50 protein-coding genes (1 of these 50 only partly in view) are annotated in these 57,671 nt (G+C 33.8%); 28 read left to right on the top strand and 22 right to left on the bottom strand.

What is annotated here, in order from left to right:
• Both H3T80_RS09550 and H3T80_RS09545 read left to right on the top strand, forming a co-directional pair.
• Positions 1 to 536, top strand: the 3' portion of a protein-coding gene (locus H3T80_RS09550; protein ID WP_198201537.1) for an N-6 DNA methylase. 1,315 nt of this gene lie to the left of the window's left edge; the window shows 536 of its 1,851 coding nt (coding positions 1,316-1,851); its start codon lies beyond the left edge, outside the window; the stop codon is at positions 534 to 536.
• A 2-nt stretch (positions 537 to 538) separates the two neighbouring features.
• Positions 539 to 1,606, top strand: coding sequence for a DNA adenine methylase (locus H3T80_RS09545; RefSeq protein ID WP_198201536.1), 1,068 nt, complete (start codon positions 539 to 541; stop codon positions 1,604 to 1,606).
• Between the two features lie 49 nt (positions 1,607 to 1,655).
• Here H3T80_RS09545 and H3T80_RS09540 read toward each other — a convergent pair whose 3' ends face one another.
• A complete protein-coding gene (locus H3T80_RS09540; protein ID WP_198201535.1) occupies positions 1,656 to 2,747 on the bottom strand; it encodes an HNH endonuclease signature motif containing protein in 1,092 nt (363 codons plus the stop codon).
• A gap of 1,136 nt (positions 2,748 to 3,883) precedes the next feature.
• On the opposite strand from H3T80_RS09540, the gene H3T80_RS09535 reads away from it, so the two are divergent.
• Positions 3,884 to 5,698 (top strand): hypothetical protein, encoded by a 1,815-nt coding sequence (locus H3T80_RS09535; RefSeq protein WP_198201534.1) that lies wholly within the window; start codon positions 3,884 to 3,886, stop codon positions 5,696 to 5,698.
• A 402-nt stretch (positions 5,699 to 6,100) separates the two neighbouring features.
• Here H3T80_RS09535 and H3T80_RS09530 read toward each other — a convergent pair whose 3' ends face one another.
• From H3T80_RS09530 to H3T80_RS09505, 6 genes are all read right to left on the bottom strand, one after another.
• A complete protein-coding gene (locus H3T80_RS09530; RefSeq protein WP_198201533.1) occupies positions 6,101 to 7,036 on the bottom strand; it encodes a hypothetical protein in 936 nt (311 codons plus the stop codon).
• 15 nt (positions 7,037 to 7,051) lie between these two features.
• Positions 7,052 to 8,083 carry an Eco57I restriction-modification methylase domain-containing protein gene (locus tag H3T80_RS09525; RefSeq protein ID WP_198201532.1) on the bottom strand — a complete coding sequence of 344 codons (1,032 nt, stop codon included), beginning with the start codon at positions 8,081 to 8,083 and terminating at the stop codon, positions 7,052 to 7,054.
• Positions 8,083 to 9,030: a hypothetical protein gene (locus tag H3T80_RS09520; protein WP_198201531.1), complete on the bottom strand. Its 948-nt coding sequence runs from the start codon at positions 9,028 to 9,030 to the stop codon at positions 8,083 to 8,085. The genes H3T80_RS09525 and H3T80_RS09520 overlap by 1 nt, the downstream gene beginning before the upstream one ends.
• A 327-nt stretch (positions 9,031 to 9,357) precedes the next feature.
• A complete protein-coding gene (scrK, locus tag H3T80_RS09515) occupies positions 9,358 to 10,227 on the bottom strand; it encodes a fructokinase ScrK (RefSeq protein ID WP_110448789.1) in 870 nt (289 codons plus the stop codon).
• Positions 10,228 to 10,341: 114 nt separating this feature from the next.
• Positions 10,342 to 11,331 (bottom strand): DUF4432 family protein, encoded by a 990-nt coding sequence (locus H3T80_RS09510; RefSeq protein ID WP_198201529.1) that lies wholly within the window; start codon positions 11,329 to 11,331, stop codon positions 10,342 to 10,344.
• A 17-nt stretch (positions 11,332 to 11,348) separates the two neighbouring features.
• Positions 11,349 to 12,113 carry a DeoR/GlpR family DNA-binding transcription regulator gene (locus H3T80_RS09505; RefSeq protein WP_181414714.1) on the bottom strand — a complete coding sequence of 255 codons (765 nt, stop codon included), beginning with the start codon at positions 12,111 to 12,113 and terminating at the stop codon, positions 11,349 to 11,351.
• A gap of 183 nt (positions 12,114 to 12,296) precedes the next feature.
• Here H3T80_RS09505 and H3T80_RS09500 point away from each other — a divergent pair, with 183 nt between their 5' ends.
• From H3T80_RS09500 to H3T80_RS09480, 5 genes are all read left to right on the top strand, one after another.
• Entirely contained in the window at positions 12,297 to 13,169 is an 873-nt protein-coding gene (locus H3T80_RS09500; RefSeq protein ID WP_198201528.1) for a ketose-bisphosphate aldolase, read from the top strand.
• A gap of 126 nt (positions 13,170 to 13,295) precedes the next feature.
• On the top strand, positions 13,296 to 13,751 hold the full coding sequence (locus H3T80_RS09495) for a PTS sugar transporter subunit IIA (RefSeq protein WP_110448793.1): 456 nt from the start codon (positions 13,296 to 13,298) through the stop codon (positions 13,749 to 13,751).
• 47 nt (positions 13,752 to 13,798) lie between these two features.
• Entirely contained in the window at positions 13,799 to 14,110 is a 312-nt protein-coding gene (locus H3T80_RS09490) for a PTS fructose transporter subunit IIB (RefSeq protein WP_086364192.1), read from the top strand.
• Positions 14,111 to 14,130: 20 nt separating this feature from the next.
• Positions 14,131 to 15,225: a PTS fructose transporter subunit IIC gene (locus tag H3T80_RS09485; RefSeq protein ID WP_086364193.1), complete on the top strand. Its 1,095-nt coding sequence runs from the start codon at positions 14,131 to 14,133 to the stop codon at positions 15,223 to 15,225.
• Positions 15,226 to 15,323: 98 nt separating this feature from the next.
• Positions 15,324 to 15,866 (top strand): D-lyxose/D-mannose family sugar isomerase, encoded by a 543-nt coding sequence (locus tag H3T80_RS09480; protein WP_110448794.1) that lies wholly within the window; start codon positions 15,324 to 15,326, stop codon positions 15,864 to 15,866.
• 703 nt (positions 15,867 to 16,569) lie between these two features.
• Here the strand turns inward: H3T80_RS09480 and H3T80_RS09475 are convergent.
• The 3 genes from H3T80_RS09475 to H3T80_RS09465 are packed head-to-tail and all read right to left on the bottom strand — an operon-like array spanning position 16,570 to position 20,730.
• The gene (locus H3T80_RS09475; RefSeq protein WP_198201527.1) at positions 16,570 to 17,409 is read right to left on the bottom strand and encodes a PRD domain-containing protein; all 840 of its coding nucleotides are present in this window, start codon (positions 17,407 to 17,409) and stop codon (positions 16,570 to 16,572) included.
• 5 nt (positions 17,410 to 17,414) lie between these two features.
• Positions 17,415 to 18,836: a glycoside hydrolase family 1 protein gene (locus tag H3T80_RS09470; protein WP_198201526.1), complete on the bottom strand. Its 1,422-nt coding sequence runs from the start codon at positions 18,834 to 18,836 to the stop codon at positions 17,415 to 17,417.
• Positions 18,826 to 20,730, bottom strand: a complete 1,905-nt coding sequence (locus H3T80_RS09465; RefSeq protein WP_198201525.1) for a beta-glucoside-specific PTS transporter subunit IIABC — start codon at positions 20,728 to 20,730, stop codon at positions 18,826 to 18,828. Before H3T80_RS09465 ends, H3T80_RS09470 begins: the two co-directional genes overlap by 11 nt.
• Before the next feature lie 498 nt (positions 20,731 to 21,228).
• On the opposite strand from H3T80_RS09465, the gene H3T80_RS09460 reads away from it, so the two are divergent.
• The 5 genes from H3T80_RS09460 to H3T80_RS09440 all read left to right on the top strand — a co-directional run bounded on the left by H3T80_RS09460 (position 21,229) and on the right by H3T80_RS09440 (position 27,292).
• Positions 21,229 to 22,509 carry an MFS transporter gene (locus H3T80_RS09460; RefSeq protein WP_198201524.1) on the top strand — a complete coding sequence of 427 codons (1,281 nt, stop codon included), beginning with the start codon at positions 21,229 to 21,231 and terminating at the stop codon, positions 22,507 to 22,509.
• 14 nt (positions 22,510 to 22,523) lie between these two features.
• Complete coding sequence (pdxY, locus tag H3T80_RS09455; RefSeq protein WP_198201523.1) at positions 22,524 to 23,387, top strand: pyridoxal kinase PdxY; 864 nt, start codon at positions 22,524 to 22,526, stop codon at positions 23,385 to 23,387.
• A 98-nt stretch (positions 23,388 to 23,485) separates the two neighbouring features.
• Entirely contained in the window at positions 23,486 to 23,947 is a 462-nt protein-coding gene (locus H3T80_RS09450; RefSeq protein WP_198201522.1) for an STY0301 family protein, read from the top strand.
• Positions 23,948 to 24,225: 278 nt separating this feature from the next.
• The gene (locus tag H3T80_RS09445; RefSeq protein WP_198201521.1) at positions 24,226 to 24,948 is read left to right on the top strand and encodes an IS1 family transposase; all 723 of its coding nucleotides are present in this window, start codon (positions 24,226 to 24,228) and stop codon (positions 24,946 to 24,948) included.
• Between the two features lie 490 nt (positions 24,949 to 25,438).
• Positions 25,439 to 27,292, top strand: coding sequence for an ATP-binding protein (locus H3T80_RS09440; protein WP_198201520.1), 1,854 nt, complete (start codon positions 25,439 to 25,441; stop codon positions 27,290 to 27,292).
• A gap of 113 nt (positions 27,293 to 27,405) precedes the next feature.
• On the opposite strand, the gene H3T80_RS09435 is transcribed toward H3T80_RS09440, so the two are convergent.
• The 3 genes from H3T80_RS09435 to rtcR all read right to left on the bottom strand — a co-directional run bounded on the left by H3T80_RS09435 (position 27,406) and on the right by rtcR (position 32,103).
• Complete coding sequence (locus H3T80_RS09435) at positions 27,406 to 28,293, bottom strand: hypothetical protein (protein WP_198201519.1); 888 nt, start codon at positions 28,291 to 28,293, stop codon at positions 27,406 to 27,408.
• A gap of 643 nt (positions 28,294 to 28,936) precedes the next feature.
• Positions 28,937 to 30,334 carry an RtcB family protein gene (locus H3T80_RS09430; RefSeq protein WP_198201518.1) on the bottom strand — a complete coding sequence of 466 codons (1,398 nt, stop codon included), beginning with the start codon at positions 30,332 to 30,334 and terminating at the stop codon, positions 28,937 to 28,939.
• Between the two features lie 149 nt (positions 30,335 to 30,483).
• The gene (rtcR, locus tag H3T80_RS09425; RefSeq protein ID WP_198201517.1) at positions 30,484 to 32,103 is read right to left on the bottom strand and encodes an RNA repair transcriptional activator RtcR; all 1,620 of its coding nucleotides are present in this window, start codon (positions 32,101 to 32,103) and stop codon (positions 30,484 to 30,486) included.
• Positions 32,104 to 32,366: 263 nt separating this feature from the next.
• Here rtcR and H3T80_RS09420 point away from each other — a divergent pair, with 263 nt between their 5' ends.
• From H3T80_RS09420 to H3T80_RS09405, 4 genes are all read left to right on the top strand, one after another.
• Positions 32,367 to 33,587, top strand: a complete 1,221-nt coding sequence (locus H3T80_RS09420) for an RtcB family protein (protein WP_110448804.1) — start codon at positions 32,367 to 32,369, stop codon at positions 33,585 to 33,587.
• A 127-nt stretch (positions 33,588 to 33,714) separates the two neighbouring features.
• Positions 33,715 to 35,295, top strand: a complete 1,581-nt coding sequence (locus tag H3T80_RS09415; RefSeq protein WP_198201516.1) for a hypothetical protein — start codon at positions 33,715 to 33,717, stop codon at positions 35,293 to 35,295.
• A 53-nt stretch (positions 35,296 to 35,348) separates the two neighbouring features.
• Positions 35,349 to 36,104, top strand: coding sequence for a nucleotidyltransferase domain-containing protein (locus H3T80_RS09410; RefSeq protein WP_198201515.1), 756 nt, complete (start codon positions 35,349 to 35,351; stop codon positions 36,102 to 36,104).
• A 15-nt stretch (positions 36,105 to 36,119) separates the two neighbouring features.
• On the top strand, positions 36,120 to 37,181 hold the full coding sequence (locus tag H3T80_RS09405; protein WP_198201514.1) for a DNA polymerase beta superfamily protein: 1,062 nt from the start codon (positions 36,120 to 36,122) through the stop codon (positions 37,179 to 37,181).
• Positions 37,182 to 37,246: 65 nt separating this feature from the next.
• Here H3T80_RS09405 and treC read toward each other — a convergent pair whose 3' ends face one another.
• From treC to H3T80_RS09385, 4 genes are all read right to left on the bottom strand, one after another.
• Entirely contained in the window at positions 37,247 to 38,923 is a 1,677-nt protein-coding gene (treC, locus tag H3T80_RS09400; RefSeq protein ID WP_198201513.1) for an alpha,alpha-phosphotrehalase, read from the bottom strand.
• A 78-nt stretch (positions 38,924 to 39,001) separates the two neighbouring features.
• A complete protein-coding gene (gene treB / locus H3T80_RS09395; RefSeq protein ID WP_198201512.1) occupies positions 39,002 to 40,429 on the bottom strand; it encodes a PTS trehalose transporter subunit IIBC in 1,428 nt (475 codons plus the stop codon).
• Between the two features lie 182 nt (positions 40,430 to 40,611).
• Positions 40,612 to 41,574, bottom strand: coding sequence for a trehalose operon repressor TreR (gene treR / locus H3T80_RS09390; protein ID WP_198201511.1), 963 nt, complete (start codon positions 41,572 to 41,574; stop codon positions 40,612 to 40,614).
• A 578-nt stretch (positions 41,575 to 42,152) separates the two neighbouring features.
• On the bottom strand, positions 42,153 to 42,497 hold the full coding sequence (locus tag H3T80_RS09385; protein ID WP_110448811.1) for a helix-turn-helix domain-containing protein: 345 nt from the start codon (positions 42,495 to 42,497) through the stop codon (positions 42,153 to 42,155).
• Positions 42,498 to 42,631: 134 nt separating this feature from the next.
• On the opposite strand from H3T80_RS09385, the gene H3T80_RS09380 reads away from it, so the two are divergent.
• From H3T80_RS09380 to H3T80_RS09370, 3 genes are all read left to right on the top strand, one after another.
• Complete coding sequence (locus H3T80_RS09380; RefSeq protein ID WP_086363605.1) at positions 42,632 to 43,267, top strand: NAD(P)-dependent oxidoreductase; 636 nt, start codon at positions 42,632 to 42,634, stop codon at positions 43,265 to 43,267.
• 345 nt (positions 43,268 to 43,612) lie between these two features.
• The gene (gene allB, locus H3T80_RS09375; protein ID WP_198201510.1) at positions 43,613 to 44,980 is read left to right on the top strand and encodes an allantoinase AllB; all 1,368 of its coding nucleotides are present in this window, start codon (positions 43,613 to 43,615) and stop codon (positions 44,978 to 44,980) included.
• A 49-nt stretch (positions 44,981 to 45,029) separates the two neighbouring features.
• On the top strand, positions 45,030 to 46,412 hold the full coding sequence (locus H3T80_RS09370) for an NCS1 family transporter (protein ID WP_110448814.1): 1,383 nt from the start codon (positions 45,030 to 45,032) through the stop codon (positions 46,410 to 46,412).
• Positions 46,413 to 46,459: 47 nt separating this feature from the next.
• Here the strand turns inward: H3T80_RS09370 and flhA are convergent, their stop codons facing one another.
• The 5 genes from flhA to flgA form a co-directional block, all read right to left on the bottom strand.
• A complete protein-coding gene (gene flhA / locus H3T80_RS09365; protein ID WP_198201613.1) occupies positions 46,460 to 48,547 on the bottom strand; it encodes a flagellar biosynthesis protein FlhA in 2,088 nt (695 codons plus the stop codon).
• Between the two features lie 20 nt (positions 48,548 to 48,567).
• Positions 48,568 to 49,698 carry a flagellar biosynthesis protein FlhB gene (gene flhB / locus H3T80_RS09360; RefSeq protein ID WP_198201509.1) on the bottom strand — a complete coding sequence of 377 codons (1,131 nt, stop codon included), beginning with the start codon at positions 49,696 to 49,698 and terminating at the stop codon, positions 48,568 to 48,570.
• 143 nt (positions 49,699 to 49,841) lie between these two features.
• A complete protein-coding gene (locus H3T80_RS09355; RefSeq protein ID WP_034901007.1) occupies positions 49,842 to 50,276 on the bottom strand; it encodes a flagella synthesis protein FlgN in 435 nt (144 codons plus the stop codon).
• 23 nt (positions 50,277 to 50,299) lie between these two features.
• Positions 50,300 to 50,599, bottom strand: a complete 300-nt coding sequence (gene flgM / locus H3T80_RS09350; protein WP_065579058.1) for a flagellar biosynthesis anti-sigma factor FlgM — start codon at positions 50,597 to 50,599, stop codon at positions 50,300 to 50,302.
• A 78-nt stretch (positions 50,600 to 50,677) separates the two neighbouring features.
• Entirely contained in the window at positions 50,678 to 51,340 is a 663-nt protein-coding gene (flgA, locus tag H3T80_RS09345; protein ID WP_198201508.1) for a flagellar basal body P-ring formation chaperone FlgA, read from the bottom strand.
• Between the two features lie 156 nt (positions 51,341 to 51,496).
• Here flgA and flgB point away from each other — a divergent pair, with 156 nt between their 5' ends.
• From flgB to H3T80_RS09305, 8 genes are read left to right on the top strand one after another with little or no spacing between them, the layout of a single operon-like run.
• Entirely contained in the window at positions 51,497 to 51,907 is a 411-nt protein-coding gene (gene flgB / locus H3T80_RS09340) for a flagellar basal body rod protein FlgB (protein WP_198201507.1), read from the top strand.
• A 2-nt stretch (positions 51,908 to 51,909) separates the two neighbouring features.
• Positions 51,910 to 52,317: a flagellar basal body rod protein FlgC gene (gene flgC / locus H3T80_RS09335; protein WP_086353945.1), complete on the top strand. Its 408-nt coding sequence runs from the start codon at positions 51,910 to 51,912 to the stop codon at positions 52,315 to 52,317.
• 13 nt (positions 52,318 to 52,330) lie between these two features.
• Positions 52,331 to 53,050, top strand: coding sequence for a flagellar hook assembly protein FlgD (gene flgD, locus H3T80_RS09330; protein WP_065579055.1), 720 nt, complete (start codon positions 52,331 to 52,333; stop codon positions 53,048 to 53,050).
• Between the two features lie 16 nt (positions 53,051 to 53,066).
• Entirely contained in the window at positions 53,067 to 54,278 is a 1,212-nt protein-coding gene (flgE, locus tag H3T80_RS09325) for a flagellar hook protein FlgE (RefSeq protein WP_065579054.1), read from the top strand.
• A 14-nt stretch (positions 54,279 to 54,292) separates the two neighbouring features.
• Positions 54,293 to 55,048 (top strand): flagellar basal body rod protein FlgF, encoded by a 756-nt coding sequence (locus H3T80_RS09320; RefSeq protein ID WP_198201506.1) that lies wholly within the window; start codon positions 54,293 to 54,295, stop codon positions 55,046 to 55,048.
• Between the two features lie 18 nt (positions 55,049 to 55,066).
• Positions 55,067 to 55,849: a flagellar basal-body rod protein FlgG gene (gene flgG, locus H3T80_RS09315; RefSeq protein ID WP_086363614.1), complete on the top strand. Its 783-nt coding sequence runs from the start codon at positions 55,067 to 55,069 to the stop codon at positions 55,847 to 55,849.
• Positions 55,850 to 55,871: 22 nt separating this feature from the next.
• Positions 55,872 to 56,549, top strand: a complete 678-nt coding sequence (locus tag H3T80_RS09310) for a flagellar basal body L-ring protein FlgH (RefSeq protein WP_110448819.1) — start codon at positions 55,872 to 55,874, stop codon at positions 56,547 to 56,549.
• Between the two features lie 11 nt (positions 56,550 to 56,560).
• On the top strand, positions 56,561 to 57,667 hold the full coding sequence (locus tag H3T80_RS09305; RefSeq protein ID WP_198201504.1) for a flagellar basal body P-ring protein FlgI: 1,107 nt from the start codon (positions 56,561 to 56,563) through the stop codon (positions 57,665 to 57,667).
• Positions 57,668 to 57,671 lie beyond the last annotated feature (4 nt).

Raw genomic sequence — 57,671 nt, 5'->3', positions numbered from 1 at the left:
ATAAAAAAACGACAATTTATAAGGGAGATAAGATTGTTGTGCGAAAGACTGGTATAGGCATTTCGGCTTCGATTGATTATACTTCAAGCTATACTAATCAAGTAGTATATATATTTAAGCTTAAAAGGGAATTTGAAAAAAAAATCCCTCTAGAGTTTCTATTAGCAATATTGAACTCCAGAGCAATTTTCTTTTTCATATCTATGTCAAATGGAGAAATTGAGTGGAAGAGTCATCCTTATTTAACTCAAAAGCAAATTATTAATGTTCCCATTCCTGATTTGAATAAATTACATAATGAAGACATATGTTCAATATACAAATTATCTAATTGTTTGAAGGATAAACTTAAAAATAATATGCCCATTTCTCCAAATTTAGATGCGCGTATTGAAAAATTAGTGGCTAAACTTTATGGATTAGATTTTGAAAATTATCAGGCTATTTTTAAAGCTTTAGATAAAGCGCAAGAACTGATAGCTGTCAAAGTATTAAAGAATATAAGTCCTAATGATGTTTTCGGGATTAAGGAATAATTATGGGATATCGATATATAGGTTCTAAAGTAAAAATAGTTGATAAAGTAATTAATAAAATATCTGAATTATGTATGGAAGGAGGAACTGTATGTGATTTAATGTCGGGAACCGGTGTTGTATCTAGTGAGCTTAGAAAAAGAAATTATAAAGTTATTGCAAATGATCTTATGACATATTCATACCATCACTCAATAGTTAACCTTAAATTCTCAAAGCAACCTGAATTTAATAAATTAATAAATTATATCTCAAATAAGTTTGAGTTAGATTCAAACAAATCACCTTATGAAAATGTGATTAATTTTTTGAATAATACAAAACCAATTCAAGGCTACTTTTGGAAAGAGTTTTCGGTTGAAGGTACTCCTTCTAATACGGGGAAATCCCGTAATTATTTTCATCCTGAAAATGCGAAAAAGATTGATGGGATAAGATATATAATTAATATACTTTGGAAAGAACAACTTTTAAGTAACCATGAGTATAGTTTATTACAACATGATCTGATTATGGCGTCTAATGATGTCGCAAACATAGCTGGAACGTATGGTCATTATATGGCTAAATTGAATGGAAGAGCATTATCTTCTATTCGGTTGGAATGTTCTAATTTATTTTTGAAAGAGGATATTGATAATCATATTGTCATGCAGGGGTATGCAGAAAAAAATGCTAGTAATATTCAGTGTGATTTGTGCTATATAGATCCACCTTATATGAAAAGACAATATGCAGCTAATTATCACATTTTAGAAACGCTAGCTCGAGGGGATGAGCCTGAAGCTATTGGGATTAGTGGTTTAAGGCCATGGAGAGAGCAATATTCAAATTTTTGTACTAAAACAAAAATAAGGCAATCAATTAAAGATATCGTTGAAAATATGAATTGTAACAATTTCTTAATTAGTTATAGTGAAGATGGATTATTATCTATTGAAGATTTCCAAACATTATTATCAAATTTTGGAGATATCTATATTGATAGTTTTATACATAAGCGTTTTAAAAGTAATAATAGTCGTTTGAAAAATGAGTTAACTGAATATCTCATATACCTTCAAAAATAAATCTCAGATGAAATAGAAAAAAGAGCCATATTAATATGGCTCATTATCTTCAGATTGAGGCCAAATGTTCAGGGGTCCAAGTGATTGTATATTGTTTTTTATTGATTTTTATAGTCAAATGTCCATATCCATTGCTATCTACTCTTATATTTTTCAAGTCTATCCCTTCAACTTCTGCATGATGAAGCATTCTATGTATAAGTGGGTTTACAACAATAAGATTACTTATTTCATCAGAACCCCCTTCACCTAAGGGGATAAGATGATGAGCTTCTGTGTAATCGATACCATCTTTTTTTTGAAAAGCAAATTCTTTTCCTGTAATTTGACACGTATTGTCATAAAGACGTTTTAAATTATTAACAAGGGACTTATTTCTAACCCTTATCATATTTAAATATTCTTTAGTGAAGACATTTCTAGAACTACTATCATTGTTAAATAGAGTATCTATAAAGTTTGATTCATCGTTAACTGGATTATATATTGCTGAAATATAAGTCTCTTCTCCATGAGACTGAAGAGGGTAGTTTTTGTCTGCTGAATTTATATATATGTTATCGTTATCTCTAAAATTTATTATTCCACTATTGCCTTCAATACTCGAAAACATGGAGTTAATCGATTGAGGAGGTATACCTTTTATTGGTAGGGGAGTTGTTCCGTCATTCAAAAACCAGCCCGCCCAAACTTTACGTGCATCTGTTGTAACGAGATAAACTATTAATCCATCAGGACACTGTGTTCTATCCGTGTTGTCAATCGGAACTGGAAAGCCAGCATCCGGATGCCAAGCTCTAACTCGGTTTGAGCGAGAAGACAAAAGTTTTTGACTAGTTATGCTGACCGACTGAGGTCTCCTTTGATATATTTTTAGTTCTTGACTAGCTAAATCGTTTGTTTTATCTAATTTTAGACTGTAAATTGGAAAAGTCCAACTTGGGCCTTGTGTTTCTTGCTGTATCTTTACTTCATCTACTCCTGAAAAGAAATTGCTCCATTGTTCTAGACTAACTGTACTTGTTGGAAAATCTATGTAAGCTTGCCCCCCACCTCCTGACTCCATGCCTGGTGGTTTATTTATATTGAAGAAATCCGCATTTGTTAAGCATCTGTAAACGATTGATTTTACTTTTTCCATAGTCGTGGTCTTCCTACTTGATTAAAATACATTTATAGATAAAAATATCTGATATTTATTTCTAGAGTAAGTTTTTGTTAAAAAAGATCATTACGATTATGTTAAATAAAAATAAATGCGTCAATCCTATTTTTATTCAAAATTCAAATGTACTGTTGCTAATTGCAGATGAGCGATTTATTTTATAAATAAATTACTTTTTCGTAATCAACAAAAGGGCTATAGATTTTCAGATATGAATCATATAACTCGAATTCGACTTATATGATATACGGATACAAACACGGATACATCCCCCTACCTCAAATCCCCCAACCCAATAACCCCAATACTTACAATGACCTCTTCGATTCCGCGTCCGGGCACCAATCACCAAATTTTAAGACCTGCTTATAGCAGGTTTTTTTATGTCTAAAGCCTTTTCAAATCAACCTTTCAAGGGATTTTGTTTGTCAACCGGCATCAACTGAGATTACCCCATATCAAGTGCAAAATCGGATACAAACCCGGATACATTTGGTTCGATAATGACGTGTATCCATAAAATAGCTTCAAAGCCTTTATTTGTAATGCTTAAGAGAAATTGCTTAGGTTTTATTATTTTGAATACTAAAAAATACCAAATAATTACAACAAAAATTTATCAATTGATTGAAAACAACAAGCTAGATGAATCTCTATGCATATTTTGAATCAAATCGTTCATATGGATTCAAAATATCAATATCAAAATAACCATTTACATCTAATATTATTTCAGCACGGATAAGAAACATCAGATGAATAATAACAAAAAGGTTTGATAGCTATAGCAACAATAGCGTTGAGACTGGAGCAACTAAAAAAGAAATATCTTCATATTATTCAATCTAGATATATCCAATTCCATAACTAAAAACAGCTCATCTTTTAATAGAACATAATTACATTGCATTTGAATTGACAAGTAAGAAGGAATGCACTTTCTTGTCTTGATCACAATTAACGATACCTATGCAAAAAAACAAATAAATTATTATGTATAGTTTAAATAATTATATTATTGAAAATAATTAACCAACTAATTATAATTTATATATTATTTTTGAAAATAAGATAAATAAGATTTATTTTTCTTGTTAAGAGGGGGGAAACCCATGCTTGATAAGTTAGAGTTAACTAAAAATGCACAATTTTATAAGTTAAAAAACGGACCATTGCAATCTTCAATTAACGATTCAATCATTCGTGAAATTTTAGATACATCAAGTGCAAACATTGACCCCGAACAATCATATATATTGGATGATTTTAGAAAAGAAAAAAACCTAATTAATAACAATATAAAATATCAGTATTCAATTAGAATATTTCCAACAATTAGACCCGTTTATTTTATTCAAAATGAGCTAACTAAAAACGCATTAAAAGATCGAATATATGCATTTATTATTATTTTTGAATTTGATAGGTATATTGGTATAATTAAAAAAAGTTGTTCTAATATATCAGAAATACTTGAAAAAAATTTTGAGCTGATTAGTAGTACAGCAATTGCTGAAACTTTCAATGATTCCGATGTTTCTTTTCAAAGAATATCCCTCAGAAATATGACAGTATCGGATAAAGCGATAAGGCAACGTTCTTATGAAGCTCCAGATTTGAAAGGTACCTTTTCTACTCATGCAGCAGGAAGATCAATACCACTATTTTTGAAATTTAGACAGGGGTCAACCGTAAAAACTATCTCAGGTACTGGACGTTTAGTCGAGTCATCTAATAGGATTAATTTTGATAATGCTGCTCTCTGGATTTACAATCAACTTACTCTTATAAAAAATGGTGGAGGTAAAAAAGATTTTTTAGATACTTTCGCAAAACAGAAGAAACTTCATGAAGTACTTAAACAAACGAAGCCAAATGCAATTTTAATTGAAAGTTCATCTTTATATGACCAACTTATTGAAGATGGCATTAAAATTAAATATACAAACAGAAAAGGCATTGATGCTGAACTCAAATCAAAAGAATTGGATAGGTTAATTTGTCATCTTGAAAGAATTTATTCAATTGACTCAGAAGGAGATATACTCACTAAATTTGGTCGAGCATATATCAGGATTAACAGTAAAACTTTAACCTTCGATTCATCATTTTTGAGAGAACTGAAAGTAAATATATCTGGACGCGATGTCACATTACAAAGTTATATCATTAAAAATGGTTTTTATAGTATCACCTTTGATGACCCTAGATATATGTATTTTATTGGTAACTGTTTTCAAGATGATTCAGGGATTTCAGAAATAAACAGCATATTAGATATGTTAATACCTGTGAAAAATATGAATTCTATAACTAGCGAGAAGGGTAATTTTAGGAAAAATAGTGTTAGATTCTCAAAAAAATCAATTTTTGAGCTAGTGGAAAATAGACATAAACGTGATGATTATATTTTTTGTGATGATTTAGGCAATGAATGGGCTGATCATATAACTTTTAATAAAAGAGATTCCTGTATTAATTTTATCCATTCAAAATATAGTTCAGGTTCTGCACGCAATTCTGCTAGTAATTCTGCTAGTAAATTACACGATGTTATTGGCCAAGCAATAAAAAACTTAGGATATATGTATTTTAGTAAAACTGATTTCATAAAAAAATTCAATAAAAAATTTCGAAAAAAATATACCCCCCCTAAAAGTACTACCCAAATTAATAGATTAAGGAAGGGATATTATCAACCTATTGATTTATATTTAACAGATCTCTTAGGAGATTTTAAATTACATAGAAAATGTATCATAAGTTGTAATTTTATTTCCAAAAATAAAATTACAAATGAATTTGCAAAAATACAAAATGGAGAATCAGTTAAAGGACAGATCTCTCAAGTTTTATGGATATTATCTTCATTTTCACATGCGGTAAAAGAAGCAGGGGCAATTCCAATCATTTATTGTTCTGATTAAATTATATTAACGATTCAAAAAAGACCTTGAACATATGGTTGAATAAACAAATTTATCCTATAACAAATTCATGGTAAGATAATTTTAATTAGATAATGGCGTGTATCTATAAATATTGTTAACCAATTTAATCAGTTAAAACTTTATCAAGACGCTTATAATCTTGACGATAAGCATTGAGGTTTCTAACTGACTAAATAATCAACAATAGTGATTATTTAACACTATTAACTAAAAAGTTAAATCCAATAAGATTGTAGTGATATAAATAATAGGCAATATTGATGTATATGTAGTTACTTCTATTACTCTGTTTTCATTGTCGAGACGTTAAGGATTCAAGCGGTATCATAAGTAACATGACATCAAAATTTCAGGGATTTTGACTACAATTTGTTGTATTTACCACAGCCTTTTATCATCAAATAAGCGGTTAAAACTTGTTGTATTTGAGATTGGATAAGTGACATAAATCGCTTTGCTAGATTTTTTAGAAGCAAAGTTCATAATTTTAAGATTTTCATAAAACTGATACCCTAAAACATATCCCAATAGATAACCGATAAAAACTTTTTTGCCATCATCTGTTGTTACTTTGTCATTGATAAAAATTCTGGTGTATATATCTAAAGACGAATTTATTTCGGCATCGATTATTTCACTGTCTGATTTTTGTGACATAGAAGTGATATTATTTTTAATCCAAGCTAAATAATCGCAAGTGTTATGAATAATATCACCATTTTTTCTATTGAACTTAGGATATTTAAATAGATCTAGTTGTCTAAGACGATTAATTAATGCTTGATGAGAAGTATATTTTCGTAAATTACAACTTTTTGATAAATAGATATTATTAGGGATCTTTGATGACTTTATCTCTACCAAATAAACGTTATTTGCTCGGCAAAACTCAATAGTATCATCAGTTAACATGCCATAATGGCTGGCAAGAATTGTTTCCGTTATTTTTTGCTTAACAAGTGCGATATTGGGATTACTTTTTTCATAGATAAGACCATCAAAAGGAGCATGTTTTTTAAATAAATCAGTCCTAAATTGGTCATAAGCCGTATATGATAATTGTCTCATATTATCATTTTGACAATTTTGGTACTCAATCAAATCAATAAATAACTCCTCAACAATTTTCCCTTGTAGGGTATTTTTATCTATCTCTTTTTGATTTCTGTTTGGTTGCCAAGTATTTTGCGTGTTTTTAGCAATTTTATCTAAATTTAAGTTTAATTTTTCTAAATCATCCTGATAAGTAAAAATAACAATATTTTCATCAACATTAAAAAATTTAAATCGATTGGTTTCTATTATATTTACCATTGCAAAATTACTTAGTTAGTTCATGGGTTTAACCTTACTTTCAATAAAGTTAATTTCGTTTTCAGCTAAACTATATTTAATATAAAGTTGCTGATCGACATCTGAAATAGATCTACTCCAATCTATATCTGAATTTTTAGTAAAATTTTGCAGCGGAACTTTTGACCATGTGATCTTTGATTGATTATTCTGGGTTGTTTTCATAATACCTAGCATTGAACGAGCAAATTTTGACTTAATGTATTTAAGTAATGCTTCAGCTTCAAACTCAGTATCAAATTCTCCTAGACTGACAAATGTTTGGTTATGTCCGATTGCGGGAGATCCAACAACTGGTGTACTCAATATCTCTCCAAACGCCCCTGTTCCATTAGCACCTGGCACAAAAACTTTCCATTTATCTAAATTAGCATGATTAGCAATATATTTTCTTTTCAACCAATAATATATACGGGCACCTTTTGTGCGACCGTAGATTTGAATATAATCCTCGCCATCATCTGGCTTGGTGGTAAAAAATATTTCTGGATAGCGACTAAATACACTAGAGGCGACAGCTTTTGCATGAGCCTTATCCGTTCGGCCAATCAAATAAGGATTTTCAATAAACAAACAATCTGTAAATCGATAACTATCGGGGCTATACACAAAATTACTCATATTTTCTTTAGTTATTGATTTAACTTTATGAAATATAGATCGCAATTCCTTGAAAGGAATAAAAGTATCAATTTCACCAAAAATTTTATTTTTATCTCTAAAAATAATTACGATACCGCCTTTAATATCAACATTTGGGAAAACTTCATCACTTTTAGCATTGAAATATTCAATATTGATATGTTTGTCAGTCAGCATTTTCTGATTCCACTTTTTCGGTGTTGCCCCTTGATTTGCCAAGAATCGAGCCGGCGAAATCAACGTGTATTTACTTGCGACCTTTTCAGCTAAATCATAAAAATAATGATATATAGGAACAGCTTGATTATTTTCGCCGACATTCATATCTTGATAGGGAGGATTACCGACAACCACATCGAATTTCATTATCTATCTCCTTCGCCAAAAAAAATCATTTCCCCTATATCCCAATTCATAATTTTTACACGCTTACCGTGGTTTTTAAGCAATTGTTGTGCATTGTTTTCTTGACTAAAAGAAGTTAACTGATTGTCACACAATGAGGCTTGTTGTTCTGACAAAGGAATAATCTGTTGTAAAGCATCCATCTGGAATAAATTATAGCTAATCACTTCAGCCACATTTTTCAAAAATTCATATAATGGTTCTTCTTGCCACTTAGCAAAATAATAATCACAACATGTGTAAAATAAATTCTCGCGAGCTAATAAAAGCGAGTCGCCATTCCATTCAAAGCCATAACTGGCTTGATAAGCTTTGATAGCGAATCTTTGCCATTCTTTTTTATCATTTATTTCAGCATTGATACGTTTTAGTTTCCTATCAACAAAACCTACTCTTTTTTGCAGTGGTATCATTTGCCCAGAATTCATATCATAGCGAGTAACCATATACGGCGCTTCACCACATGATATTTCTAACCATTTTCGCTTAATATAAGTATCCAAATCATCATTAGCGTATTCTTTCTCAAGAATATCATTTTGTTTTTGCACAACCCAAATTGGTGTAAATACTTCCGCTTTTGATTTAGTTCGTTCTTTTTGCTGCTCTCGCGGTTTTAACGCGCGAGGCATGATGATTTTTGCCATGTTACCTGTGATTAACTCAGGTCTTATCTGAGCAGATGGTGAATAGGCTGTATGGTTATATTGGCTATAATTATCATTGGCCCAAATAATATTATTTATCTCATCAGCTGTAGATGTCGTTCTATCAATTAATAATATGTTGAATATTTCAGGCATTTGTTCTCTTATGTTGTTTTCTGAAATATCCGTAACCGGATAGTCACGATTCAATTGCTCATCCTTATATAACTTATTATTGGGATTAATTATTCTGTTTGGCATACAACTCGTTTCATCCAAAGATATAAATTTTAGATATGTTGATAATAGTTACAGTAATAGATCCTATAAATAAATCAGATTGTTGCTGTAATTTCCTCAAATGCTCCATGTTTTAGCATACAATATTTCATTTAAACTAAGTTTATAAATACTCAATTTAAGGATGCGTATAATTCACCAGTATAATCATTTAAAGCTAATTTATCTAATAACATTGCTTGTCGTGGCCTAGTGAAGGTGGATAATTAAAGGAGAAGATAACAATATTACTTAGTTGGTTGTTATTTCCGAAGAAATAACAACCTAATTATATATAATGCGAATAAATTAATTTTTAATTAATAAGTTTTTGGCGAGTAAAAAATTACCAATTGTTGCACTACCATTATTTTCAACTGACGGTGTTTTTATATATTTATCAATATTTTCAATGGTGACATAATTATTTAATAATCTTTTAAAATGCGTTTTTATTCGTTCTAGCATATGATTTTGGCTCATCACACCACCACCAACAATGACTAACTCAGGTCTAATCACTAAGGTCGCATTTAAAATAGCTTGGGCAATATAGTATGCTTGAATATCCCAAACATCTGAACTAGCATCTAATTCTTGGCCTTTTTTACCCGTTCTTGCTTCAATACTTGGCCCTGATGCTAGCCCTTCTAAACAATCACCATGTAATGGACAAACACCTTTAAAATTGACATCTAACGAATGTTTTTTTATTAATTGATGCCCCATTTCTGGGTGACCGACGCCACCTATAAATACGCCATTTTGAATAGCGCTTCCTCCAATTCCAGTGCCAATTGTGTAATAAACCAAATTATTACATGAGTTTAAATACATTTCACCATAAGCGCTTGAGTTAACATCCGTTGTAAAAAAGATAGGTATATTGAGTTCTTTCTGTATTGGTAAAACAATATTTACATTAGTCCAACCTTGTTTTGGAGTATTCAGTATGCATCCATACTGGTCACTAGAAATATCAAGATCTACCGGCCCAAAACTGCCTATTGCTAAAGCATCAACACTATTTTGTTTAAAAAACAGAATGACCTTTTTTATCGTTTCTGCATAAGTTGTGGTTGGAATAGTTTCGCTAATAATTATTTCATTATTTTCATTGCCAACAGCACAAATAAACTTTGTTCCTCCCGCCTCAACACTACCATATCGTTTCATTATTTATCTCCATTAAATATTATTCATTACAGTCAATTAGGGTTATCTGCTAACCAAATTGAAATGTAAATTTTTCATCCTAGTAATTATTAAAATGCCTTACAGTATTTTTGTTTATTATATATTACTTAAATCAAAATGCAGCGACGTCGTAAAACTCTCTAATGGTGCTAAAATCAATCCCCCCTCTGACTTATTCATTGGCCATCCTAAACCAGGTTCAATACCGAGAACATATTCATTTTGACCAAATTGATTCCACTGTGTCAGATAAGGGAGCTCAGTTGAGTCATATTGACAGTCCAGCGCAATACCAATAGTTTTATTTTCAACCCTAAAACGGCATTTTTTTTCTGATTTTGGCCGATGAAAATAGACCTGCTCATCGAAAATAGCTTGAGGCGGTAATACATCAAGAAAATGTGCTAATCCCTTATCGGCAACTTCATCTCGGGGTAACGTGGTTACTGTGGGTAGCTTTATTGTCGTATCTGGTGATAATAGTGGATAACCAAAGTTAATATGATATAAAAGTTGAATATTTTCATGCCTAAATGCTTGGTTAGTGATGGTGTCAGTGATAGTAAAAGATGAAGATTTTAATGAAGTTGTTATTGTTCTTTGTAATTGAATATTTTCAGAAAAAAATACAGCTTGACGTATTTTACCCTTTAACTGAATAATATAATCATCATCATTCCAAAATTCATTAATAGAAAAATTTTCTGTACGTAAATTAGAAAATGGGCCATGTAAACCATTAATAGTCGATGGAGGACCAATATGCGTTAATCCACAAGTAGTTAATAAACCACAATGAAAATTTTTTAAAAACTCATATCCACTATTATTCACGCTCTCTGGATTTCTGATCCCTACTTTTGATATTGGCGCAATGGGTATGCCTTTATAACGACATGCTGAAATATCCATTCCTCGATCAGGTAATACAGTAAAACTTAACCCTGCTGCGGTATTAACCTCACAAATACGAGAATTAAAACCAGGGCCATCATTTAAAATAGAACTCGTTGCCCCAGCAATTTGTTTAATATCACCAACATACTGTAGCAACTCTTTAGCGGTCATATTTTTAAACCAACTCATAATAGGCCCCTTTATCATCAAGCAGTTAGAACTTTTATCGACCTTTTATATCGCTCAATATCCTTTTTATCAACAGTTTGAGTTGTTATTAAATAATCCACTTCTTTTAATTGTGCGAAACTGGATTTTGAATCAATATTGAATTTGGTTGAGTCAATTAGCGCAATAGATTGTTGGCATTTAGCTAAAAATCTTTTTTTGTCGACAACTTCATTGTAATTATAATCAGAGAACCCGTTTTTTAGTGAAACACCTGATGCTGAAAAGAAAAACTTATCAATATTAAAAGCATTAATAACGCTATCATCAAAAGAGTTTTGTATGGTATTTGATTTTGGTTTTAAAACTCCGCCAATGATAATAACCGTCAAATTCGGGTTTTCTTTTAGCTTAACAGCAATATTGATACCCGTAGTAATAATAGTAATTTTAATATCAATATTGACTAATTTATTCGCAATTTCATTACTAGTTGAACTAGAATCAATCAGTATTGTATCTTTGTGTTTAATTAAAGATATAGCCAAACTAGCAATGCTCTGTTTTTCTTTTAGATTAAGTGCTTTTCTTTCATCATAAGGGGTTTGGTGTATAAATTTATTCGATAACACAATCCCACCATGCGTTCGCTCTATATCTGGATAATTTGCACAAATTATATCAATATCACTACGCACTGTAGGCATTGATACATCTAATAACTCTGCTAACTCTTTAACAGTAATCGATTTATTTTCTATTACTTTCTTTAAAATAATCTGTTGTCTTTCTTCAGCAAACATAATTAGCCACCTTATATTTTGATTTATCTGCATAATACACAAAAAACAAATTAAAATAAAACAAAAAAACAAATAACAAAAAGAAAATAAAAAAAATAATTGACACAAATAAGAAAAGATAAAATAATAAAAGAAAAAAAAGTAAAGGAAAGTATTAATAACAGCAAATTTAAGGAGCAGCTCATGTTAATCACTGGTAAAGAAATGCTAGATATAGCAAGAAAAAATAAATTTTCCGTCCCTGCGTTCAATGCTGGTAGCGGACAATTACTGACTGCCGTAATGGAAACAGCAGAACGTTTAAACGCACCATTTATGATGGCAATTCACCCCGATGAGCTTGCTTTCTTAAAAGACAGTTTTATCAGTCAAGTTATTTATGAATGTAACCACAGTAAAATCCCCGTTTGTATTCACTTAGATCATGGTGCCAACATGCAACAAGTTGCACATGCCATTCAATTAGGTTTCACATCAGTAATGATTGACAGTTCACATCAACCATTTGATGAAAATATTAGAATTACTAAAGAAGTCGTAAAATTAGCACATAGCGTTGGTGTGTCAGTGGAAGCAGAGTTAGGTACCATTGGCGATACTGGATCCACCGTAGAAGGGGGAGCAAGTGAAATTATTTACACCGATCCACTAAAAGCCAAAGAATTTGTTGAAGAAACAAAAATTGATTCTCTTGCTGTAGCCATTGGTACATCGCATGGTATTTATCCAAAACACTTAGTTCCTAAATTACGTTTAGATATTCTAGAAGAAATTTATAAGCTGGTCTCAATCCCATTAGTACTTCATGGGGGGTCTAGTAATGCTGATGATGAACTTGCCGCTTCGCTAGATTTAGGAATTGCCAAAATAAACATCTCTAGTGATATAAAAATCTGTTTTGCTAATAAATTACGCGAGATGTTAAATGGAGGCAATAACGAGATTAGAGAGCCTAATGTTTTATTCCCACCTTGCATGCTAGAAACGCAAAAAGTAGCAGAGCAAAAAATTAAATTATTTAAAGCAGATAATAAAGCATCATTATATTATCGATAAGTTTTAAGACTACATAAGAACAAATAGCTAAATGCTTGTTCATATTAATAAATGTAAGCTAAAAGCCGGTTAATTATCGACCGGCAACAAGCAACGGATTATTACATTTAATAAGAGGAAGAGTTTATGTCATTAAATAAAATTTTAGATGAACAAGTCATTGCCACAAATATTGATGCAAAAAATAAAAATGAAGCATTACTGATTTTATCAGAGAAACTACTTAATGCTGGCTATATTAATGATATTAATTCATTTCTGGAAGATATCTATTATAGAGAATCATTGGGAGCAACAGGTATAGGTAATTATATTGCAATTCCTCATGGTCAAAGCGATAGCGTACTACGAAATGGTATTGCTATCGGGAAATTCAACCAAGAAATTGAATGGGAAACTCTTGATGATAAAGGAGTTAAATTAATATTTTTATTTTCGGTCAGCGCTAATAATGACGGTGCTAATGAACATCTCATGTTGTTAGCACAACTAGCCGGTAAGCTTGGTAATGATGATGTTATTGATAGATTGTTAGAAGCAAATGATAGTCAGGAAATTAAACAAATTTTCACTAGTTACTAATAACAAATTTATCAACAAGGAATTGTAATAAAAATAGGACAAAGGCTATGAATATTATTGGAATCGCTGCCTGTACCGCAGGAATTGCACATACTTATATTGCAAAGGAAAAATTAATCACTGCCGCCAAAAATGCTGGGCATAACATACATATTGAAACTCAAGGTACGATAGGCGTGCAAGATGAAATTCCCGATGAGTTAATTGAAAGTGCTGATATTGTTATATTAGCTATTGATGTAAAAGTATCTGGAAGAGAACGATTTGCCAACAAAAAAATTATTGAGGTCCCCACAGAAATTGCCATAAAGTCCCCCAATAAATTAATTAAGAAGATCGAAGAAGCTATTTCTCAATAATCTTACAGGTGAGGTTGCACATGAAGATGTTCAAATTAATAGAGTTAAAGCGCCATGCTCTAACTGCTATATCATATTTAATACCCATTGTTGTCAGTGCTGGTTTTTGTCTCGCTATAGGTAGTTTATTTGGTGGGCAAGTAATGAATAGTTTCCATGATGATTTCCGATTAGTTGATGCGCTTTCAACTATGGGGGTTCTGGTTCTTGGAATGTTACCGGTTGTTATATCTACGGGTATATCTTATTCAATCGCTGATAAACCAGGTATTGCTCCCGGTTTTTTGACCGGACTAATTGCGATTAATATCGGCGCAGGCTTTATCGGTGGTTTTATCGGTGGCTATATTGCTGGTTATATTGCTTTACTTCTCAGAGAAAAAATTAAAGTACCACATTGGGCGGAAGGGCTAAGACCAGTTTTAATTATTCCTTTATTATCAGCGTTTGCCATGGGGCTCATAATGTACTACGTTGTCGGCACCCCAATTGCTGCATTCACTGAATTACTTATGGACTACTTAAAAAATCTTAATACGAGTGAAAAAATTGTATATGGATTAATTATTGGTGTTCTTTCAGGAATTGATTATGGTGGCCCAATCAATAAAACCGTGGTCATGTTTTTACTTTCATTAGGTCCAAATGGTTATGAACCAATGGCAGTTATGATTTTAGCCTCAATGGTAACGCCTTTTGGAATGACAATCGCTTACTTTATGCAAAAAATATTTTCTAAAAATATTTATACCAACAATGAAGTTGAAACATTAAAAGCAGCATTTCCAATGGGAGTCTGCCAAATCACAGAAGGTTGTTATCCGATTATCTTTAATGACTTACTCAGATGTTTAGTAGCAACTGGTGTCGGTGGTGCTGTTGGTGGTGCAATTAGTATGGCATGTGGTAGTGCTACACCAGCACCTGCTGGTGGGCTATTTGCAATGGTGACAATGGTCAATCCTATCCAATGGTTTATTGCCTTAATGGCTGGCTCACTTGCTACCGCAATTATATTATTTGTACTGAAAAAACGAGTCAATCTAGATGATAACAATGAACTCACTATTGATGACGAGAAAGATATTGACTTAGATTCAATCAAAATCAGCTAAGTCTATAAAAATTGGATGGTTATGGAGGTCATTATCGATTAAACCATAACCATCTAAATACTAAATATAGACTTAGTTTTAGTTATATGAGGTGTACTATGTTAGTTAGTGAAGATTATAAGAATAATGTCAAAGAGTTATATAAAAAATCTCAACTTATTCTAACTGAACAAGAGTTAAATAATATTGAGTTTGCTGATTTCGGTTTAAATAATATTGAAAATGAAGGTTTAAATTTAATTATTTATATTAATACTGACCGATATTGTGCCAAAGAAATGGTATTACTACCTAACCAAACCTGCCCTGAACATCGACATCCTGACATCAACAACAGCAGAGGAAAACAAGAAACATTTCGTTGTCGATGGGGTAAAGTATATTTATATGTTGAAGGTGAAAATAAGGGCAGTATATCTTGTACTTTACCACAGGGTGGTAATCAACAATACTATACTGCTCGCCAAGAGATTGAATTACTCCCCGGTGAGCAATATACCATCGACCCCAATATTAAACATTGGTTTAAAGCTGGGCCTGAAGGTGCTGTAATAAGTGAATTCTCATCAACCAGTTATGATGAATTTGATATTTTTACCAACCCAAATATCAATAGAGTTTGCCAAGACCAAATCACATAAGTGAAATGAACTTGTCATGATAATGACTTAAATTTTACCGTGCTATAAAGCAACCTAAGAACAACCATAATAAAGGGTTTATTTATCCTAATTATCCGTGAAAATAAGATTAAATAAACCCTATACACACCAGGTAACCAACAAATTAATAACATTAGCTACTAACTAAATCTGACTATAAACAATGACACTAAGCAATCAATCTAAAAACAAAAGACCAGCAATTCGCATTAAAAGTACTGCTGTATTAAAAAAATAACCGCCGATAAATCATATTAACAACATTGTATCTGTAAAATCTAATCAAGTTAAAACGTTATCCTCTTGGTAGCCTGTTTAAACTGTTTAAAAAACTTCTTTAATTATTATTCGAAAGGCAAATAGCTATTTATCCTTTGATAGTATTGAAAAACATTTTTAAAGCTACCTTCCAACAAATTTTCTTTGTCAGCTAATTGATGATCCAATATGTTTAGAACATAATAAAATTTGTTGGCTAGATATTAGTAGACTAAATCATCTTGATTGGGCTGAAGCTGATTTACCGATTGTTTCATATTTGCAGAATATTGAAACAGATCCAAATGAATAATTAACCATCGAATATTAAAAGCAAATGATAAAGTTACACAATTTGCAATAATCTTCTATTTTGGTATTAATTATCGATATAAACATCAATGCTGACTTTTGTTTGCTTGATTTAATGTACAATACGAATGATATGTAGTATTAAATAGAGGATTTCTTCATTTGAAATCGTGATATTGAGCTGATTAATTAAATATTTTTTAATGATATTTGCACATTTAAACTCATCTGGATATTGCCTAATCACCTGTTGAAAAACAAAATCATTATCAGATTGTAGCTGCTTCTGCTCAAAAATACGCTGAATAAAAAACTGCATATGAGTTAAAAAGCGTGAATAATGTAACGATTGTTTATCTATTCGAATTGCAAAATTAAATTGAATAATATTGAATATATCCTTCAACATTTTAACGGACAATAACGTATGCTGCATAGTTTGTTGATGTGATTGGCCGTTAACTAAATGAAAGGCTATGTTACCTGCTTCCTCCTCAGGTAAACTAATATTAAGACGTTGGTTTATATAGGTTATGCCATACTTTGCAACTTCAAACTCTTTAGGATAAAAGCTTTTCACTTCGTATAACAAGCGATTTTGAATAACCACTCCTGAATAATATCTTTCAATAGCATAATTGAGGTGATCTAATAAGGTAAAAAAGAGTGTTTCTCTAAAAGTCGTTTGTAATGTTTTGCTCGCATAGTCTAACAAAAATCTCGTTAACTCGATGTAATCATCAGGTAATGATTCAATTAAGTTAAGATAACCTTGAATATCTGTTATTTGTTGTAAAACAAAACATTTCTCAATCTGCTCAGCATCAAGCAGATCACCAACTTTAGCATTAAAACCGATCCCTTTTCCCATCAGGATCACCTCGTTATTATCACTATTTTTGGATAATACTAGGCTGTTATTTAAAATTTTATCAACTTTAAATGTTATCATAACGGTTACGTCAATTTATCCAACTGCCCATTAGCCTTAATTAATTTCTGATACCAAAAATAACTCTTTTTCTTGATACGTTTCATATCTTTTAAATCAAATTCGCCTCGATTAACATAGATAAAACCATAACGCTTACCATAACCTTGATGAGTACTTACCACATCAATAACAGACCATGGGCAGTAACCAATAAGTTCAACACCATCGGTGATAGCCAATTGCATTTGGGTTATATGTTGGCTAATAAAGTTGATGCGATAATCATCGTTAACAGTATTATCTGCATTAAGTTTATCTGGAGCACCAATGCCATTTTCCGTAATTAGAATTGGTAAATTGTAACGTTCATAAACTTTTCTTAAGGTTAATCTTAAACCAATAGGATCAATTACCCATCCATAAGCTGTTTTATCGACAAAAGGATTTTCCGCCGCTCGATAAACGCCCTGTTCACCCAGCATGATTTGTTGATCACCTGCTCTGGCTGATATATCGGAAGCATTTCCTTTACTGGCGGCAATTGTTGCTGTTGAATAATAATTCATGGCAATAAAATCAGGTTGAGCATTTTTTAATACAACGAGATCCTCTGCCAAAATTGTTGGGCAAAGCCCTCTATCCTGTAAATAACTTAAAAATAACGCATTATAGCGCCCCAAAATAGCGGTATCGAGGAAACTCCAACATCGAATAGTTTCCCAATTATGAGCAGCAATAGCATCTTCAGGTCGGCAAGTTTCAGCATACATTGAAGTAATATTTAATGCTGGCCCAATTTTAGCATTGGGACAAAGAGTGTGGCATAGCTGCATAGCTTTAGCCTGAGCGATAAACATATGGTGATTTTGTTGATAAAGTGTTTTCTTATCTGGTAATTTACCATTTTCAGGAACACCAATTGCACCTGGATGAAGAATCATGGTGTTTTGTTCATTAATTGTTAACCAATATTTAACTTTTTTACCAAAATTTCGAAATAAAACTTCAGTATATCGGACAAAAGCATCAATGGTTGATCGTTCACTCCATCCACCTTGTTTGTCCAATTTATAGGGTAAATCAAAATGATATAGAGTTACTATTGGTTCAATACCATAACGTTTAAGTTCATCAATTAAGTTATGATAAAAATCTAATCCTTGTTGATTAACGTCACCAATACCATCTGGAATAACACGCGTCCAAGCAATAGAAAAACGATAGGCTTTTAAGCCTAATTCGGCAAAAAGTCGTACATCTTCTTTATAATGATGATAGTGATCACTTGCTACTTTAAAATCGGCTACATCTTCAGGATGGCAATACATATCGACAATTGATGGAGATTTTCCATCTTCATCCCATGCCCCTTCAAACTGATAAGCCGATGTTGATCCTCCCCATAAAAAATTTTGAGGAAACGGTTTTAATGTTTTATAGAGCATGATTATCACCTTGATTTGATTTTTTAACTAATATCAGATCCTCACCGATTGTGACCATATTTTTCTTAATATTTTCAACAAAATACTCATCTGAATATAAAATAATTATTGGGGTAGTTGTCATATAACCAGCTTGATTGATAGCCGCTAAATCAAATTCAATTAACTCATCACCAACATTAACCCGCTGACCTTGTTCAACTTTAGCTGTAAAAAATTGGCCACCTAATTTAACGGTATCCAGTCCTATATGGATCAAAATTTCAATACCCTGATCACTTTTTATACCGATCGCATGTTTTGATTCAAGTAAACTGACAACCTTACCGCTAATTGGTGCAACAACTTTACCTTGATTAGGCTCAATGGCTATACCATCACCTATCAATTTTTTTGAAAAAACATCATCTTTTACTTCTGATAGAGGTATTACTTTTCCTGTTAAAGGACTACTTAAGATAACATTACTCAAATCAGCAGCAACAGAGTTATTTGTTGATGATAATGTTGAATCTGTATCAATAGTTTTAATCAAATCATCCTCATCAATTGGATCATCAAATCCCATAAACCATGTCAATACAAATGTTACAACTATCGCAATACAACATGTCACCAGAGCATGAACAATATTCATCGGATTATCACCTATAAATGCCGGTAAACCAGCTAATCCTGGCGATACAAAAGCATAACGTAATAATCCAGATACCCCTGCATAAACGCCAGCAACTCCACCACCTATCATTGAAGCAATTAATGGGCGTTTTAGCTTTAAGGTCACGCCATACAATGATGGTTCGGTAATACCTAATAATGCGGTGAAACCAGCAGAATACCCAAGTTGTTTTAGATTTTTATTTTTAGTTTTGATTGCTACACATAATGTAGCTGCACCTTGTGCTATATTTGAGGCTAGCATACCAGGGCCATTAATCATTTCAGAACCATTACGACTTAACTGTCCTGTTGCAATTGGAGTCATTGCCCAAGCTGTACCAGTGATAATTAAAAATGGCTGTAACCCGCCCATTAACATTGGAATTAACCAACTAGCTTTACTATTTATATAACCCGCCCCTTGTGCAACTAAATCATTTAGTAAGATGCCAAATGGACCAATAATGACTAATGCTAATGGCCCTGCTATCAATAGAATAAGCATTGGTTTGATAAAAAATTTTATCATTGATGGAGTCACTTTTTCAGCAAATCGCTCAATATAAGACATTGCCCATACAGTAATAATGATAGGTAATACAGAACCTGAATAATCGGCTAATTTAACCGGGATACCAATAAAAGAAACATCTTGACCCAACACCATTAATTTTCCTAAATTGGGATGTAACATTGCACCTGCAATAGTCATAGCTAAAATAGGATTACACGAAAATTTACTTGCAGCACCATATGCTAACAAAATAGGCATAAAGAAAAATGCCGCATCAGCCAACATGTCCAACAAATAATAGGTATGGCTATCTGGCGATAACACCCCCATTAACTTACATATAGCTAATAACGCTTTAATCATCCCCGCACCAGTTAATGCAGGAATTACAGGCGTAAATGAAGTGGATATAATGCCAATAATATATGAAAGTATTCCTTCTTTCTTTTTGCTTCTTACCTTGCCATGTTCTTGGTTAAATAAATTTTGACTAATAGCTTGATACACTTGTTGGACTTCGTTACCAATCACTACTTGGAACTGCCCCCCACTATCTACAATACTAATAACACCAGTCAATTTCATGATTGCATCACAATCAACGATATTTTTATCAAAAAGATCAAACCGTAAACGAGTTGCACAATGAGTCAAGGAATTAACATTATCTTTTCCCCCAACTAACCGCAAAATTTGTATTCCTAACTGTTGATAATCCATATATACACTCACTCTAAAAGATCCAAAAAAAAAGACCAAAACAAAAACTCACCTTCTAGATAAGTTTTTGTTTTGGTCCTGCCTGAATTAAATCAGTAACATGCCTTAATGGATCCGATAGTATATATAACTAATATTGATTTCAAATTAAAATTCAAGAAATGTGATCTATATCTTATTTTATACAACTTAAATAATTACATTGCTATACGTTAATTAACCGTGAACTTTAATATTTTTGCCAATTTTTAAGAAGCCTTCAATTTCAGCTTTGTGTAATCAATTAAGCTCTTTATTTAATAAAATAACCCAAATAATCCACTGTGAATAATCACTAATTATCTCTAAATAACAATATTATGATTCAAATTAGAACAATCATCTTTTTACATAATTTTTCTTATCTTATCAGATAACAAATTGTGATATTAATGGTTTTGTGTTAGTTTCTCTGTCTTTACAAATTTACATTAGTCATTGACTTAGCAAGGTCTAACTATGTCCAATTCATCTGCTAAAAAAGTTGCTTTTGCTGCTTTTATTGGTACTACCATTGAATGGTATGATTTTTATATCTATGCGTTAGCATCAGTCTTAATTTTTGGTCAACTTTTCTTTCCTTCTGATAATCAATTTGTGCAAGTTTTAGGGGCGTTTGCCTCATTTGCAGTTGGTTTTTTATCTCGACCATTAGGCGCAATAATTTTTGGCCATATTGGCGATCGATTAGGACGGAAAAAATCACTAATTATTACTTTGCTATTAATGGGCATTGCGACAACGTGTGTTGGTTTGTTACCCTCTTATCAACAAGCAGGCATCATCGCACCGATACTGTTAGTTGGATTACGTATTTTACAAGGTATTGCTGTCGGTGGTGAATGGGGTGGCGCAGTATTAATGGCTAATGAACATGCACCCAAAGGCTTAAAAAACTTTTTCTCATCGTTTGCTCAGTGGGGGAGTCCGGCAGGTAATATTCTCGCATTATTAGTTTTTTCTTATATCATTAGCTTGCCTACGGATAAACTTATAGATAGCGGTTATTGGCGCATCCCATTTTTAGTCAGTTTTGTTTTATTAATTGTTGGAATTATTGCCAGAATTACCTTAACCGAGTCACCCGTATTTATCGAATCAGCTAAAAAGCAAGCGAGCTTGAAACAAAAAGAGTCAGTGCCAATTATTGAGGTGTTTAAACGGGCAACGCCAATACTGGTATTAGCCATATGCGCCAATGTACTATCATTTAGTGGTATTTTTTCTAATACACTAATGATTGGTTATACAACAATGGCTCTAGGTGTTGAGAAGAAGATCATCGTTGATGCACTATTTTGGATTGCAATGGTACACTTTATTGCGCAACCATTTATCTCTTATTTTTCAGAAAAATTTTCAGCAACACGCTTTTTAATTATTTCAGCAATATTAGCGATGGCATCCGTATTTTTGTTATTCCCAATTATTCAAGCAGGAACAAAAACTAGCTTTATTATTGGTATTTCATTAAATGTACTTTGTTACAGTGGTTTCTATGGGGTAATAGCGGGTTATTTAAGCCGAATTTTCCCTGCTAGAATTCGCTATACCGGCTTATCCATGAGCTATCAAGGTTGCGCAGCTATTTTTGGTAGCCTTATTCCATTGATCGGGGGTTATATTATCTTTACCTACCAAACTTATTGGTTACCATTAGCGCTATTTTATTGTGGATTAGCAATGCTATCTATTATCAGCATCTATCTTTTAAGCCATTATCACTATTATGATGAATAAAAAGGCAACGACTTATGAAAACCGTTTTATCAATTCAATCTAATGTTGTTTATGGCTATGCAGGCAACAAAGTTGCCACATTAGTCATGCAATTACAAGGCGTTGAAGTCATGCCGATCCACACAGTACAACTATCGAGTAATACGGTTTATCCCGATTATGATGGTATTGTGCTGGGGGCTCAGCAAATTACACGGATCGTAAATAGTCTCGAAAAAATTGGCGTTTTAAAATCAATTGATGCCGTTATATCAGGTTACATCGGCCTTGCCGAACAAGGTGAAGAAATTATTGAAGCAGTAAAAAAGATAAAATATTATAACCCTAACGCCATTTATGTATGCGATCCGGTTATGGGCGGAGATATTAATAAAGGGAGTTCGCTACCGCAAAATATTATTGATTTTTTCACTAACCAAGCGATTAAACATGCAGACTATATTACGCCGAATTTATTAGAATTACAGATATTATCGAATATCGAAATTAAAACCTTTAGCGATGTACAAACAGCAATCAAAAAACTGCAACATCAACCTATCCAAGCAATTTTAGTTAAGAATTTAGTCCATGCTGGCAAAACTACAGAATTGTTTGAAATGATATTAGCCACACCTTCGCAAAGTTATCACCTTGCCCGTCCATTATATGATTTTCCTTATCGTCCATTGGGCGTTGGCGATTTAATCTGTAGTTTGTTCACTGCTCACTTAATCAATGGCAAATCACAATTAAATGCATTTGAACTAGCCGCCAATGCAGCGAATCATGTATTAGCTGTTACCAAACAAAAAGAGGTTAGAGAACTAGCGATTATTGATTCACAGGACTGGCTGAAAAAACCTGATTTACAGTATCGAGCAACACCATTATTATAAAAACAGCATTTTAAAAAATAATTTGATTTAGATTATTGGCATAATTAATTAACAACACTAATAATAGATTAATATGTCATGTAAACAGGATGGATGAGATGAAAGGTTACCGAGTTAGTTTGATTGCAACAGCGTGGTTGGCAACTATTGGGGTTGCTACTGCTTACGAAATTGATTGCCCAACCCGAATCAATATTAAATCCGATCATCCCGAACTTGAAGCAACTCCTGAGGGTTGGCAAGTTTCAATCAACAAAAATCGTAGCCTACTACTCACTAGTCTTGGTGTTTATTCCGATGAACCAGTTAAATTATTTGAATTAAAACCTGAAATTGGCATTATTGATGGCAAAAAACATGACCTCACATGGCAGATCAATTCAGCCTATGATGAAAATGGAAACTACGTTAAATGTAGCTATAATGGTGAGGAAGTCCAATTGGCAAAAAAAATCGATCCATCGATGAAAAGTTGCTGGGCGATTTATGCAAATGATGAAAATCAACACACAACAGCCAAACTTATCTGTAGTACCAGCAAATTACAAGAAGTGGAATAAGTTTCACTGTTTAATATTAAGTGTTTGAATTTACATATCTTGAATATAGTGATTGTTATACTTAATCAATTTGATAATTGTCTTATCGCGTTATCAAATTTAGCATATTTTAATCTATGCTTAGATGTCATTAATTGAACTAATAAGAAACATATCAAGATTTGTAACAAGAAAATAAGATATTAGTAGTTTTAAACAATGAAAAAATTATGCATTTTCCTGTATTCATTATTTGTAAAAATAATTAAGGAGTCTATGCCATCAAAAGGTCAACGATCATGTATCATTCTCTATTACCAATTGAGCAACATCTTGCCGCTGAGCGTTTTTTGCTGGCGTTGCCGGATTTGGTGGCGACAACGCCTTTATGTCGACGTTTTAAACCAGCTTCATTGTTCATAAATATTGCGCCAATGACGTTAAGCAATCAACCACATAGCTTTATTGCAGATAAGTTTAACCTTTCAGCGCGAGCAGCAGGGCGGTGGGACAATGTTATCCGTCAATTGTTAGCACAATATGAACCCGATCTTTATCAAGCGATTCTTAACCTTGATCAAGCAAAACCAACAGAAGTTTTTCGTCAAGCTAAGGCTCTTAAGTCGTGGCTTACTGGACTACTTAAGACGTCTGTCATGCCTTGCGATTATTGCCACTCTTTGAATACTATTCGCATTGGCCATCGGCTTAATTTTCGTTGTAAAACCTGTCGGAGAACCTTTAACCCACTGAAAAAATATCAACTTAATAAGTTATCTCACCATGAACGATGGTTGCCGTTTATTGATTTATTGCTGCAAGGTGAAACATATAAAACCATTCAGCAACAATTAGGCATTAATGCCAATACCGCAGCTAAATGGCAGCGCTATTTTTTTACATTGATGGAAGAACAAGGATTTACACTTTTAGTTAACTATTGCCGAACAAAGCGACGCCAGCGTTATCGTCAAACTTGGTTAGATATTAATGCGAATAGTCCACATGTCAAAGCAAAATAATATTATTATATTTGTAAAAAATATTGAGAAGTCTATACCGTCTTATAATATCGTCGGTGGTTTATTAAGGCTCTTTAGAAGTATCGACATTATTGCAAGAATAACTATTTCCCATTCTACGAGAAACAAAAATACCTATTAGTATTTTTGCGTTTGCTATATTGGTATATCAGAGAATTTTTTGTTTTAATTAACATTATTAGAATAACAATAAAGTAATTTTAAAAATTAATAATTTTCTAAACTACATAGCTTAAATTGATTTATTAAAATGGTAAAAAAGTAAATTATCCATCAAGGATTTATTTCATATATTTAATTACCTTAGAAAGGGGAAATGTAATAAATTGTTGCCATAGTTTATTTGTTCAAATATCAAAAAAACATCTTTTACTTAATGCTAAAAAGAAAAATTCAAGTGATTTTATAATTGTTGTTTATTTATATTAAGGTTAATATAAATAAATTAAGTTATAAAGAATATACCTATATGAAAACAAATGTTGCAGGCTTAGTATCTTATTTTTATAAAAATGTTACGGTTAATGATGTTTTAAAAGAAGCCATAATGAATGCTATACAAGCTAATGCAACTAGAATTAATATTAATCTTCAATATGAATATGAAAGAACACTCGATGGTAAAACATCAAATCTTGGTAATTTAAGAGAAATAATTATAGAAGATAATGGAGATGGATTAACCCAAGAAAATATCGATGCTTTTCTTGAAATAGCAACAGTTCATAAACGAGATATAGGAGGAAGGGGAATTGGACGTATTTCTTTTTTGAATTTAGCTTCAGATATTAAAGTAAAAAGTATATCAAAAGAAAAAAAATTTGTTGAGTTTGATTTTACAAATCAATTCAATGAAAAAAAAATTAAAATAAGTGATAGTGATGAGCAAAATGTTTCATATACAAAAATTCATCTAAATAACTTAAAATTAAAGAATCCTAAAACACAAGTTACATCTTGCATTAACTTCACTAAAGAAAAATTCAACTTAATGCTTTTTTTAAAGCAACAAGAAACTGAAAAATGCATTTCAATTAATTTCATGGTTAATGGCCACCTCACTGATGAAATAAAAAGCAGTGATATTGATTGTTCAAAAAAAATAGAGTATGTCAATAATGATTGTAAATTTACTATTTACACATTTCAGAATAAAGAAAAACAAGGTATAAGAATATTTTATTGCGCCAATAATATTCAGATTAATCCTATAGTTATTTCTGAAACTTTTCGTACTCAATATATATTTGCCATTACTTCAGAATATTTTGATGAACATGCAAATCCAGAAAGAACACAATTTAATTTTCACTCTAATAATGATTTTAGCCAAACAGATATGTTATCTAATATCCCGGATAATAATTTTGAAAAAGATCTAAAGAACTTATGTTTAGAAATAGTATACGAAAACGAGCCTAATCTAGTACACGAAAATAAAAAAAAATTAGAAATAATAAAGAAAAAATATGGCTATTTTAATTTTGAAAATATTGATGTTAATAGTATAAATTTTGATGAAAAAGAAATAATTACTAAAATTAGAAATAAAATAAATGAAAAAGAAGATAGGCTGGCTACGTTACTTGAAAAGCCTAACGTTTCTATTGATGAACTACTTAATCATGTGATTGATCAAAATAAACATGAACTTGCAAAATACATTTTTCATAGAGATTTAATAGCAAAAAAAGGATTATCTTTAACTAATTCAGGCGACAATGAGGATATTTTGCATAACTTATTTTTTCCACAAAAAACTAGTGTGGTTGTTGAAAAAAATAAGGCTAAAAATCACTTATATGAAAATTGCGTTTGGCTCCTAGATGATAAATTTATGTCATATGTATACTCAGCATCTGATATAACAATAAATAGAATCAATTCCGAAATAGGAAGAGGTAATTCTGATTTTAAATCAGAAAAAAGACCTGATTTATTTATTTTGTATAATAGCCCAGAAGATAGTGATTTGCATAAAGATGTTGTCTTGGTTGAATTCAAAAAAGGAAATATTGATTATAAAGAAAAAACTTCTGCAATAGATCAGGTTGATGAATATAAAGAAAAACTCAAAAAAATTGTTAACAACATAAATAATTTCTATTGTTATATTATTTGTGATTTTAAAGCTGATGATAACGATATTGAAAGAGTTATGATTAATAGGTCATTTACTAAAGTCTTTAGCAATAATGGATGCATGTACTATGGTTATTTAAAAGGATCTGAAACACATGTAACATTCGTTTCATCAAATAGTATTTTTTCTGATGCAGTTGTACGAAATAAAACATTTCTAGATATCTTAACAACAGTTTAAATTAAACTAAATGATTCTAGCAGAAGACTAATTTAGACTAAAAAGATGCAAAAATTAGATAGATAAAATATAATTTCTAATCAAAAACATTATCAATGTGTTCAATGATGATATTATGCTTTATTAATAATCTTTTCAACAGTCTCTACTGTTGTACCAATAATTTCTGCTATTTTATTAATAGAAATATTTTCATGATAAAGTGCAATGACAAGCAATTTTTTTTGAGATTTTTCTACTTTTACTTTATTTCTCACAATAGCTAACTTTTTCTGTAGAGTCTTTACAGTTGATACTTGAATGTGAATTTTTTCTTTTTTACCTTTTACTTCGTGAGTATTTAATTCTGAAAATCGAGAGCTGATATTTTTAATAACCTCTGGATTTCTTTTTATTAACTTCATTACTGATATTGAATTTTGAATTACTAACATACTAACCATGACAAATACTATACCTAGAAAATAACTTAACAAAATTAATATAAACCATATATACATTTCAAAAACATCATTAAATTGTGGTGCTTGTTTTCTTGCATATGAAAATAAATACAGAGATAAGATAGCTAGTATCGTTGTAAAAAAAAATCTATATAAAGCAAAGGTTTTATTAAATACTAAAGATTTTTTAGATTCTTCAAATATTAGATATATAGCAAATTTCTTGGCTTCTTTAATTGTTCGACAAAGATTATAATATAACAAAAAAATTATAATTTTCTGTTTAAAGATATTTCTTTCCTTTAATAAAATACGTCCATATTCTTCTTCTAAAATTTTGTTTATAACATTTGTTTTTTCATCAAATTTATTAGTTTCAATATATTTATCTTTATATTCATCCAATTTTTCTAACTTTGATTTTCGAAAATAATAAGGAAATATATTTTTACTAATCCAATTAATAATTAGGCAGATAAAAAACAAAATAATAAGTGTTATGCCAGAAAAACCAAAATTATCAATTATATAATTGATATCATGAATTGAATTTATCATATTATTTACCGTTATTAAAAATTACTAAAACTACAAATATTCATCAACAATTTTTTGGCTAACGAAGCGAATATTAGTTTTAAGAGTAATAATGTTATTGATAAAATTGATGTTGTTTTAACTATTCATTATTTACCATAACACTTTGTAAAATCACTTAAAAAGTAATATATCATATTTTGTTTATACCTAGCAGTGATTAATCTAAACAGGTAATCGCTGTAGATAATTTTTAATTGTAAATACTTTGTTCATCATAAAGATGCTTACATGTTTAACCTTTTGTTAGATTAATTATAATCTTCAAATAAAATCTTTTAGACTTTTTTTACCTTTCCCCAAATTTTGTAAAAAACATTGAGAATGTCTATACCGTCTTAATTTTTCTTAGTAAAAAATAGATGCGATAAAACACAGTAAGGTTATATTGAGCAATTTTAATTACTGGTGATAATCATAGATTAATGGGTGCAATCGATCCTTGTGGTGATGGTTTAGCTGCGGGTTATTGATGATTGATTAAAATAACAAATCAAATCAGAAATGATAAAACTAATATAATAAAGATAATGACATCAATCATTATCTTTATTAACTCGCTATATAGATGCCAGTTTTTGGAGAAACTGACATCTTTTTTACATCATACTTTAAAGGTTATCCACGGTTTAAGTTTGACTGCGGTTTGGATTAAACCGGCATTCTCTTGTGCTTGAATGACTGGCGTAATCGGTTTATATGCAGCAGGCGCTTCCTCAAATAATCGCTCTTGTTTTAAAGTAACGCATTGCCATGGCAATAAAGCGTTATCAGAGGCCAATTTTTTACTGCGCATCGTTTGCCTTTTTTCAGCTCGTCCTGCGCCATGTGAGCAAGACCATAACCAATCAGGATGACCTTTTCCTATTGCAACATAAGAATAATCACCCATAGAGCCTGGTATCAATGCTATTTCACCTAAATGTGCGGGTGTTGCACCTTTGCGATGAATATTCATGCCATTCTCAGGAAAAATGACATTGTGTGAGATATCAACCAATAATTGACTCGCATCCTGCTTAAAGAGAGTATTAAAGGTTTTACGTACCAGCTCAGTGATCACAATGCGATTTATCCAAGCATAACGAGCAGCAACGCCCATCGCTTGCAAATACTCTTGAGCATGATTGTCTGTCAAAGCAAATAAACCTGATTTAGGGTATTTTTGATCGACCGGCCATAATGCTTTGGCTTTATCTTGCCAACGCTTGCCAATATAAAAACCGACATCACGTGATCCAGTATGAATCATCACCACAATATCATCTTTTTTTAAACCTAATTGATAAGCGACATGGCGATCAATAATTTCATCAACAATTTGTAATTCAACAAAATGGTTACCTGAACCGACTGTACCTAAACTTGCCGGACGAATAATCGCTCGTTTTTCAAAAAAGGCTTCGGGAGCATACTGACTATCCGCCGAAAGTAAATTATTGCCAGAAATTTTACTAATTTCATGTGAGAGCCGCTCAAAATCGACACTATTCCATAAACCTTGTTGCGGTAAAGCTCCTAACCAAGCTGCAAGACCTTCATCAAAAAGAGCCTGAAAAGAAGTGCGGGTAACTGGCACATCGCGCTCATCATGCAATAACACTTGTTTCAATTGTTCAATGAGACTTGATTTTTGTTCATCCACCTCATTAAGACTTAAGCCTGTAGTAAACAGGCGCATCCCACAATTAATATCCGTGCCTATCGCCGCAGGAATAATTAAATCAGGAGTCGTGGCAACTATACTTCCAACTGGTGCAATCGTACCAGGATGAAAGTCTGGCGTAGCCCTTGCAGCGCAAACTTTGCCATCACTATTGGGCATTGTTACCGATGCAAAATCGAGTAATTGCTCAACCGCTTTTTCTTCTAAAGGTAACGGATTAGGTAATAATACTTGTGCCGTAATATCTTGTTTATTAAATGTGTAAATATCATTATTAAAATGAGTTTCAATCCCACTTCGGGATAAACGTTTTTGTAAACGGGTAAATGTAGACATAATAGCCACCTAGAAAACAATAAAATACCGTCCTCTCAATTTGAGAAGATAATTACTGTTTCCTGCAGCAGCACTATTCAGGAAAGCGGCCGTATTCTAGACTAAAGTTTATTAAAATGTAAACTGATAAATTATTTTTTATTAGATCATCAATTATTTCTGTGTATTATTTCCCAACTCAGGCCAAATTTAGCTAAGTATTTTTTTAGGCGATCAGCATCGTTACTGCGCTGTTTTTTACATCTTGAAACAGCAAATAGTACTCGGCCTGCTTCAGACAAGGAGGCGCTGTTTTGGCATATTTCTAATACTTTTTCTAACTGGCAACGATCAAATTCATCAATTTCAGTTGGAATTAAATCGTTATAGCTTTTGGTTGTTTGCTGCCAATTTTGCTGTAAACGACCGATTTCTTGCTCAACCTGTTGTAATGTAATATTGGCTTGTGGTGCTAATGTCGCCATACGGGTAATCGAACTATTGAGCTCACGAAAATTGCCTTGCCATTTTACTTGAGGAGAAGTGGCAAATTTCAGATAGGCATTACGGGATTGTTGATTAAATCGTGGCATAATGCCGTATTCTTTGGCATAACGGGCTAGCTCAAAATCAATATTGGGTTCAATATCTTCCTTTCTTTCCGCCAATCCTAGTAATTGATAACTCCAAAGATTAATTCTTGCAAAAAGATCTTCACGAAACTCACCTTGTGCTATAGCCTGTTTGAGATCTTTATTGGTACCAGCAATTAATTGAAAATTGCTTTGAATCGGTTTGTCACTGCCATACGGATAAAATTGTTTTTCTTCTATCGCTTTCAATAGCATTGCTTGTTCATCAAGACCTAATTCACCAATTTCATCTAAAAACAATAAGCCACCATCGGCACTTTTAAGTAATCCGGTGCGCGCAATATTGGCACCAGTAAACGCACCTTTAACGTGACCAAACAAGGTTGACATGGCGCCATCACCGCGTAATGTTGCACAGTTGATCTCAACAAATTGCCCTTGAATTTGATGATTATTGTGTTTGAGTAAATAAATCTGTTTAGCTAAAAATGATTTACCCGCACCAGTTGGCCCAGACAATAAAATCGGCGCATGTGATCGACTAGCAACTTGTTCTATTTCGGCTATTAGCTGATTAAATCGCTGATTACGGGTTGCAATACCCGATTTTAAAAGATCGGTGGCCTGAGATGCATAGTGTTGGAAACGAGTCAGGATCTTATCATATCGATGTAGATTCAAATCAATCTGATTCATTGTGCCACGAGGAGTCATTGCCAATATGTCATCGTCATTTAACTCATTATTGCTAGCGCTAATATCTTTTGGTTGTGGCGGTGACATTTGGAGCAATTTGGCCGGAAAGTAACGTGATTCAGTCAATAAAAACCAGCAAATCTGTGCAACGTGTGTCCCAGTAGTAATGTGAACATAATATTCTTCTTTATCAGGCTCAAAGGTATATTTTTCGGCAATATCAAATAAGCAAGTATAAACTTGCTCAAAATCCCAAGGATCTGCTATGTCTATGACTATTGGTCTAACTTCAGTCTGTGGTGATAACAGTTTAATATCATTAATGATTTCACAAAGTAGATGATAATCATTTTGATAATAAAGTAATTCTAAACGAGTAATAGGTTTATCGGCATGATGACATAAAGCAATGGTTGGTCGCCAATGCTTCCATCGTCGTTTACCTTTGCCTCGTTGGTCAAGGACATTTCCGAGAAAACCAAACACCACATTCTTTTTCATAAACTTATCTATTTTTATAAATTAATATCTAAAATTATAAAAAATACCATTAAAAAAAACCATGTAAATTTTAATCAATAATGAAGAAAAAAATTTATTTCATTTAAAAACATGTAATTAAAAAATAATTTTAGCTTTTTTTATTAATTGGCACGCTTTTCGCAATAATTAATATGAAGATATAAAAAATATTTTTATAAAACTAAACTTATCAACAAGTGATAACTTGTTAAATGAAATGAAAAAGAGAAAAGGAATTAAAAATGACTCAATATCATTTATTGCAAACCGAAAATGCCAAACCGATTAAGATGTGGACAGAAGGAGTACCAGTTGATCAAGGAGCTAAAGACCAATTAAGCAAAACAGCACAACTTCCTTTTATTTTTAAGCATATTGCTGTAATGCCTGATGTTCATGTTGGTAAAGGTTCGACTATTGGTAGCGTAATCCCAACAATGGGCGCCATTATTCCTGCTGCCGTCGGTGTGGATATTGGTTGCGGGATGATAGCCGTACAAACATCATTAATGGCAACAGATTTACCAGATAATTTATTACCATTAAGAACCGAAATAGAAAAAGCGGTACCACATGGTATCTCGCCAAAAAATCATAAACAAGATAATGGTAGTTGGCATAATCCACCGACTTTGATCGACCAACATTGGCAACAATTATTACCAGGTTTTCAAAAGTTAATTGACAAGTATCCTCATTTGGAAAATACCAATAACTATCGACATCTAGGAACACTTGGTACAGGTAACCATTTTATCGAAATCTGTTTAGATGAAGCCGACCGAGTTTGGATCATGTTGCATAGTGGATCACGAGGTGTCGGTAATGCTATTGGTCGCTTTTTTATTGAGATGGCCAGAAAAGATATGGAAGTCCATATAAAAAATCTACCAGATAGAGATTTAGCTTACTTAGAAGAAGGTACTGAACATTTTCAGGATTATGTCGATGCCGTTCATTGGGCACAAGAGTTTGCTCGACTTAACCGTGAAGCAATGATAACCAATGTGATTTTAGCTATGCGTAAAATCATTACTAAACCATTTACAACACATATGTCGGCAATTAACTGTCACCATAATTATGTGCAAAAAGAGCATCATTTTGGTGAAGAGATCTTTGTTACACGTAAAGGAGCAGTTTCTGCCCGTAAAGGGGAATTAGGGATTATTCCAGGATCAATGGGAGCGAAAAGCTACATTGTTCGCGGACTGGGAAATGAAGAAAGCTTTTGCTCTTGTTCTCATGGTGCTGGACGGGTTATGAGTCGCACAGAAGCGAAAAAGAAATTTACCATCGCAGATCAAATTAAAGCAACTGCACATGTTGAATGTCGTAAAGATGCCAATGTTATTGATGAAATTCCAATGGCATATAAAGATATTGATGCTGTAATGACAGCACAAAATGAATTAGTTGAGATTGTTCATCAACTACGACAAGTGGTCTGTGTGAAAGGATAAATGATATCGAGGATAACTTCCTCGATGATCATGACAGTAATAATATGATAACTAATGATTACTTATAACATTTTGATATAAACAATTAATCATTCACGATAACGATAAGATATTTTAAGGATAAACAATGACAACGAATTTAAACACAACAACTGAGCAACCATTTCCAATAGTATGGGATAACAATAGAATCAGTATTTATCAGTTTTTACTCCCTTATCAAAATGCTGATAAATTACCAGATATAGCGCAAACACTCCCTGATGAATCTTTGGATAATAACGAATTCAAATGGGCAGATGGAGCAATGGATGGTGTTATCAATCATCACGGCGCATCAACAGAACAAAATTGTGCAGAAAATATGCTAATGTTGCTTCAACAAATAACAATACAACCTAATCAATCAAATATCGAGCAACTGTATAATTTAGTCACCACTGAACGTACATTAAGCTTTATTGATGATTTAGCTGAAGCAATACCGAACATTGATGTTGATTTTGATAAATTATATGAGTTTGTCTATTGGTTAGCCATTAATAGTCCTGATCGTGAAATCATTAAATTTAGTATTGCTATATTGGGCTGTTTTACCACCGAACAAACCGAATTATTTATGTTATTCGGTATGCATAATGAGTTTAGCTTATATTCTGCTATTGCATTAGAAAATACATTATCATCTGAAAATGATATTGAAAATACCTTAATGAAACTAGCCCAAAAAGTTGATGGTTGGGGACGTATTCAAATCGTCGAACGGTTAACCAACTATCCATTATCATCATCAAGCAAAGATTGGTTGTTAAGAGCTGGTTATCAAAATAGCATTATGAATGAATATCTTGCTTATACCTGCGCAGTAGCCGGTGAATTAGATAAGGTGTTAGAGCAAGAGAGTATTGATAATGAATTAATTAGCTCAATCGGTGAAATTCTAGAAGCATTAATTAACGGTGGGCCTGCTGAGGATATATATTGTTATGATGTTGGTGCTCAAGTTTGTGCCAGTTATTTAACTCATCTACTTAAACAACCAAACTTAGTCGATCTGAATATATTACGAACGGTAAAATTAATACATAATTTTGTTGCTGAAGAGGTAGATGAAAATACGCCTAACTGGCACGAACAAATAAAAGATGAAATAATCGAAAAAGCTAATCAGTTTATTCAACAAGATAAATGGCTAGAATTGATTGAAGAAAACCTAACGGCTAACAATGAGAATCAATTTTCGCTAGCAGCAGAACTTTATTCTCAATATGGTTTTGATGCATGGCCAGCACGATTTGAATATCAGAAAAAATATAATGGTGATCAGTGGAATGATTTGATGCAAAGTGATTCAATATCAAGAATCCAACAAGTTATTCAATTAGCTAATCAACAATATGATTTTGCTAAACTCGCAACCGGACCAACATTGGATGATGGCTTTGGCGAAGATGATGCACATTATATATTATTAATGATATTACAAGAACTTAATCGTTTTCCTGAGGTTGGTGAAAATTTATTATTAATCGCTTTAAAAAGCCCGCTAATACGACATCGAACTATGGCATTAAATGCTATAAAAGCTTGGGAGCGGTCATTATGGTCAGACAATATCAAAACAGCAATACAAGAATTGGTAATCATCGAACCTGATGACGAGATTAAAGAAGATTTAGCCGCATTAATAGCTGAAATGAATGATTAAAAATTTTATTCAATTGATGGTTATTATAAAAATTAATAAGGATGTTATTGAAAATGCAAAACCGTATACAAGAAAAACTTATTGAATTAGAACAACAATATAACATCAATATCATTTTTGCCTGTGAGTCTGGTAGCCGAGCATGGGGATTTCCCTCACCAAATAGTGATTATGATGTTCGTTTTATTTATATTCATCCACTTGATAAATATTTATCAATTGATAATCCTGCTTCTCATCTGACTTTTCCAATCGACGATGAGTTGGATTTACATGGGTGGGATTTGAAAAAAACGTTACAGTTAATTCGCAAATCCAATACTACGCCATTTGAGTGGTTGCAGTCACCAATCATTTATCAGCAAAATGCTGCAATCGCTGAGCCATTATGGCAATTATGCACAGAATTTTTTAATGCCCGCGGTAATATTTTTCACTATTTAGGTATAGCGAAAAGTGCTTGGCAAAGTAGTGAAGGGCAACAAATTGGTGTCAAAAAGTTATTTTATGTGTTAAGACCACTATTATGTGCTAAATGGTGTTTAGAAAAACAGCAAATCGCACCGATGGCAATAGCACCATTATTGACGCTATTGCCCGAAAATTTACGTAACAAAATCAATAAGGTTATTGAGCAAAAAGCAACCATGGCTGAATCACAACTTATCGCTATCGATCCTGAAATATTACTATTTATTGAACAATCGATGAATGATATCTTGCAACAGGTTGCACCAATAACAGAACGGCATTTTAAACCAGCTAAATTAGATCAATTTTTCATAAAAACATTGATGGATTTGCAATAGGGAAAAGAATATCAAATGACAATTGATGATTTAAAAAGGCAAAATTTAATCTTATTTGAGGTTATCAGTGGTAGCCGTGCTTTTGGATTAGCCACTGAAACATCCGATACTGATATCAAAGGGGTATTTTATCTACCAAAAGAAAAATTTTATGGACTTGAATACATTCCGCAAATTAGTAATGCCTCAAATGATATTGTTTATTATGAATTAGGCCGGTTTGTTGAATTACTGCTTAAAAATAACCCTAATATTTTAGAAGTGTTAGCTTCCAGCTCGGAATGTATTTTATATCAACATCCGATTATGCAGCAGTTGACCCTTGATCTTTTTTTATCTAAACAAACCGAACAAACATTTGCTCACTATGCAATATCGCAAATAAAAAAAGCTAAAGGGTTGAATAAAAAAATCAATAACCCAGTAGAAGTTAAACGAAAAACAGTACTGGATTTTTGTTATATTATTCAAGGGCAACATACTTATCCAATGACCAACTGGTTAACAAAAAATGGTTTACAGCAACAGTGTTGTGGTTTAGTTAATATACCTCATGGTAAGGATTTATATGCCCTTTTCTATGATGCGTCAGGCAGTTGTGGTTATCATGGCATTATTCAGCATGAAGATTCAACGGAACTCTGTTTATCTTCGGTGAAAATCGATACCCCTGTAATGGCTTATTTGAGTTTTAATCGTGATGGCTTCTCATCGCATTGCCGTGACTATAAAGCGTATTGGCAATGGGTCGCCAATCGTAATCAACAACGTTATAAAAATAATATTGAAAATGGCAATGATTTTGATGCTAAAAACATGATGCATACCATTCGGTTATTGCAAGTTGCCTACGAAATCATGACAAAAGGAACCATTACCAATAAACGATCTAATCGCGATGAACTGTTAGCCATTAAGCAAGGTAAATTAAGCTATGATGAGATTATGCAACTTGCTGAGTCGTTATTAGCAAAAATTGAAACCGCATCATTGTCATCGCGATTACCTGACCAACCTAATCGCCAAAAAGCATTAGCGGTTTTACTAACTATGCGTAATCACTTATATCAATCATAATGATTAATAAAAAAGCGCTTATTTTAATAACGGCGCTTTTTTACATTCAATTTTACTAAAGCTTATTATTTATCATCACCAGCCAATAAATATAATGCTTCGTATGGTCTTAATTGGATTTCAGCGTCGACTGCTGTTGCTTGCTGATAATTACTCAATAATCTTTGCCAATTACTACCTTGTAAGGTTTTTGGTAACTGCCAGTTAACAGGTTGCTCAGTTAGATTGGTTATCACTAGTAGTTGTTGATTATTGTAACGGCGCAAATAACACCAATAATCAGCAATATTGGCGGTTAAATCTTGATAATCACCAAAAATAAAGATTGGGTACTCTTTGCGTAATTTAATTAATGTTTGATAGCAGTAAAAGATCGAATTCTGATCAGCCAATGCGGCTTTGACATTAATTTGTCGATAATTATTTGCTACCTCAATCCATGGTTTTCCCGTTGTGAAACCAGCATTTAAGCTATCATCCCATTGCATAGGTGTGCGACTGTTATCACGTGATTTACTCGCTAAAATTGCTAAAATTTCCGCTTCATTCATCCCTTCAGCTATTTTTTCTTGGTAGATATTTAAACTTTCGACATCACGATATTGGTTAATACTATTAAAATGCGGATTGGTCATGCCGATCTCTTCACCTTGATAGAGATATGGCGTACCTTGTAATCCATATAGTAACATAGCAAGCATTTTCGCTGATTCACGGTGATATTGGTTTTCATTACCTAAGCGTGACACAATGCGCGGTTGGTCATGATTACACCAAAAAATGGCATTCCATGCTTTAGCATGCATCCCAGTTTGCCAATCACCAATAATATTCTTTAACTCAAGCAAATCTGGTTTAGCTAATGCCCATTTATAACCATTTGGATAATCAACTTTTAAATGATGAAAGTTAAAAGTCATAGTGAGCTCTTTTCCGTCTAACGAGGCATATTGCAAACAGTTGGCTAATGAGGTCGAAGACATTTCGCCAACGGTTTTGAGATCATTAGGTTGGAAAGCATCGCGACTCATCTCTTGTAAAAACTCGTGGATTTTGGGGCCATCGGTATAGAAACGTCGACCATCACCATTGTTGTCATCAACAAAATCCTGTTGTTTGGAGACTAAATTAATCACATCTAGTCTTAATGCATCAACGCCTTTATCTGCCCAAAATTGGCATACTTTCTTAATTTCGTTGCGAACTTGTGGATTTTCCCAATTAAGATCTGCTTGCTCTTTAGCAAATAGGTGTAAGTAATATTGCCCAGATTGTTCATGCCATTGCCATGCTTTACCACCAAACTTGGAGCGCCAATTATTGGGCTCGCTACCGTCAGCCTTAGCATCTTTCCAGATATAAAATGAGCGATAAGGGCTAGATTTATCTAAGGCTGATTTAAACCATGGATGCTCGGTTGAGGTATGGTTAAACACCATATCCATCATAATGCGGATGCCACGTTCATGCGCCTGTTTGACTAATAATTCAAAATCCGCTATTAAACCATAAGCCGGATCGATATCGTAATAATCGGCAACATCGTAGCCGTTATCTATTTGCGGTGATGGGTAAATCGGCGTTAACCAAATTGCGCTAATGCCGAGTTTTTTTAGATAATCTAATCGGCTAATGATGCCTAATAAATCGCCTGTGGCACTATCTTGGCTGGCTTGAAAACTTTTTGGGTAGATTTGGTAAATGGTGCCGTTTTGCCACCACGGAATATCAATTTTATTCATCACTTGCTCTTTATTTTTAATCAGTAAATTGTAATATTCACTCTTCTGTAAAGTTGGGTGAATCACCCGCGCTATTTTTTATTGGACATTGAGCGTGCCTTTTTTCTGTTTTATCTTATAAACCACTATCGTTAATAAGATCGGAACGACAATCGCCACTAACATCGCCAATGCATAAATCAACCAGTAAACTGGCTTTATCGATAAAATACCTGGTAATCCCCCCACGCCGATACCGTTGGATAATACGCCATTTAAACCACAGATTAATCCCGCACAAGCGGCACCAATCATGGCGCAGTACATTGGGAATTTATAGCGTAAATTAATACCGTACATCGCCGGCTCTGTCACACCGAGATAGCCAGATATTGCCGCAGGAATGGAGACTTCTCGTTCATTATGTTTTTTACTTATTAAGATGATACCAACCACCGCTGATGCTTGGGCGATATTGGATAAAGCGATAATTGGCCAAATAGGTGTACCCCCCATGCTTTCGGTCATCTGCATATCGATGGCTAATGTGGTGTGGTGAATACCTGTAATAACCAAAGGAGCATAGAAGAAGCCAAAAATAGCTGAACCAATAAAGGCATAATCACCGGTCATTAAATACTTAACCACATAAGCAATCCCATCACCAAGCATGCGTCCAATAGGCCCTAAAATAAAGTGTGCTAAGACGACTGATAGCATTAAGGCAACGATTGGCACAATCACTAGATTTAAGTAATCAGGAATAATTTTACGAAGGCGTGTTTCAATCCATCCTAATGCTAATCCAGCAAAAATTGATGGTATAACTTGTGCTTGATAACCCACTTTGGCAATGGTAAACCAACCAAAATCCCATACTTCAGGAATAACCTTACCCAAATTATAAGCATTCATCAATTGTGGTGAAACTAACGTTATACCTAAAACAATACCTAAAACAGGCGATCCCCCCATTTTTTTAACAGTTGACCAGCAAATAGCCACCGGTAGAAAATGGAAAATCGCTTCACAAGGTAACCATAAGAAACTATGAATCGGTACTAACCAATGATAGGTATCGGTAAGAGGTTTATCGTCAATAGTTGGCATTTCACCAATCACATTACGCAAGCCAAGTAATAAACCACCGGCAATTAAGGCTGGCAACAATGGCACAAAGATTTCAGCTAAGTTTGAAATTAACCGTTCAAACCACGACATATTTTGCTTAGCAGCTGCCTTGGTTTGTTCTTTGGTTGCTTCATCAATATTTAGTTGTTCAATCAATAATTTGTAATAACTATCGACATTGGTACCAATAATAATTTGAAATTGCCCAGCATTATTAAAACAGCCTTTGACAAAAGGTAATTCTTCAATAGCGTCAACATTGGCTATTTTCGGATCAGCAAGCGCAAATCTTAATCTAGTTAAACAATGGGTGACACTGGCAATATTTTCTTTTCCGCCAACCAGCTCAATTAGTTGCATAATTGATGCGGTTGAAACTTTAGGTGCTTTCGCCATTGTTAAGTCTCCTTATTTTCAATTTAAACCAATATTTTGGTTTTTAGTTAAATCATTTCGATCCTAATTTGATAGAGATTAAGCATAAATGGAATGACTATTTAAATAAATGGGAACGTTCCCTTTTTGTGATAAATCTCACAATTTTCAGATAATCACAGCTAAATGCGATACACAGTGAATTATTTCAGTAGTTGGGATGGAACAGTAATAATTTTAGCGTTTACTTGTTTTTCTAACATCAGTAATAGCTCGTTTGCCGCATAGATGCCAGCTTTATCAAAACCAAGATCAACCGTTATCGTTTGAGAAAATAAGAAATTTAGCAACTCACTACTACCGATACTAATAACAACAATATTATTAATATTTTTTTCCGATAAAAGTTTATTTAAGCCTAAAGCAATCGAATCAGTAGCACAAACTACCGCTGTTGGTGAATGAACTAACACCGATTCGGCAAGCTCATAACCAGAATAATAACTTAAATTACCAAGTACGGCATTGGCTTGAATTTTATAGGCAGTACAAAAATCAATATAGGCCTGATAACGTAAACCACCAGTAGTTTGATCTTGTTTATCAACGCCAATAAAACCTATTTTTTTATGTTTTTCTGATTGATATAAGTAAGTTAGTGCTTTATTTACTGCACCAATATCATCATAACAAATACAAGAATAAGCCGGAAATGGCCTAGCAATCACCACACATTTATGTTGCCAAACCGTTAACAATGAACTGTCCAATCCCGTAAAAGCAAACACAATAATACCATCAGCTTGTTTTTCTCTTAACATCGTCAGATGTTCGGCGACTTTTACGGCACTAAATTGACTCTCAATAATTATAGGATCATAGCCATTGGCATAAAAAATCGGCAACATACTTTGCACAGCATGATTTTCAGATATTGAATCAAGGCGTGTGACAATAATACCGATAACCTTACTACCATAACCGCGCATTGCTCTTGCTGATTTTGAAGGAGTGAATTGATATTGTTCAACAATTGCCATCACTTTATTGCGAGTTGATTCCTTCACCATAGGATCATGATTAATCACTCGTGAAACCGTCGATTTACTGACGCCACTTAATTTAGCTATATCTTTAATGGTTAAATTAGTTGATGATTTACTCATAATCAATTTGTTGAATGAATATCAATTAAATCATAGTAATATAGATTAAAGAAAATAGCGATATTGACGCTTATTATGCGGTGGCAAAACAACTTAATCTATTATTCAAAAATAACATTAGTGTATTGTTTTAATTTGTTTTTATTATAATCATCAGCATATATTGCTAGTAATCGATTTATTGTTATCGACTGCGAAATCTTGATAGCAAAGTCAATTATTCTCATGACTGCCATTATTTAAAAATTTAAATTGACTCAATAAGTAATTTTTAATCATTACATTGATTATATTGGATTTATCAACCACAGCATTAGCTATAGGAAAGACGATAGCATAGAATCTCAGCTTTATTGTATTTAACAAATACTACGCAGGGATGGTATTGACGATTACTATAATTACTATAAATATACCACATCGAAAACTGAACAAAACCCTTATCCAAAGACAATAATTATTGCTTGTAATATAAATCTAAACCGAGATGAATTTTATTTTGGTTGGGAAGAATTTGATGGCTAAGCGCCAAGCATACTTATTAAAAAAGGGCAGAATAGCCCCTTTTCTGAGTAAACTTAAACCCTACTCGTTTTAGTGCTATATTTTGATTTGTAGATACTTCCCCAATCTAACATAGCATCGTGTACTTGCTTTAAACTTTCTCCAACTTCAGTTAAGGTATATTCCACTTTAGGTGGCACTTGTGGGTATACTTTACGGGTGATTAGGCCATTTTTTTCCATAGTGCGTAGATGAGAAGTAAGCACTTTTTGTGATATACCATTTAGTGATTTTTTCAGTTCACCAAAACGTTTGGTACCTGTCAGCAAATCTCGCACAATTAGGACTTTCCATTTGTCACCCATTAATAATAGAGTAGTTTCAACAGGACATGGCGGTAAATTTTCAATCACCTGCATAACAAAATTCCTTTAATTTCAACAATAGTATCTAAACGGTAACTATATTACTACTTGGTACCTACTTTACAATAGAAACTTTGGATATTAAGCTAAAAAAATTAATTTATCTAAGTCGTATTAAGGAGAACAAGATGAAAATTGCAGTCATTGGTGCAAATGGTAAATCAGGACAACTATTGGTTAAAGAAGCATTATCACGAGGACATGATGTCACAGCTATCGTACGTAAACCAAGTTCAAATAGCGACGCAAAAGCGAAAGTATTAGTTAAAGATCTATTTCAATTAACTTATGACGATTTAAAACCATTTGATGTGATTATTGATGCATTTGGTACTTGGACACCTGAATCATTACCATTACATCAAACTAGCCTTAAACATTTAACCGATATTTTAAGCGGTAAACCTAACCGTTTATTAGTTGTTGGTGGTGCCGGCAGTTTATACGTCGACCCAGAGCATACCGTTCGTTTAGCCGATTCACCAGATTTCCCTGATGAATTTAAACCATTAGCCAACAATATGGCGAAAGCTTTAGATCAACTAAGAACCTGTGATGATGTGCAATGGACCTATTTAAGCCCAGCAATTGAGTTTATTGCTGATGGAGCAAGAACTGGTCATTATACTGTTGGTGGCGAGCAATTCTTAGTTAACAGCCAAGGTAAAAGTCAAATCAGCTACGCTGACTATGCGGTCGCTATGATTGATGAAGCAGAAAAAGCCCAACATATCAAACAACGTTTCACTGTTGTCGCTGAATAATAGATATCGATAAATAACCTTACATTAAGATAGCCTATATACAAACGGTTATTTTAATGTAAGGAAAATCATTTAAACTTTCCACTCGACTAACCATATTTGTTCACTCACGCCAACAAACCAAAATGGTGCAAAAACACCAACCTTTGGTATATAAATGGATCATTTTAGTGCGCTAACAATTGAAAAAATTAGATTAGACCGGTTATCGGTTAACTGTTCAATTATTGGCATGCTTATTGCATAAATAAAAGATTATTATGAATAATTTGATAATGCCAATAATACTGATAATATGAATTATTATGTGTTTAATTTGTTATCACTTTACTTGGGAAAACGCTTATGCAGTACGATCTAATCATTAAAAATGGTATTGTTATTCTCGAATCAGGCGAGACTAATACCGACATTGCAATAAAAAATGGCAAAATTGCTGCTATTGGCCCTAATTTGGAGCAAGCAGAGCAAATTATCGATGCTGAAGGTTTAATTGTCAGCCCGGGAATGGTTGATATTCATGTGCATATTAGCGAACCTGGCGGTGTCCGCCATGAATGGGAAGGTTATGTTACTGGAACCAAAGCATGTGCAAAAGGTGGGGTGACAACTTTTGTCGAAATGCCACTAAATCAACTTCCTGCTACCACCAGCGGTGAAACATTGCGAACCAAATATGCAGCTGGTGAAGGTAAATTATATGTTGACGTTGCTTCATATGGTGGATTAGTTCCCTATAACCTAACTAATAATGGTATAGAAGAACAAGTTCAAGAAGGTGTTGCTGCGTTTAAATGCTTTATGGCAACCTGTGGTGACCCAAATCTTGACGGTGATTTCGCTAATGTTAATGATTATGCATTATGGGAAGGGATGCGCCAAATAGCTAAAACCGGTAAAATTTTAGCTATTCATGCCGAAAATGCAGCAATCACAGATATTTTGGGACAACAAGCCAAAGCACGAGGGGAAAGCAAATTATCACAATACGTAGCAACTCGTCCGGCATTCACTGAAGTAGAAGCTATTCGCCGAGCTATCTTTTTTGCCAAACAAACCGGTTGCCCAATTCATATTTGCCATGTAGCTTGTCCAGAAGGAGTTGAAGAAGTAATAAAAGCACGTCAAGAAGGTGTTAATGTCACTTGTGAAACCTGTATTCATTACCTCTATTTCACTACAGATCAATTAGATGCAATTGGCCCAATTGCAAAATGTTCTCCGCCAATCCGTGATCAACAAGCACAAGAAGGTTTGTGGAAATATCTCTTTGCCGGCCACATTATCACCGCCGTATCTGACCATTCACCATGTACCTACGATTTAAAAGATAAAGCCAATGCGTTTGATGCATGGGGAGGAATTTCAGGTGTGCAAAATAATGTCGATATTTTGTTTGATGAAGCCGTTCAAAAACGCGGTATGTCATTAAAACAGTTTGCCGATATCATCGCTAAAAATCCAGCCGAAAGATATAACTTACCAACCAAGGGATCAATTCAAGTTGGTAAAGACGCAGATATTATCTTTATAAAACCTCATTCAGACTATGTTTTAACTGCACAAGATCTCGAATATCGTAATAAATTTAGCCCTTATGTGGGTAGACAAATTGGTGCTCAAGTTGTGCAAACCATATTACGAGGAAAAACCATTTATCAGATTGATTCTGGTATTGATGCAACGCCGAGAGGTAGTTTTATTCGACGTTAATCATAAAATTAAAACGATAAAAAAATAAAATAGGTAGGAAAGGAAAATAATGAAGAATAACACAGCACAGTCATCGACGACACCATTGCAGATTGATAGTTCGTTATTACCCAAATCTAGCAAAGATAGAACAATGAATCCTTTGGCTTATGCCTTTATGTGGATTGGTGATGGTATGAATTTGGGTAATATGACCTTAGGTGCTAGCTTAGTCGTAGCTGGTGTCGCCACCATGAATATTTTCCAAACGTTTGCCGCAACGTTTATCGCAATATTAATCATTACCACAATTTTTGTCTTTAATGATCGTCTAGGATATCGATCAGGTATTCCTTATGTCGTGCAATTGCGAATGTCATTTGGCATAAAAGGTGCGATTATTTCTTCATTGCTCCGCGGTATTCCTGCTATTGTTTGGTATGGTTTTCAAAGCTGGATCGGTGCCACGGCACTCAATGAGATTGTAAAAATATTATCTAATGGTGATTTCGATAATGTATTTATTTGTTTCCTTATTTTACAATTTTTCCAAATAGCCTTATCACTATATGGATTCCATGCTATAAAATGGGTCGAAACCCTAATTTCAGTGGTGATTCTGTGTGCATTAGTTTATGTCTTTATTCTATTACTCAACAATCACCAAGATATTATTATCGATAAATGGGTAAATGCCGAAGGAACTTGGGGACTACCATTTTGTGGCTTTATTATGATGTTCTTGGGTAATTATGCAGCAATTTTTCTTAGTGCAGCTGATTATTCACGAGAACTAAAATCAGGTTTTAGCAATCGCAAACGTGGCCTACTCTATTTTTTACCCATTTTTGTCGCTTACGGCTTTATTATTACTATTGGTGTAATGTTAGCATCAGTCACCGGTAACTCGAACCCAGTTAAAGCGTTCGCCATTGTAGTAAATAATCCATATATTACCATTGTAGTCTCATCCTTTATTGTATTAGGTACCATTGCCGTAAATATTGTTGCTAACATCATCCCACCTGCTTACGTAATTACTTTATTAACTAAAGCGAAATATAAAGTGGCGGTAACCATTACGGGTTTATTAGCTATTGCTTCTTTCCCATGGGTGTTAGTTCAAGATACGTCAGCTAAAGGATTAGGTTTATTTATCTTAATTTATTCGGCATTTTTAGGGCCAATTGTAGCAATTTTATTGGTGGAATATTATCTGTTACGTCGACAAAAAATTGATGTAAACACGCTATATGATAATAACGGTCAATTTGCTGGTTTTAACCCTGCAGCGATTTTAGCAATGCTGATTGGCTCAGCGGCTGCATTTTATGAAGTTAGCTTAACATGGATTGTCGGTTTTGTTGTTGGTGGAATTAGTTATATTTTATTAACCAAATTTACCTTTAAAGATTCGCCGTTCAAAAAAGGAACTATTTTTGAAAAGAAATAGCTCAATTAAGTGACCAGCAAAATTAGGTAGTAAATTCAATGTTATCATCATGATTCACTACCAATTTGACAGGTCACTTTGATTTCACGATTATCGCTGATTTCTAAATTTGATAATACCGCTAATTGTGGAAAGTTAGGTCTTAAAAATTGCGCCAGCATAGCCCGCAAAGTATGATTAACTAATAAAACTGGCGGTGCACCCATTGCATCTTGCTGATTAAGGGCTTGCTGAAGCTGTTGGAGTATATGTTCCGCCAAACCAGGCTCAACATTACTGGTATTTTGTAACGCTTGTAGTAATATTCGCTCTAAACTGATACTTAATCCAATCACTTTTACCGGCTCTGTTCCCGGAAACCACTGCTGAGTAATCACTCTACCCAATGCGATTCTAACAATACTAAGTAAATGGTAAGCATCATTTTGGTTAGGTGCTTGTTCACAAATTGTCTCAATAATCGTACGCATATCACGAATAGAGACTTTTTCGGCCAACAAGTTTTGTAAAATTTTATGAAACGTGGTTAATGGTACGACACCAGGAATAAAATCCTCGACTAATTTAGGAATATCTTGTTTGATGCGCTCCAGTAATTCTTGCGTTTCTAAACGCCCTAATAGATCACTGGCAAATTGATGCAATAAATGATTAAAGTGAGTTGCAATCATAGTACTGGTATCAACCACGGTATAACCTAATATTTGGGCAGCTTCTTTATTATTGGCATCTATCCAAACCGCAGGTAAACCAAATGCGGGTTCAGTTGTTGCAATACCATCAATTTTTTCGGTCACTGTGCCAGGATTAATCGCTAACCACTTGTTATTCATAATTTCACCTTGACCTATTTCACCACCCTTTATAAAAATTTTATATTGATAAGGTGATAATGAGAGGTTATCGCGAATATGTACTTGCGGTGGTAAAAAACCTAATGTTTGGGCAAACTTTTTGCGTAAACTGCGAATTCGGCCTAATAATTCACCATTTTGGTTTTGATCGACCATAGGGATTAAGCCATATCCGACTTCCATCGCTAAAATATCTTCAATATTGACATCAGACCATGAAGCGTCAACATTTGACGGTTTAGTTGCTGCTACATTTTGTTGCGGAGTAGAGACTGACTTTTCAAGTTTCTTCTGTTTACTTAACCACCACGAAATGAGCGATAAAATAGCCGTAAACATTAAAAATACTAAATTTGGCATACCCGGAATAAGGCCAAGTAACCCAATTACAACCGCAGTTAAAATTAATACTTGTGGATTATTAAATAACTGCTTTAACATTTGGTCACTGATGTTTTCTTGTGAAGTGACCCGCGTCACAATAACACCGGCAGCAGTGGAAATAATTAAGGAAGGAATTTGCGCAACTAATCCATCACCAATAGTTAATAGCACATAGGTTGTACTGGCATCGGATAATGTCATACCATGCTGCATCACCCCAACTAATAAGCCACCAACAATGGTAATCGCCATAATCAATAAACCAGCGATAGCATCACCACGCACAAATTTACTTGCCCCGTCCATAGAGCCATAAAAATCGGCTTCTTGAGTAACTTCTGCACGCCGAGCTTTAGCTTCATCCTCACCGATTAATCCAGCATTAAGATCGGCATCAATAGCCATTTGCTTACCCGGCATACCATCTAATGCGAAGCGAGCACCTACTTCAGCTATCCTACCAGCGCCTTTAGTGATTACCATAAAGTTAATAATAACTAAAATGATAAACACAACAATACCAATGGCAAAATTACCACCAACTAAAAAGTGGCCAAAAGCTTCAATTACTCGACCAGCCGCGTCACTACCAGTATGGCCTTTTAGTAACACCACTCTAGTTGAGGCAACATTAAGGGATAAGCGCAATAAAGTTGCAAACAATAAAACGGTGGGAAAAGCGGCAAAATCAAGAACTCGCTTAGTAAACAGTGCCACAATCAAAATGATAATCGATAAGGCAATATTAAAAGTAAAAAAGAGATCTAAAATAAATGCGGGTAAAGGTAATACCATCATCGAAAGAATCAATAAAATCAACATTGGCCCAGTTAAAATTCGATAATGACCACTTTTTAAGCTATTTATTGATAATAGATTAGTTAATTTTGATTTCATCATAACAATTACAATTACCTTTATTTATTCACAGATAAAGATTCTGGGATTGATAAATTGGTTGGTTTGAGTGGTTTTTCACCACCATATCTATGCCATCTTTTTAATTGATAAACCCAAGCGAGAATTTGTGCTACCGCAGCATAGAGCTCTGCTGGTATTGATTTACCTATCTCACCATGGCGATATAATGCTCGAGCCAAAGGTGGCGCTTCTAATTGTGGGATCTGATGCTCTTGAGCAATTTGTTTGATTCTGCTCGCTATATTATCGGTACCTTTAGCCAATATCTTGGGAGCGCTCATGGTTTTTTCATCATATTGCAGAGCAACCGCATAATGGGTTGGGTTAGTCACAATAACATTAGCTTTAGGGACATCTTTCATCATCCTACGCCTTGCTATTGCCTGCTGCATTTGTCGAATACGCCCTTTAATTTGCGGATTACCTTCTTGCTCTTTAAACTCATCTTTCACTTCTTGCTTCGACATTTTTAACTTTTTCAAATTGCTCCATATTTGGTAAAAAATATCAAAACCTACCATTGGTATTAAGGCTAATACAATCAATAAACTAGCATAAATCAGCAATTGCATTACCTGAGATAACGCATTATTTAAATACATACTGGGTAGTGCTAACATATTAGGAAATTGATGTATCAAAAATAGAGCTGCAGCAAAAGCGATTAAAACCACTTTAAGAATACTTTTAAACAGTTCTGAAAAAATTCGCAGACTAAATAACCGTTTAAATCCACTAATAGGATTCAATTTACCTAAATTAGGTTTAATCGATTGTAGACTAAACAGCAAACCACCAACACTAAGCGGAGCAATGATAGCGACAATAACTAATCCCACAAAAATAGGTAAAATTGCCCAAAATCCAGCGGTTAATAAATTAATTAAATTGAAAATAATCTGTTTATCATCATCGGTTCGGTGGGCAACTAACATGGCGTGCTGAATAATTGTTTTTAATTTGCTGACAAAATGTGTTCCCATTATCCAAAATAACATAATGCCAACTAACAATATCATTAGCGATGTTAACTCACGAGATCGAGGAATTTGCCCCTTTTCCTTAGCCTTTTTTAATTTACTATCGGTGGGTTGTTCACTTTTATCTAGATCACTATCATCAGCCATATATCAGTTAAACCAATTTTACTGTCTAATTACACTTTACTTTGATAGCACAGTATGAACGCAACTGATTAAAGTTATTGGCTTAATAAGACCCCAAATTACTGGTTATTTAGCTCGTTTAGCTTTAAATAGCATTAAAATGATTAAACTTTAGCACGTTTAGATGAAATCGTTTCAGGCTGTTGATAACCGTGATAAGTGTAAACCGCGGGGTTATTAATACTTTTTAAATAATCAATCGATTGTTGTGTCATATTCATACGATTTTGAATAAGTATACCGTTATCCCTATTGATTTGAGCTAATCGCTGAGTGGTATTCGTGATGGCTTGCCATTTCAACGCTAGCTCAGGGTTTTCACTATAAGGTGATTGGATATTATAGCGTGCACTTACTTTTAAGCGTTTTTCATCAAGTAACTTTAACTCGATAAGTAATTGGCTTTTTTGATTTATAACGTCATTTAATTGGCTAATTGTATTAGTCCCAATTAGGATTTGCTGTTCAGACTCTAGAATATCTGAAAGTGATTGCAACATGACTGTTACATTATTAAAAATGTTATCTAACTCTAACATTATGATATTCCTTCAAAAATTAATTAGCTTTCAATCTCTTCAAGAGTTTGCTTAATAATTTCGTCTGCAATTTTATTTGGATTGATGACTAAGTTACCATTAGTAATGGCCTGTTTTATTTTCTCAATTTTACTAATATCAATATCATTTTCTGTCGAATGTAATAATGCGATAGTGTTTTGGCTCAATTTGACATTGCTATTCAAATTTAAGCTATTTGACGTTTGCACAGATGCTTTAGTTTCTTTATTTTGTCCATTTATTAAATCACGATTTAGCAATCCCGATACTGCTGTAACCAATTTTGTTGCATCTATACTCATAAAATTCCTTTAATTCAAGTCAAGGTTTATAGGGTTGGTTTAGTCTAATTATCGGCAAAAATCAAAAAATCATTAATTTTATTTATTGATAATAGTGATAGCTTTTTCATTAACAACACCTTCAACAACATTACCCGTATTAAGTTTAATATTAATTGATTCTCCCAATGCCCCATTACTTAATGTCTTGCCATGCGTTGCAATTGAGTAACCTTCGCCATTAATAATGACCTTTACGGTTTGACCGACTTTAACATACCAGTTTTTCTGCAGCATTGAATTTTTTATTACTTCACCATCATTAATATTACGTAAAGCAAGATGATTGATAACTTCAGATTGATTTAAAATTACTGTTGCTGGTAATTTATCTAACTGACCAGGTTGCATTTTTACCAGTTGTTCAGTAATTAATGTTCCTGCACTAATGGCTTGTTTAGCAATAACATAATGACCACTCACAGCGACGTATATCTGGATATATTTAGTGATATTTTCACATCTGGCGGTAATCGTTAAATTGCCCCATTGTTTATTTTTATTCAATATTGCCAATGTTGGTGAGTCACAACTTAATTGCGGTTTTGCAGTTGGATAATTAATGACAACTTTATCAACATTCACATCAATAAGTTGTTGATGGATCAGATCACTAATTTGTTTTTCAAGTGCAGTGGCACAAACTATTTTTGAACTACCTAACATACAAAAAAGAAACAACAATCTAATAATCTGAGGCATATTTGTCGGGGTTCATATAATTATTGATAACTAAATTGTACTTTATAAGCTCACCTATCGAATGTTGAAATAAGGGCAATTTTTATCGTTATTTATACGATGATTTTTTTTTGATTTGCTTAAAATTCTTTTTATCTATCAGGATGAGATGATTTTATGCTAAATAAATTAGATACTTTCGTTAATTTTCACCAACAAGCACTCAATGTTCGTGAAAAACGTCAAAATATACTTGCAACCAATATTGCTAATAGTGATACGCCTAATTACCAAGCGAGAGACATTGATTTTAATACTGAATTAAACAGAGCCATCAATAATCAATCGACCCACAATAATATAAAACTAAATATTACTTCTGCAAAACATATTCAAATAACTAGCGCTGATTTCACTAATTATAATCTTCTTTATCGTATTCCTTATCAATCATCTGCTGATGGCAACACTGTTGAGATGGAGCAAGAACGAACTGCTTTTATGGATAACAGTATCCACTATCAAAGTAATTTAACCTTTTTAGGTGAACAGTTTAAAAATGTCATTTCGGTATTACAGCAAGGATAATCATCATGAGCTTCTCTATTTTTTCGGTTTCTGGTTCAGCCTTAATGGCACAAACACAACGAATGAATGTCAGTGCCAGTAATTTAGCTAATGCTGATAGTGTTACCAGTACTTCTGGTCAAGCTTATCGAGCCAAACAAGTTATCTTTCAAGTCGATGACAATGGTTATTCCAATAGTGTTGCTGGAGTAAAAGTAGCACAAGTTATTGAAGATCCTGCGCCAATGAATTTAGTTTATGAACCTAATCATCCTTTAGCTGATGAACAAGGCTATATTCAAAAACCTAACGTTGATGTAGTAGCAGAGATGGTTAATACCATTTCTGCATCTCGTAGCTACCAAGCAAATGTAGAAGTGATTAACACCGCAAAAAGTTTAATGCTAAAAACACTGACTCTAGGACAATAAAAGGGCGTAATTGATGGGTATCTCAAATGTAGCAGTTTCAGAATCAACTAATATGGCCAGTCCACAAGCGCTAAAGAAAGGTACGTCTGATGGTAACTCAAGTCAGGAACTACAAGATAATTTCTTAACATTACTTATTGCCCAAATGAAAAATCAAGATCCTACCAATCCAATGGATAACAGTCAGTTAACCTCGCAATTAGCTCAAATCAATACGTTAGCAGGTATCGAACGACTGAATACCACATTAGGTATGGTTTCAGGCCAAATTGACGATAGCTTATCGGTCAATGCCAGCAACATGATTGGTAAAGGTGTCATGGTTCCAGGTAATAAAATTTTGGTCGCTACATCAGAAGTGGAAGGTTCGGAAAGTGAAAAAGAAACTATTACCACACCATTTGGCTTTGAACTTATGCGTGATGCTGAGTCAGTGGTCATTACCATTAAAGATGAAAATGGCAATGTTGTACGTGAGGTCGATTTAGGTTCGATTCCTGCTGGAGTTAGCTCTTTTACTTGGGATGGGGAACTGAATGATGGAACACTGGCGCCAGATGGTAGTTATACGTTTTCGGTTAATGCCACTTATGACGGGCAAAAAGTATCGTCCACACCACTATCTTACTCGGTTGTATACGGCGTAATTAATAGCAAAGTTAATAATAAAGTATTACTTGATTTAGGGATACTTGGTTCAATTAGTATTGACGAAGTACGTCAAATTCTTTAAAGGGGAATAAGTTAATATGGGATTTTCTCAAGCAATTAGTGGTATGAATGCCGCATCAAAACAATTAGATGTTATTGGTAATAATATTGCCAATTCTGCAACAGTTGGCTTTAAAAGTGCTAGCATTTCATTTGCCGATATTTATGCTGGTTCAAAAGTAGGAATGGGTGTCAAAGTGGCTGCGGTTATGCAAAATTTTAATGATGGCACAACAACGTCAACCAATAATAGTCTAGATGTTGCTATCTCTGGTAATGGCTTTTTCCGCTTAGTTGATAGTAGTGGTCAAATCTATTATACCCGTAATGGCCAGTTTCAATTAGATGCTGATCGCAATATTATCTCAGCGGATGGTTTTCAATTAACCGGTTATCTTGCCACAGGCACACCACCACAGATCCAACAAGGTTCAGCACCAGGCCCATTAAAGATTTCACAAGAGATGTTAAATGCATCAGCAACCAATAAAGCCTCTTTGCAAACAAATTTAAATTCAAATAGCAAAGTACCTGAAAAACAACCAATTAATGCCACCGATGCTGATACCTTTAATTATTCAACTACGATCACCACTTATGATTCTTTAGGTAATCAACGTAACGTTCAGCTTTTTTATGTTAAAACGGCTGATAATCAATGGGATGTTCATTATCTTGATAGTAGTGATCCTAACGCAAGCCTACAAGCATTAGGGCAAATGGAGTTTGATTCATCAGGCAAATTAATTAGTGATCCAGAAATGACGATTAATATTAATGGGCTTAATGGTTCAGCCGACAATAGCTTCACGCTGTCATTAGCAAACAGTACTCAACAAAATATGGGTAAAGAAGTTGGTAGCATTAAAACTCCTGTCGTTGATGGTTATGCTGCTGGTGATCTGGTTGGCTATAGTATCAGTGATGATGGCTCAATTTATGGCGTCTATTCTAACCAACAAACGATGTTGTTAGGTCAAATTGCCATGGCTGATTTTGCCAATGTTAATGGCTTAGAATCAGCCGGTAACAATAACTGGCGGGCAACCCTTAAATCTGGTGGTGAAGTATTAGGCTCAGCTAATACCGGTACTTTTGGTTTACTAACCAGTGGTGCAGTTGAATCATCCAATGTCGATATGAGCCAAGAGTTAGTCAATATGATTGTTGCCCAACGTAATTATCAATCTAATTCACAAACCATCAAAACTCAGGATCAAATTCTTAATACATTGGTTAATTTAAGATAATTTAAGGAGTATTTATGGATCGCGTTATTTATACTGCTATGTCTGGCGCAAGCCAAACATTAAATCAACAGTCCATAACTAGTCATAATTTAGCTAATGTATCGACAGTTGGCTTTCGGGCGCAATTAATAGCAATGAAAGCAGTTCCCATTGTCGGTAGTAGTATGCCGACAAGAACTATGGTAACGGCAACTACGCCAACCTATGATTCAACAATCGGTGCCTTTAATTACACTGGACGAAATTTAGATGTTGCTTTATCCCAAGACGATTGGCTAGCAGTACAGTTAGCTGATGGCAGTGAAGGATATACCCGTAATGGTGCGATTCAAATCGATGAAAACGGCACACTTAACATTCAAGGCTTTCCGTTACTTGGTGATAATGGCGTATTAACAGTACCTCAGCGTTCACAAGTTAGTGTCAGTACTGATGGGACTTTATCAGCTTTAGGTGCTGGCGATAAACGCACCACCATTGCCCAAGTAGGAAAAATAAAAAAAGTTCACCTTGAACGCAATGAATTGGTACGTGGTGATGATGGATTTTTCCATGCCACTGAGGCAACCATAAATAATCGTGGTGCCGTGTTACAAGATAACCCTAATGCAAAATTGATGTCCGGAGTACTCGAAGGCAGTAATGTTAATCCGGTAACGGCAATGGTGAATCTAATTAGCCATTCTCGTCAATTTGAAATGCAGATGAAACAAATTACCACTGCCGACGAAAATGCCCAAAAAGCCAACCAAATATTATCGTTAACTTAACTAAAATAGGAAACAGCAATGATTAAATCACTATGGATTGCAAAAACCGGTTTAACAGCGCAACAAATGAATATGGATATTATTTCCAATAATTTAGCCAACGTTAGTACAGGTGGTTTTAAACGCCAACGCGCCGTTTTTGAAGATCTGTTATACCAAACAATTCGCCAACCAGGAGCGCAATCTTCAGAACAAACAACATTACCTTCAGGATTACAAATTGGTACTGGTGTAAGACCAGTTGCAACCGAACGAATTCATAGCCAAGGTAATTTAGAATTAACCGATAACAGTAGTGATATTGCCATTAATGGACAAGGATTTTTCCAAGTTCTTATGCCTGATGGAACGCAAGCCTATACCCGCAGTGGCGCTTTTCAAGTTAATCAAAATGGTCAGTTAGTAACAGCTGCCGGTTATGAAATTCAACCAACAATCAACATTCCATCCAATGCTATAAAAATGACCGTAGCACGTGATGGCATCGTCAATGTCACCTTAGCTAATCAATCAACTCAAGTACAAGTTGGTCAATTAACATTACACACTTTTATCAATGACACCGGATTAGAAAGCGTTGGTGAAAATCTATATCTAGAAACCGAAAGTTCTGGTGCACCAACTGAAAATACACCGGGACTAAATGGTGCTGGACTGCTATACCAAGGTTATATTGAAACGTCGAATGTGAATGTGGCCGAAGAGTTGGTTAATATGATTCAAGTACAACGTGCTTACGAAATTAATAGTAAAGCAATATCGGCATCTGACCAAATGTTGCAACGTTTAAATCAATTATAAATCTAACAAAATGATAGCGGTAATGAGATATCTTTACATTTTAATAACTTTGTCGTTAGTTGGTTGTAGTCAATTACCTAAAAAAGCATTAGTTGAAGGCGACACCAGTATTGTTCCAAAAATGCCAGAAATTGTGAACAGCAGTGGTTCCATTTATCAAGCCTCACAACCAAGTAGTTTTGGTTATCAACCGATGTTTGAAGATCGTCGACCACGCAATATTGGTGATGTATTAACGATTGTTTTACAAGAAAACGTTAGCGCAAGTAAAAGTTCATCCATTAATGCCGGCCGTAATGGTGGGGTCAATTTAGGGGTAAAAACCGTACCGCACTTTTTAGATGGGCTGGTTGGTCGAGGCAAAGTAGATACAGATATCTCAGGTAGCAATGATTTTAAAGGTTCTGGTGGTGCCAATGCTAAAAATACCTTTAGCGGTACCATTACCGTCACCGTTCAAGATGTCATGATTAATGGTAATTTAAAAGTGATTGGTGAAAAACAAATTGCAATAAATCAGGGCACAGAATTTATTCGATTTTCAGGTGTTGTTAACCCTCGGACAATAAGTGGTAGTAATACCGTTATATCAACTCAGGTCGCTGATGCTCGTATTGAATATGTAGGTAATGGCTACATCGATGAAGCACAAACAATGGGTTGGTTACAGCGCCTGTTTTTTAATCTTTCGCCATTTTAATGAGTATCATTATGCTAAATAAATTACGTACTTTTATCTGTTTTGTTTTGCTAATAGTGATTGTCCCTTCTAGTTATGCCGAGCGAATAAGAGATTTGGTGACAATACAAGGCGTTCGCGAAAATGCCTTAGTCGGCTATGGTATCGTGGTAGGGCTTGACGGTACCGGTGACCAAACTTCACAGACACCATTTACGATACAAAGTATCACCAATATGCTCTCACAATTAGGTATTACCGTGCCATCAGGAAGCAATATGCAGTTAAAAAATGTGGCAGCGGTAATGGTCACGGCTAAATTACCGTCTTATGCGCGTGTTGGCCAACAAATTGATGTGGTTGTTTCGTCATTAGGGAATGCCAAAAGCCTGCGTGGTGGTACATTGATTATGACACCATTAAAAGGCGCTGATAACCAAGTTTATGCGATTGCGCAAGGTAATCTTTTTGTTGGTGGTATGGGGGCAAGCAGTAGAAGCAGTAGTGTAACGGTTAATCAAATGGCAGCTGCCACCATTCCTAGTGGTGCAACCATCGAAAGAGAATTAGTTACACGCTTAGATGAAAACAGCACTATGCATTTACATCTTAACCATTTTGACTTTACTGTGGCTACAAAAATTGCTGATGCTATTAACAAAGTGCAAAAAAATATCGCCATTGCTTTAGATGGCATGACCGTGAAATTGACCATGCCACAAGACAGTCAAGCAAGAGTTAAATTATTATCTACAATTCAAAATCTCCAAATTAGTGCTAGCCCTATTTCCGCTAAAGTGGTGATTAATACACGTACAGGTGTCGTGGTCATGAATCAAAAAGTACAATTAGACAATTGTGCCGTTGCACATGGTAGTTTATCCGTAGTGGTAAATAACAAATTGAAAGTTAGCCAACCCAATACACCACTCGCCGGTGGTAACACAGCAGTGGTTCCAGATGATGAAGTAACTATCGAGCAAGATGGTGGCGCACTGCAGAATTTAGCGTCTGGCGCCGATCTAAATCGAGTTATTCATTCACTTAACTTATTAGGTGCCAATCCTACTGAGTTAATGTCAATACTAGAAGCATTAAAAACCGCTGGTTGTTTGCATGCCGCATTGGAAACTATTTAAAGCA

Origin of the sequence: Gilliamella sp. W8145 (assembly GCF_016101145.1) — a bacterium.
GTDB classification, from domain to species: domain Bacteria; phylum Pseudomonadota; class Gammaproteobacteria; order Enterobacterales; family Orbaceae; genus Gilliamella; species Gilliamella apis_A.
This window is presented reverse-complemented; position numbering and strand designations above follow the sequence as displayed.

Coding starts and splice junctions, on each gene's coding strand:
- rtcR (WP_198201517.1), bottom strand. CDS start 32,103: ATGAAAAAGAATGTGGTGTTTGGTTTTCTCGGAAATGTCCTTGACCAA.
- flhA (WP_198201613.1), bottom strand. CDS start 48,547: ATGAAATCAAAATTAACTAATCTATTATCAATAAATAGCTTAAAAAGT.
- H3T80_RS09495 (WP_110448793.1), top strand. CDS start 13,296: ATGTCATTAAATAAAATTTTAGATGAACAAGTCATTGCCACAAATATT.
- flhB (WP_198201509.1), bottom strand. CDS start 49,698: ATGGCTGATGATAGTGATCTAGATAAAAGTGAACAACCCACCGATAGT.
- H3T80_RS09465 (WP_198201525.1), bottom strand. CDS start 20,730: ATGGATTATCAACAGTTAGGAATACAAATTTTGCGGTTAGTTGGGGGA.
- H3T80_RS09355 (WP_034901007.1), bottom strand. CDS start 50,276: ATGTTAGAGTTAGATAACATTTTTAATAATGTAACAGTCATGTTGCAA.
- H3T80_RS09430 (WP_198201518.1), bottom strand. CDS start 30,334: ATGTCTACATTTACCCGTTTACAAAAACGTTTATCCCGAAGTGGGATT.
- H3T80_RS09545 (WP_198201536.1), top strand. CDS start 539: ATGGGATATCGATATATAGGTTCTAAAGTAAAAATAGTTGATAAAGTA.
- H3T80_RS09305 (WP_198201504.1), top strand. CDS start 56,561: ATGCTAAATAAATTACGTACTTTTATCTGTTTTGTTTTGCTAATAGTG.
- flgG (WP_086363614.1), top strand. CDS start 55,067: ATGATTAAATCACTATGGATTGCAAAAACCGGTTTAACAGCGCAACAA.
- H3T80_RS09440 (WP_198201520.1), top strand. CDS start 25,439: ATGAAAACAAATGTTGCAGGCTTAGTATCTTATTTTTATAAAAATGTT.
- H3T80_RS09530 (WP_198201533.1), bottom strand. CDS start 7,036: ATGGTAAATATAATAGAAACCAATCGATTTAAATTTTTTAATGTTGAT.
- H3T80_RS09460 (WP_198201524.1), top strand. CDS start 21,229: ATGTCCAATTCATCTGCTAAAAAAGTTGCTTTTGCTGCTTTTATTGGT.
- H3T80_RS09310 (WP_110448819.1), top strand. CDS start 55,872: ATGAGATATCTTTACATTTTAATAACTTTGTCGTTAGTTGGTTGTAGT.
- H3T80_RS09500 (WP_198201528.1), top strand. CDS start 12,297: ATGTTAATCACTGGTAAAGAAATGCTAGATATAGCAAGAAAAAATAAA.
- H3T80_RS09410 (WP_198201515.1), top strand. CDS start 35,349: ATGCAAAACCGTATACAAGAAAAACTTATTGAATTAGAACAACAATAT.
- H3T80_RS09505 (WP_181414714.1), bottom strand. CDS start 12,113: ATGTTTGCTGAAGAAAGACAACAGATTATTTTAAAGAAAGTAATAGAA.
- H3T80_RS09480 (WP_110448794.1), top strand. CDS start 15,324: ATGTTAGTTAGTGAAGATTATAAGAATAATGTCAAAGAGTTATATAAA.
- H3T80_RS09450 (WP_198201522.1), top strand. CDS start 23,486: ATGAAAGGTTACCGAGTTAGTTTGATTGCAACAGCGTGGTTGGCAACT.
- flgB (WP_198201507.1), top strand. CDS start 51,497: ATGCTAAATAAATTAGATACTTTCGTTAATTTTCACCAACAAGCACTC.
- flgA (WP_198201508.1), bottom strand. CDS start 51,340: ATGCCTCAGATTATTAGATTGTTGTTTCTTTTTTGTATGTTAGGTAGT.
- pdxY (WP_198201523.1), top strand. CDS start 22,524: ATGAAAACCGTTTTATCAATTCAATCTAATGTTGTTTATGGCTATGCA.
- H3T80_RS09485 (WP_086364193.1), top strand. CDS start 14,131: ATGAAGATGTTCAAATTAATAGAGTTAAAGCGCCATGCTCTAACTGCT.
- H3T80_RS09435 (WP_198201519.1), bottom strand. CDS start 28,293: ATGATAAATTCAATTCATGATATCAATTATATAATTGATAATTTTGGT.
- H3T80_RS09525 (WP_198201532.1), bottom strand. CDS start 8,083: ATGAAATTCGATGTGGTTGTCGGTAATCCTCCCTATCAAGATATGAAT.
- H3T80_RS09415 (WP_198201516.1), top strand. CDS start 33,715: ATGACAACGAATTTAAACACAACAACTGAGCAACCATTTCCAATAGTA.
- H3T80_RS09490 (WP_086364192.1), top strand. CDS start 13,799: ATGAATATTATTGGAATCGCTGCCTGTACCGCAGGAATTGCACATACT.
- H3T80_RS09445 (WP_198201521.1), top strand. CDS start 24,226: ATGTATCATTCTCTATTACCAATTGAGCAACATCTTGCCGCTGAGCGT.
- H3T80_RS09520 (WP_198201531.1), bottom strand. CDS start 9,030: ATGCCAAACAGAATAATTAATCCCAATAATAAGTTATATAAGGATGAG.
- H3T80_RS09470 (WP_198201526.1), bottom strand. CDS start 18,836: ATGCTCTATAAAACATTAAAACCGTTTCCTCAAAATTTTTTATGGGGA.
- flgM (WP_065579058.1), bottom strand. CDS start 50,599: ATGAGTATAGATGCAACAAAATTGGTTACAGCAGTATCGGGATTGCTA.
- H3T80_RS09380 (WP_086363605.1), top strand. CDS start 42,632: ATGAAAATTGCAGTCATTGGTGCAAATGGTAAATCAGGACAACTATTG.
- H3T80_RS09370 (WP_110448814.1), top strand. CDS start 45,030: ATGAAGAATAACACAGCACAGTCATCGACGACACCATTGCAGATTGAT.
- H3T80_RS09420 (WP_110448804.1), top strand. CDS start 32,367: ATGACTCAATATCATTTATTGCAAACCGAAAATGCCAAACCGATTAAG.
- allB (WP_198201510.1), top strand. CDS start 43,613: ATGCAGTACGATCTAATCATTAAAAATGGTATTGTTATTCTCGAATCA.
- H3T80_RS09475 (WP_198201527.1), bottom strand. CDS start 17,409: ATGATAACATTTAAAGTTGATAAAATTTTAAATAACAGCCTAGTATTA.
- flgE (WP_065579054.1), top strand. CDS start 53,067: ATGGGATTTTCTCAAGCAATTAGTGGTATGAATGCCGCATCAAAACAA.
- H3T80_RS09510 (WP_198201529.1), bottom strand. CDS start 11,331: ATGAGTTGGTTTAAAAATATGACCGCTAAAGAGTTGCTACAGTATGTT.
- H3T80_RS09540 (WP_198201535.1), bottom strand. CDS start 2,747: ATGGAAAAAGTAAAATCAATCGTTTACAGATGCTTAACAAATGCGGAT.
- treC (WP_198201513.1), bottom strand. CDS start 38,923: ATGAATAAAATTGATATTCCGTGGTGGCAAAACGGCACCATTTACCAA.
- H3T80_RS09385 (WP_110448811.1), bottom strand. CDS start 42,497: ATGCAGGTGATTGAAAATTTACCGCCATGTCCTGTTGAAACTACTCTA.
- H3T80_RS09320 (WP_198201506.1), top strand. CDS start 54,293: ATGGATCGCGTTATTTATACTGCTATGTCTGGCGCAAGCCAAACATTA.
- flgD (WP_065579055.1), top strand. CDS start 52,331: ATGGGTATCTCAAATGTAGCAGTTTCAGAATCAACTAATATGGCCAGT.
- H3T80_RS09405 (WP_198201514.1), top strand. CDS start 36,120: ATGACAATTGATGATTTAAAAAGGCAAAATTTAATCTTATTTGAGGTT.
- treR (WP_198201511.1), bottom strand. CDS start 41,574: ATGAGTAAATCATCAACTAATTTAACCATTAAAGATATAGCTAAATTA.
- H3T80_RS09535 (WP_198201534.1), top strand. CDS start 3,884: ATGCTTGATAAGTTAGAGTTAACTAAAAATGCACAATTTTATAAGTTA.
- treB (WP_198201512.1), bottom strand. CDS start 40,429: ATGGCGAAAGCACCTAAAGTTTCAACCGCATCAATTATGCAACTAATT.